Raw genomic sequence first — 41,036 nt, 5'->3', positions numbered from 1 at the left:
GCTGTTATGCTCAAAGCGATGACCTCAAGGTCGGAAAACTTGGGAACTACACCACAACGGGGTATATTTCCGAGCTCATTAACACGATTTCCGGCGAAATCCTTGCAGATTCCGAGAATTCTGACGAAATTTGCTATGAAGTTGCGCATATGCAGATAAATAGTATTCAACGGTTTAGCTACCATTAAATTACTAAAAATCAGTGATATGTGCAACTTTTTCATTTGTAAATATTTAGATTTTTAATTCAACCAACGGGTTATATATAGTCACCGACCATGAGTATAATTATATATCATGGCGGATAGCCTGATACAAAATCCGGAATAAACAGAGCCGAGAATCCGGCAGTATTTCCGGAGAGTTTTCTTGCTTCGAACACAAAATATCGGCAGCCGCCACAGGTGCGGGAAGAAAACAATATGAAAAACAGAATAATCTTCTTATCTTTATCGCCCGAAATAATGAACCTAATATTATAAAGAAACCATGAAGAAACAACTTTTCTCCTGTTGTCTGGCAGTGTTAGGACTGGCAACGACACAAGCACAAACATTCAACGAATGGAAAGATCCGGAAGTGAACGCCGTAAACCGGGCTGCCATGCACACCAACTACTTCGCTTACGCATCTGCCGAAGAAGCGCGAACAGGCATCAAAGAACAATCGGACAACTTTATGACGCTGAACGGAACGTGGAAGTTCAACTGGGTGAGAAATGCCGACGAACGTCCCACCGACTTCTTCCGCACCGGATTCGACGACCGCGGATGGGACAACATCAAAGTACCCGCCGTATGGGAACTCAACGGATACGGAGACCCCATTTACGTGAATGTGGGATACGCGTGGAGAAACCAGTATAAGAACAACCCGCCCTACGTTCCTACCGCCAACAACCACGTAGGTTCTTACCGCAAAGAGATTGAGCTACCTGCCGGATGGAGGGGCAAGGAGATATTCGCCCATTTCGGTTCGGTGACATCGAACATGTATCTCTGGGTGAACGGTCGCTATGTGGGATACAGTGAAGACAGTAAGCTGGAAGCCGAATTCAACCTCACCGGCTACCTGAAGCCGGGCAAAAACCTGATTGCCTTTCAAGTGTTCCGCTGGTGCGACGGTACTTACCTCGAAGACCAGGACTTTTTCCGTTACTCGGGTGTAGGACGCGACTGTTATCTGTACGCGCGTGAAAAGAAACATATACGCGACATCCGGGTGACTCCCGATCTGGACGAACAGTACGCAAACGGGACGCTGCACGTCGCTATTGATATGAACGGAAGCGGAGCAGTATCCCTCGACCTGCTGGACACCCAAGGGCAGCGTGTCGCTGCCGCCGAAGTGAGAGGCTCGGGAAAGCTGAGCACCGTTCTCTCCGTTCCGAATCCTGAGAAGTGGACAGCCGAAACGCCGAATCTATACAAACTCGTTGCCACGCTGAAAAGCGGAAACAACCCGCTCGAAGTGATTCCCGTAAACGTCGGTTTCCGCAAGATCGAACTGAAAGGTAGCCAAATACTGGTCAACGGACAGCCGGTACTCTTCAAAGGAGCCAACCGCCATGAGCTCGACCCTGACGGAGGATACGTGGTTTCGACCGAGCGGATGGTGCAGGATATACAGGTGATGAAGCAACTGAACATCAACGCCGTGCGCACTTGCCACTACCCTTGCGACAACCGCTGGTACGACCTGTGCGACCGCTACGGCATCTACGTGGTGGCGGAAGCGAACGTGGAATCGCACGGAATGGGATACGGAGACAAGACGCTGGCAAAGAACCCCATCTATGCCAAAGCGCATCTCGAACGGAACCAACGCAACGTGCAGCGCGGATACAACCATCCGTCCATCATCTTCTGGTCGCTGGGCAACGAGGCCGGTATGGGAGCGAACTTCGAGAAGTGCTACACGTGGGCAAAGAAAGAAGACCCCACGCGCGCCGTACAATACGAGATGGCACGGACAAGCGAGTTCACCGACATCTACTGTCCCATGTACAGAGACTATGAGACTTGCATCAACTATTGCGAAGGAGATATCGACAAACCGCTCATCCAGTGCGAATACGCGCATGCGATGGGAAACTCCGAAGGAGGATTCAAAGAATATTGGGACATCATACGCAAGTATCCGAAGTATCAGGGCGGATTCATCTGGGATTTCGTCGACCAATCGTGCCGGTGGAAGAATAAAGACGGTGTGGAGATATACGGTTACGGAGGCGACTTCAACAAGTACGACGCTTCGGACAACAACTTCTGCGACAACGGACTCATCAGTCCCGACCGCGTGCCGAATCCCCATGCCTATGAAGTAGCGTTCTTCTACCAGAACATCTGGACTACCGCCGCCGACTTGGAAAAAGGCGAGGTGAACGTTTACAACGAAAACTTCTTTCGTGACCTTTCTGCCTATTACATGGAATGGCAACTGCTAGCAGATGGCGAAGTGAAGCAGACAGGCACTGTGCCTGAGTTGTCGGCAGCGCCTCAGCAAACCGTACGACTCCGCCTGCCCTTCGATGCAAGCAAGCTGTGCCCCGGCAAGGAAATTCTGCTCAACGTAAGCTATAAACTGAAAAATGCCGAAGCGCTGCTTCCGGCAGGTAGCACGGTGGCTTACAACCAACTCACCGTACGCGGATACGAAGCGCCCGGATTGAGCGTCGATAACGAGACCGATACCAACATGCCCGCCGATGCACCCACTGTTTGGGACAATGATTACAACTACCTCATCGTTTCGGGCAATGACTTTACCGTAGAGTTCAACAAGAGAGACGGCTACCTCTGTCGGTACGATGTGAAAGGCGTCTCTTTCATGAAACCGGGGAGCGCTCTGACCCCGAACTTCTGGCGCGCTCCGACCGACAACGATTACGGTGCAGGACTTCAGCACAAATACGCCGTATGGAAACATCCGCACTTGAAGCTGACTTCACTGAAACACAACACCGAAAACGGGCAAACGGTGGTACGTGGCGAATACGATATGAGCGCTACCGGCGCGAAACTGTACCTGACGTACACCATTAATAATAAAGGTGCGATAAAGGTCACTCAACGAATGGAGGCGGACAAAAGCCGGAAAGTATCCGAAATGTTCCGCTTCGGGATGCAACTGCGCATGCCTATCGCTTTCAACCGGATAGAATACTACGGAAGAGGGCCCGGCGAGAACTACTCCGACCGCAATCACGGCGCTTTGCTGGGCAGATACAGCCAAACGGTGGAAGAACAGTTCTACCCGTACATACGCCCGCAGGAGACGGGAACCAAGACTGACATTCGCTGGTGGAGATTATCCGGTGCAAGCGGTACAGGACTGCAATTTACAGCCGACGCCCCCTTCTCGGCTTCGGCACTGAATTATACCATCGAGTCGCTCGACGACGGCAGCGAGAAAGACCAGCGCCATGCATCGGAAGTAGAGAAGGCGAACTTCACCAACTTTTGCATCGACAAAATACAGATGGGACTGGGTTGCGTCACCAGTTGGGGAGCCATCCCACTCAAACAGTACCGCCTGCCTTATCAGGACTATGAGTTCAGTTTCATCATGAAGCCTGTCGGCGGAGCTTTCTGACCGGTGCGAGACGGGTTTTAATTGTCGGACAGCCGGATACAAGAAGTCCCCTTATCAGTTGTTTCCATCCGTTGGAAAAGAATCTGATAAGGGGACTTTCATTATCCCGCTTCCCACCCTCGTTTCTTTACAGTCGGCACATGGTAATGCTATCATGCTCTGTACATAATGTGCGCTTATGAATGATGCTGAACATACGCTGTGCAATATATCTCGCTCACGTCCGATAAGCTGCTATCTTGAACACCCGGCGGCCGGAAGCCGACAGGCGAAAATTTTGTGCCGCCCCTGCAAAGTAACTACACCTTTTATAAGGTTACAGCAAAGCCCGAATTATATCAAATCGACACTCCAGTTCAATTTCTGAATAGCCAGATCGAGCTCTCTCAAATCGCGCGAACGAAGATCCAGTTGCATCCTGAGTTCGGGCACATCGATCATACGCACCATCTTTATCTCCTGACGGCTGTAACGATGGTCCTGTTCGGTGACATGCTCCAGCAATTCGCGCATCAGAGACACGCGCATGGTGAGCACATCCTTTCGCGCAATCAGTTGGGTCAGGCTTTCTCCTTCAAGAGAAGTCCGTATATTAGTAGCGTTGATACGATAGATGAGACCCTCCAGTTGGGCGAGGAGTTCATCCAGCTCTTTATAAAGTTCGTTTACGTCTTCGGCAGGCGAATCGCCTTCCTGAACTTTCGAACAGTCTTTCAATCGTCCTTTCAACTGGGCGACTCTTTTTTGCAAATCAGCGCGGAGGCTGAGGGCTTCTGCTAATTTCATACGATAATAAGGTTAAATGTTTTGTTCCGGCTCAAACTCTAACGTTCCGAAGAAATCGGGACGATGAAAATCCGGTTTTTCTATCTTTATAGGGTTCCAAGAAAGGAAATGAGGAGTTTGCAACTCATCTCCACATTTATAAAAATTCGCTTTTATCTCTTTTCCGTCCAAAGAGGTTATCTGATGTTTGAAGAATACCGCATAAGGAACTATCAGAGCAACCTCCCAGTCGGTGTCTGCCACCCGTTCTTCAAAGGGCTCATCTCCCAAGCTCGACCAGCGTTTCACCAAAGCCGTCACATCTTCGGGGGCATGTTCCCTTCCCTCGCGTGTGGCTCCGGCCCCAATCAGAATAGTGCCTATACAGTTGCACTCGATATTATAATATATTCCATCGCCGGCAGGAATCGCAAAGAACTCCACGCACGAATCCGTCCACACCGCTCCGTTATCCTGTCCATACCTGGCGCGGACACTGGCTTCTGTCACTTTAAAATGTAGTAGTACTGAATCTTTCGTATGAGCTATCCGGAAAGAGACTCTCGGTTTATAAGGATATTCCTCCCAGTTTACGCACTGAATCAGCTGAAAATCGATCTTTTCTTTATCCAGCAATTTGGAAAGATCACGGGGCTCTATATTAGCCGCACTTATTTTCTTTACTTTCATGATACTTATGTTTGTTCTCTGCAAAAGTAGTGACTTTCTCTTAATATGCCTATTCAAAATCAAAATTAAATAATATATTTGCAAATAGTAACGCAGAAAACAGACTATTCCAGTGAGAAAAACAACCTTTTTATTCTTGTTCATCCTAGGCTTTGCCCTATTCCGGGCTCAGGGGCAGAATATCACTTTCAACCACCTGACCACAGACGACGGACTGTCTCAGTTTTCCGTCAACAGCATATATATCGACGGGCAAGGCATCATCTGGATCGGAACGCGTGAAGGGCTAAACCGCTACAACGGAAACGACATACTGAGTTTCAAACTCAACAAGAACGATCCGAACAGTCTGTTCAGCAATACGGTGCTGCGCATCACCGGTGATAAAAAAGGCAAAATCTACCTGCTTTGCACCGATGGCGTAGCCGGATTCGATCTTGAAACACAGAAATTCGAAACGCTGATTCAAGGAAATGTAGACGCTATCTACTATAAAGAAAAGCTCTATATCGGCAAAAAGAACGAAATCTACATCTTTAATGAGGGAACCAAGAACTTCGACCTCTACTACCGGCTCGCGGGAAAAAACATTGCGCTTTCGTGCTTCCATCTCGATCCCCAGAAAAACCTATGGATAGGGACTTCGGGCGAGGGGGTGTACAGATTGGACAAGGATAGGAACCTGACTCATCCGATACCCAAAGGAAACATCACAAGTATCTATGAAGACTCATCCGAAGAACTTTGGATAGGCAGCTGGGAAGAAGGGCTTTACCGCGTAAAGCAAGACGGCGGCATCCGAAACCTGAAGCACGATTCCCGGAATCCGAACAGCCTGAGTTCAGACTTTGTGAGAAGTTGCTGCGAAGACAATTCCGGGAATATCTGGATTGGAACGTTCAACGGGTTGAACCGCTACGAAAAAGCGACCGGGAACTTCCGCCTCTACACCACGAACGAGAACAGACCGGGGAGTCTGACTCACTCTTCCGTATGGTGTATCGTAAAAGACGGACAAGGGACGTTGTGGTTGGGAACTTACTTCGGAGGGGTGAACTACTTCAACCCGGAATATGAGATTTACACCCGATATAAGGTAGGACAGACAGAGAAAGAAGGATTAAGTAGCCCCATCATCGGTCGGATGATTGAAGACAAAGCGGGGAACTTGTGGATATGTACCGAAGGCGGTGGCGTTAACGTATACGACCGTAAGAAAGGAACATATCGCTGGTATCGGCACGAAGAAGGAAAGAACAGCTTGTCGCACAACAATGTGAAAGCCATTTATTACGACGAAAAAAACGAAATTATGTGGATAGGCACTCACTTGGGAGGGCTCAACAAGCTGGATATTCGCACAAGCAGATTCACAATTTACCGGATGAAAGCGGGAGACCCCTCTTCGATTCCTTCGGATATCGTACGCGATATCGTTCCCTACCGGGATAAGCTGATTGTGGCAACTCAAGCGGGAGCCTGCCTCTTCGATCCCGTCACGGGCAAAGCCCGGCTTCTTTTTCAAGAAACAAAGGAGGGACGGGAGATAAAAATGGTGGCAAGCCTTTGCCTTGACAGAGAAGGAACGCTGTGGGTAGCCGCTACCGGGAAAGGGGTATATACCTACCGCTTCGATACAGGCAAGCTGACGAATTATGCCCACATTCCCTCCTCGCCAAACAGTCTTAGCAACAACAATGTGAACAGCATTACGCAGGACAGCGAGGGGAATCTATGGTTCTCCACATCCGGAAGCGGACTGGACCGTTACCGGAAAGAGACGGACGATTTCGAGAATTTCGATGTGCAAAGCAACGGTTTGTCGAGCGACTGTATCTACGATGTCTGCGAGTCGTCGGTGGACAAAGGGCATCTGCTGCTTATTACCAATCAGGGATTCTCACAATTCGACTTTCGGAAGAAGACTTTCCAGAATTACGGAATCGAGAACGGCTTCCCGCTAACAGCAGTCAACGAAAACGCGCTTTACGTAACCCGCGATAGCGCGGTATTTTTGGGAGGTGTTCAAGGCATGATTTCTTTCTCAGAGAAAAGTCTGCAATTCACACCCAAATCATACCGTATTATGTTCTCCCGTCTATTCGTAAACGGAAAAGAAGTGCTCCCGGCGGATAAGGGAAGCATCTTGCAAAAGTCCATCGGATATACACATGAAATTAGGCTTAAAGCCAACCAATCTATGTTCAGCATCGAGTACGCGACCTCCAACTTCATCGCTGCCAACCGAGATGAGATTATTTATCGACTCGAAGGTTTCTCCGACGAATGGACACCCGCCTACCGCAACATCATTACTTACACGAATTTGAATCCGGGACGATATACACTGATTGTGAAATCGCGGAGAAACGACATCAACCAAGCCAAACTATCCATACGAATATTACCGCCTTGGTACAAAAGCTGGTGGGCATACCTTATTTACATAGTGATTACAGGTAGTTTGCTGTTGTATCTCATCCGCAGTTACAAATCGCGCATCAAACTCCGCGAATCATTGAAATATGAACAGAAACACACTGCGGACATCGAAGCGTTGAACCAATCGAAGCTTCGCTTCTTCACAAACATTTCGCACGAATTCCGCACTCCTCTCACACTCATTGTGGCGCAGGTGGAAACATTGCTTCAAGTCTCCACTTTCACACCCACCATTTATAATAAGATACTCGGTATCTATAAAAGCAGTATCCAACTAAGGGAGTTGATTACCGAACTGCTCGACTTCCGAAAGCAGGAGCAGGGGCACATGAAGATAAAGGTAAGCCCGCACAACCTGGCGGACTTCCTCTACGAGAACTATTTGCTCTTCCTCGAATACGCAAGCAGCAAGCAACTCAATTTCGAATTCAGCAAATCGGACGACGATATAGAAATCTGGTACGACCAGAAACAAATGCAAAAAGTCGTCAATAACCTGCTTTCGAACGCAATGAAGCATACTCAAGCCGGAGACACGATTGCGATAGACGTATCCAAAGAGAACGGATATGCCATCGTTGTCATCAGAGATACGGGTTCGGGCATCGACGCGAATGAGATAGACAAGATATTCGACCGTTTCTATCAGACGGAACGTCTCGACTCTTTAAACACGGGTGCCGGAACGGGTATCGGACTATCGCTGACCAAAGGAATCGTTGAACTTCATCACGGCGATATTCGTGTGGAAAGCGAACCGGGGAAAGGCAGTAGCTTTATCATCCGCATGAAGGCGGGAAACAATCATTTCACTGCGGAGCAGATAGCGCAAGAGCCTGCCGGAATCTGCCAGCCTGAACAGCCCGCTTCACTCACAGAGACATTGCCGGAGATAGAATGGGGTGGCAACGGCGGAGAAGACAAACGCATTCCGGACGCCACGATGCTGATTGTGGAGGACAATGAATCGATCAAGCAGATGCTTGAAAATATATTCGGCAACTTCTATGGGGTCATCACGGCTTCCGATGGTGAAGAGGCGTGGGAAAAGGTACAAAAAGAGATGCCTACCATTGTGCTGAGCGATGTAGTGATGCCCCGCATGTCGGGCACAGAACTATGCAAGCTGATCAAGACGAACTTCAACACCTGCCACATTCCGGTAGTGTTGCTCACGGCACGCTCCGCTGTGGAACATACCATCGAAGGGCTACGGATAGGAGCCGATGATTACATCACGAAACCGTTCAACACCAACCTGCTTATCTCCCGCTGCAACAATCTTGTAAACTCCCGCCGGCTATTACAGGAGAAGTTCAGCAAGCAGCCGCAGGCTTTTGCGCAGATGCTTGCGACCAATCCGATGGATAAGGAAATGCTTGACCGGGCGATGGAGATTATCGAACGAAATATGGACAACACGGATTTCAACATCAACATCTTCGCTCGCGAAATGGGGATGGCACGCACGAATCTGTTCACCAAACTAAAAGCGGTGACAGGGCAGACACCTAATGAGTTTATTCTGGGCATCCGACTTAAGAGAGGGGCATTAATGTTGAGAAACAACCCCGAGCTGAACATTACTGAAATTTCAGACCGCATCGGATTCTCTTCTTCCCGTTATTTCAGCAAATGCTTCAAGGATATATACCATGTCAGTCCGTTGGCATACCGAAAAGGAGAAGAGAAAGAAGAAGAACCGGAAGAGGAATAATCGCCGATTGAAGTCAGATGGCGAAAAGAGCTTTCCTCCTAAGAGGGTTTTCGCATTTAAGCAAACGAGTTTCTAAATAAACGCGAGAATTTCTTAGGGAGAGGCTTCCAAAAATCTGTTCAGAGAGGTCCCGGTCATGCCGCGATTCCTTTAAAAAAGAGCTCCGAACAAAGGATATGAGAATAAAGTCGCACGTGTAGAACATCCATATCCCCCTATTTAGAACACCAAAATCGTGCGCATAGAGGAATCAGAAATGGAACCGGATTTTCAGACTGACTGCCGGAGGAAACCTCAAAGCCGCCATTTTTGAATTTCGGACTGACTTGCCTCCGCCAAAGCAGGTTTGTACAATTTTGCACAATACATGTACATTTCATTCGGTCTTTTTGCGTCAGTCAGTTTATCTTTGCAATCAGACAAACCCTTTTAAAAGATGAGTGTCATGAAAAACATTTCACAACTACTTCCTCTGCTTTCCGGTGTTGCTTTGCTGACAGGCTGCAACCACGCCGGCAAAAAAGATAACGGGCAAAACGCACAGAAGCCCAATATCATCTACATCTTCTCCGACGACCTTGGTATCGGCGATCTCAGTTGCTACGGAGCTACTAAAGTCAATACGCCTAACATAGACCGGCTTGCCGGACAAGGCGTCCAATTCACCAACGCATACGCGACCTCCGCCACAAGTACCCCCTCACGCTTCGGACTGCTCACAGGCATGTATCCGTGGCGACAGGAAAATACGGGAATCGCTCCCGGCAACTCGGAACTGATCATCGACACCGCCTGCGTCACCATGGCAGACATGCTGAAAGAAGCCGGATACGCCACGGGAGTTGTGGGCAAATGGCATTTGGGACTCGGACCGAAAGGAGGAACCGACTTCAACAAACAAATCAGTCCGAACGCACAAAGCATCGGGTTCGATTACGAATTCGTCATACCTGCCACAGTAGACCGCGTGCCTTGTGTATTTGTAGAGAACGGAAGAGTCGTGGGACTTGATCCGAACGATCCTATTACAGTAAATTATAAGCAGAAAGTCGGAGACTGGCCTACGGGCGAAGAGAACCCGGAACTTGTTACGCTGAAACCCAGTCAGGGACATAACAACACGATTATCAACGGCATCCCCCGCATCGGATGGATGACGGGAGGCAAATCGGCGCTTTGGAAAGACGAAGACATAGCCGATGTGATTACAAACAAAGCAAAAGACTTTATCGCCGCTCATAAGGACGAACCGTTCTTTCTCTATATGGGCACGCAAGACGTGCACGTTCCGCGTGTCCCCCATCCCCGCTTTGCCGGAAAAAGCGGTTTAGGAACCCGAGGGGACGTCATTCTGCAACTCGATTGGACTATCGGAGAAATCATGCACACACTGGACAGCCTCCAACTCGCAGACAACACAATATTTATTTTCACTAGCGACAACGGTCCCGTCATTGACGACGGCTATCAAGACCGCGCGCTCGAATTACTGAACGGACACACGCCTATGGGCATCTATCGCGGAGGAAAGTACAGTGTATACGAAGCCGGCACACGCATCCCGTTCATCCTCCGGTGGCCTGCCAAAGTGAAACCAAACAAGCAGCAGGCTCTCTTCTCACAGATAGACGTTTACGCCTCTTTAGCCGCTTTGCTGAAACAACCCTTGAAAAATGGAGCCGCCCCCGACAGCCAAGAACATTTGGCTACGCTACTGGGTAAAGAAGACACGAGCCGCGATTACATCATCCAGCAGAATCTGAATAATACGTTAGCCATTATAAAAGGACAGTGGAAATACATCGAGCCGAGCGAAGGACCCGCACTCGAGTTTTGGACAAAAACAGAATTGGGCAACGATAAACAACCGCAACTTTACGATTTGTCAGCTGATCCGTCGGAGAAAACAAACGTGGCACGCAAGTATCCGGAAATAGCGAAAGAGCTGGCGGAACTTCTGGAGAAAGTAAAAAAGGAATAAAGCTTGAATAATCCGAAGTTCCTGTCGACGCAAAAGCAGATCGATAAAAAGACGGACCGAAAAGGGCGTTAGTTGAGAAGACAACCAGGCAAACTAGGAAATCGGTCGGTGCAAAAGCAGACCTGCGCTTATCAAGTTGACAAATATACCGTAAATAAAACAGCAAGTGTACTAACCAATTCAAAATCAAACTGACTATTTGACGGAAGAAAAGGAGAACAGGTAGACAAATAGAGCGGGAAACAGAGAAAAGCGGCAATAGGCCATGCTCCTCTCTGATAAATTTCCTTGTACAATTTTGTATCAATCATGAATAATTCTATCCATCAAGAAAAAGCGGATTGGATTATCTTTGCAACGATAAAGTTATAAAATCACTTAATTTTTACTATATGAAAAGACGTTTATCCACCCAAATGGGGAAAAGGATGCTCTCCTTTGCCGGATTAGTTCTGCTCTCTGTATCATTTGTATTCGCGCAAGTTGCCGTCAGAGGTACAGTGAAAGACGAAACGGGAGAAGGAATTCCCGGGGCCAGTGTTCAAGTAAAAGGAACCTCTCAAGGAACCATAACCGATATAGACGGCAAATTCTCTCTGGCTGCGCCTAATAAAAATTCGGTATTGGTTGTTTCTTTCATCGGCTACACTACTGTCGAGCAAAAAGTAGACGCTCAGAAACCCATGCTCATCGTTTTGAAAGAAGATACGAAGACATTGGATGAAGTAGTTATCGTAGGTTATCAGGAAGTGCGCAAGAGAGATTTGACCGGCTCTGTGGCGAAAGCCAACATGGCGGAACTGCTAAGTACACCCACTTCTTCTTTCAGCGAAACGCTGGGCGGACGCATCGCCGGGGTGAACGTCAGCTCGAACGAAGGTATGCCGGGCGGACAGATGAATATTGTAATCCGCGGTAACAACTCGCTGACACAAGACAACTCGCCTTTGTACGTCATCGACGGATTCCCTGTGGAAGATCCTGTAGTGGCTGCCGCCATCAACCCGAACGACATCGAGTCGATGGATATTCTGAAAGATGCTGCCGCATCGTCCATCTACGGAGCGCGCGGAGCGAACGGTGTGGTAGTGATTACCACCAAAAAAGGAACTATCGGACAACCGAAGATATCGTATGACGGCAGCTTCGGTATACAACACATCACAAAGACTATCCCGTTGATGAATGCCTACGAGTTCGTGAAATTGCAACAGGAAATTAACCCTGCTGTCGTATCCTCTACGTATCTGCAACTGTACGAGGGAAAACAATGGACGCTCGACGACTACCGCAACATTCCTCAATACAACTGGCAAGACGAGGTGTTCCGTTCGGCATGGATGACCAGCCACAACGTGGGACTGACAGGAGGTTCGGAAGGTATCCGTTACAACGCTTCGCTGTCGTACTATGACCAAGACGGTATCGTGCTCAACTCCAATTACAAACGTATGCAGGGACGCATGAATACCACCATCAACAAGAAAAAGCTGAGAGCCAATCTGGGTGTGAACTACTCACGCACCATCAGCTCCGGTTCTTCTCCGTCGCAAAACTCATACAGCGGCATGAACAACCTGTTCTACAACGTATGGGGCTACCGTCCGGTAACGGCTCCAGACACTCCGCTGGAGTATCTGAAAAATAACCTTGTCGACGAGTCGATCAACACCACCACCGACTATCGTTTCAATCCTTACATGGACTTGCTCAATGCTTACCGCAAGAACTACACCAATTATATACAGTTCAACGGATATGCCGAGTATGAGTTTATCAAAGGACTGAAATTGAAAATCTCGGGAACTTTCACAAGCGACTCACGCAACACAGACGTGTTCAACAATTCGAAGAGCCGCTACGGAAACCCGACTTCGAACGACAAAATTAATGCGGAAGAAGTAAATTCCCGCCGCCTGACATGGCTGAATGAAAATATGCTGACCTATCAGACCAACCTCAAGAAGAAACACTTTTTTACGCTTACCACCGGTGTGTCTCTTCAGAACTCCGATTACGAATACTACTCCTTCAAGATGGTGAAAATCCCCAGCGGCGTAGAGTCGTTAGGAATGGCCGGTATGAGCTCCGGTACGCCGGGCGGCAGCTCTTCATTCAAATCGTCATGGGCGATGCTGTCGTTCCCCACACAGTTCCGCTACAACTATCAATCGAAGTATTACGCTTCTGCCTCTTTCCGTGCAGACGGTTCGTCAAAATTCCGCGGCAACAACCGCTTCGGTTACTTCCCTTCCACTTCGTTCGCATGGAACTTCATGGAGGAAGACTTCATGAAACCGCTGAAGCCGGCACTCACGAGCGGCAAACTTCGTCTAAGCTGGGGATTGACGGGTAACAACCGCGTAGGCGAATACGATACGTTCGCTCTGTACGATCTGTTGAAGGAGAAAGCAGGCGACTATATCTCGATCAACAGTACTCCGAGCGGTGTGTATCCGTTCGAGAACAATACCGGCAATGTAGGCGTAGTGCCCATCTCACTCAGAAACAGAGACCTGAAGTGGGAAACGACCGAACAATGGAACGTGGGACTCGACCTTAGCTTCCTACAAGAACGTATCGGCGTGACTATGGACTGGTATCGCAAAACAACCCGCGACTTGCTACTGAATGCCATACTTCCTTTCTCTTCAGGCTACACAAGCTCCATGAAGAATATCGGAAAGGTACGCAACCAAGGATTCGAGTTCACGCTGAACACTACCAATATCAAGAAAAGGGACTTCAGCTGGACAACCAACTTCAACATCGCTTTCAACAAGAATAAAGTATTGGCGCTATCGGAGAATCAAACTTCGATGCTGAGTTTCGGCAAGTTCGACCAAGACTACAATTCGCAATACAACTACATCGCCAAAATCAACCATCCGATGGGTATGATGTACGGATTTATCTACGAAGGCACTTACAAATACGAAGACTTCAACAAAGAAGGCGACAACTACGTATTGAAGCGCAACGTTCCCCGCTATACGGCGGAAAACAACACGAAGCCCGGCATGCCGAAATACGCCGACCTGAACAAAGACGGAGTAATCGATGACAATGACCGCACGATGATTGGCAACGGACTACCGAAACACACGGGTGGCTTCACAAACTCATTCAACTACAAAGGATTCGACCTGAACGTATTTATGCAGTGGTCGTACGGCAACGACATTCTGAATGCCAACCGCCTGATATTCGAAAGTTCCAACAACCTGAAACGCGACTTGAACCAGTTTGCAAGCTATGCCGACCGCTGGACACCGGAGAACCCGAACAGCAACATTCCGCGCGCTACAAACTCAAGTTCAAACCGGGTATTCTCAAGCCGTGTCATCGAAGACGGCTCATTCCTGCGCCTGAAGACGGTGACGCTGGGATATTCGCTTCCCGGCAAACTCACCAAGAAATGGCATCTGGACAAAGCACGCATCTACGTGGCTGCCCAGAACTTATGGACCATCACCGGCTATTCAGGCTACGATCCTGAAGTTTCTATCCGCGAAGGAGCTTTGACTCCCGGATTGGACTACTCTGCTTATCCTCGCGCTTACTCTGTCAGCCTTGGTGTAAACATCGGTTTTTAATCATTCATCAAACGAAAATCCATTATGAAACTTATCAAGATATTCATTGTATTGTTTACTCTCGGACTGGGCGTTTCTTCCTGCGACTTCCTCGACAAAGATCCGTATCAGATTACTCCGAAGAACTTCTTTAAGAACAAGGACGACGCTTACTCTTTCCTCACGGGAGTATACGCCACGCTGCAACAAGCTCCTTTCTATGGGAACTCCTACCTTTTCCTCGTCGGAGGAGACGACCTCGGACACTACGGAGGTTTCGGACGCCCGCCCTATAAAACGGGATTGATTTGCAACAATGCCAACAGCAGTGACCCGGACGTTACTGCCCTCTGGTTCAACCTCTATGCAGGCATCAACCGTGCCAATCTGTTTCTGGCGAATATCGATGCCGTGCCTGACATGAAGGATGAAGAGCGCCTCCAATATAAATCGGAAGCCCGCTTCCTTCGCGCTTTCTATTACTTCACGCTGGTGCAGTGCTGGGGCGATGTTCCCTTCAAGACTGTTTATACCGAAGAGGCAAAGAATCTGTCGATACCGCGGACTGACAAACAGGAGATTTATGACTTCATCCTCACCGAAATGGCAGGATGCGCCAACAACCTGAGTTCGGCGGCAGAGTTAGGATACAAGCCCGGACGCATCTCCAAATCGGCTGCATGGGGAATGATGGCAAGAGTATATCTGTTCAGAGCCGGCGAGCACTACCGCGACAAGGTAGCCGCCAATCCGGAGGTACAGAAAGAATACTTCAAGCAAGCAAGCCATTACGCGCAGTTGGTGATGAAAGAAGGGCACTCGCTCGCCCCTTATTATTGGAGCTATTTCATCGACATCTGCTCCGACCAGTACAATACAACGGCTAACGAAAGCATCTGGGAAGTAGAGTTTGCGGGCAACCGCTCCAACGACATCCGTTCGGAAGGACGTATCGGGAACACCATCGGCATAAACTGTTGGGACTACTCTTCACAGACCAACGTGCTGGGGAAAGAAGACCCCGGATTCGGATACGGATTTATCTACGCTACTCCCAAACTGCTCGAGCTCTACGAAGCCAACGGAGACATCAACCGTTGCAACTGGAGCATCGCGCCGTTCACCTATACACGTTCCTCCAACAGCGGTACGGTAGACGGACGCTACTTTGAGTTCGGCAAGTTGGCGGAAGTAAAGAAACAATACTTCGACGAATCTTACAGCTACGGACCGGCAGACGATAAGCAGAAAAAAGGCGACCGCGAAAAGACCAAGCAGGCTTCGGACAACAACCGGAACAGGGTATGCGCGAAGTATCGCCGCGAATACGAAAACACCAAAAGCACCACGCTTGTCAAGAAGAGCAAGAACGATACATCCATCAACTTCCCGCTTCTGCGCTACTCGGATGTGCTGCTGATGATTGCCGAAGCCGAGAATGAGCTGAACGGCGGACCGAACGCTTTGGCTTACGACTGCATCAATAAAGTAAGAGAACGTGCCCGTCGTAACAAGAATGGCATGGAAGCTACTCCCGCCGACTTATCAGGCCTCGACCAGGAAGGCTTCCGGAATGCATTGAAAGACGAACGTGCCATGGAGCTCTGTTTTGAGTACACCCGCCGATTCGACCTCATCCGCTGGGGAGAGTACATCGAAAAAATGAACGAACTTGCACCCGTTGCGCAAGCCGGAGGATCTTGGACGCAAGGAGCATCGAACGTATACACATACTTCCAAATTTCACAGGCTTACAACTACTTCCCTATTCCGGCAAGCGAAATAGCGGTGAACAAACAGATTAACCGTAACAACCCGGGATGGTAAACCCCCAAAGAGAATACTTTAAAAAAGAAGCAAAAGATGAAACGATATAAATTAGCAATCTTAGCAGGTGTCATGGGAGCCTTTGTCGCTTCCTGCGACAAAGAGCTGAAACAAGATACCGAACTGCGCGTAAGCGTAGCGGCGGAAGAGAACGTCGGTTTCGACGGAAAGACCGTGACCGTAAAAAAGGGTACGCCCGTTACGTTCAATTTCAGTGGTGACCCCGACTTCATCACTTTCTTCAGTGGAGAAACCGGATATGAATACGCCCACAAAGACCGTACGGAAATGACCGAGGCCGATGTATTGAGGTGCAACCTTACATTCAGCGTATGGGCGCAGTATGGAGAAGCGAAGGATATCTTATCCATGTATATTTCCGACTCTTTCCCCGGTATTGCCAAGAATAACTTCGAGGCTGATTCGGTACTGGTGGAGAGCTTTGCCTGGTCGGAACTGGTTCCGAAAGCCGAATTGCCCCAGCAAGCGGTAGGCAGTGAGAAAGACGCTACCGAATACGACATCGATTTAAAACCCTACCTCGGAAAGAACATTACTCTGGCTATTTGTTACAAAGGGGTTTCGAATGCGAAGCCGCAATCGAAGTTCTACTTTCTGAAAATGCAAATCGACAAAGCTTTCAACAACGGACAGGCCGAAACAAAGCCGGCAAACAGCTTCGGTTTCACGCCCATCAACATGGACAACAAGAAAAATTTCAAAGATCAGCAGAAAGCCGTGTATAAACCTCAACCGGACAACAAAGAGTATGGATACGTAACCAACAACATATCGGGTATCTGGAATTTGGCTACGCTTAACAACTTCTATATACATTCGTCCGCTAAGGATGCAGACTTGAAGTACAGCTGGCTGGTATCCGACCCCATCTCCATCGACAATCTTTGTAATCCGGACATGGGTGTAGGCATCAAGAACATCACCCAGTCGGTGCCGAGCTATACATATACCTATAAAGAAGCAGGTACATATACCGCTACGTTTGTAGCCAACAATGCGAACTACCTCCACCACGGCGGAGAAGTGATTCGAGAACTGACGATTCATGTAACTGAATAAAAGATATATTTTACCCCCAAGCAGATTAAAGAATCTAAAAAAATCGACTTTAATCAAATTATCGCAAGAGAGGAACCGTGAGGCTCCTCTCTTTATTTTTGTACAAAAGTCCTAGCTTTCCCAACTTCGTATTTCTTATCAGTCCCAAATTTTATCTTAGAGTTTTTTTATCTATGATGCAAAGATGAAGTCGAAATGAAGTGGACTCCAAAACAATATTAATTTTAAAATGTTAAACCGGCACCCTAACAAACAATATCCTATTCCCTGTGGCTTATCTTCAATAAGGCAAAGGCACTATCGGTCTGCGACCATAGTTTAGTTTTAAACCTTTTTGATATGCTTCAGGACCATACAAGTCTTTTATATCCATCTCACCCAGGTTCACAAGAATGCCTCGTGCCATGAGTCCGGCATCTTCGTTCTCAAGACGTGGCAGAGTTTCCGCTGCTTCTTTCAGTTCAGCTAGGAACGGAAGAATATAACTTCTCATTTCAGGATCCAAAGATAGACATTCCAGTGATGAGTATCCTATCTTTCTATGCTTTTCTTGCGCTGGGGTAATGAGGCGAGCAATACCCTCCTGTATTTTACCCAAATATGCCGCCGCATAGGCGGCTTCAGAAGCGATGTAGGGATTATCATCTTGAAGGAGTTCCAATAGGCCTTGAGGACAAGAAGTAATTTGCTTTTCTCTGGCAAGCTTGGCATAACCCACTACTCCCCAAAATCTCATTTCGGGTAGTGGACTGCCAATTGCTCTTTCTAACATGCACAAGGAAGCGGGAGTTGCAGTTCCTGCTGTTTCAACAAGGCTATAAAGTTCATTCAAGGGGTATTTTTCCTTACGTACCTTATTATAGAGTATATGTCCGGTACGTGAAGTGGGAAGGAAGAATCCCAGATCACCAGTAGTACGTATATGCTCAGATAGTGCTTGGCGCATTTTGGACAATATTTCTGCATATTGGAAAGTACCGGATAAGTCGTTCAGTTCACCCGGATCTTTTTCAAGGTCAAACAGCATCTCTGCCGGATGGGGTTCGAAAGTCTGCTGCCAGTCAGGATTGGTATTGTGTCCTCCCAATACCAGTTTATCCCATGCTTTGTTGGACGGCATTCCCCATTGATAATAATTACGCAAGGCGAACTGACGGTAGGGGATATAACTGCGGATATACTTAAAGCGCCCATCAGTGACGGCGCGTACCGGCATGAAATGATGTAATTGGTTAGCTGCCAAGGCAAATTGTAGTTCACGTTTTTCTTTATTTGCAAACTTGCCGTAAAGAGCTTTACCTTGCATCTGTTTGGATGGTTTTACGCCTGCAAGACTGAGTACGGTAGGAGCCAAATCTGTAAAATTAACTAACCCATAATCTTTGCCCGTACCATTGTTTACCAAGTGTCGCCATTTGGGTGGGAAGTAAACTATCAAAGGCACTCTTAGGCCACTTTCGTACAAATATCCTTTGCCACGGGGTACACAACCGCCATGGTCACTAAAGAAAAATATAATTGTATTTTCATCCAATCCTTTCTCTTTCAAGTCTTTCAGAAAGAAGCCCAACCAGGTGTCCACGTCTTGTACTGCCTCCAAATGGCCGGCGTAATCGGAGCGTACTTCCGGCAAGTCGGGGATGTAGGAGGGCAATGAAACTAATGCCGGGTATATGCCTTCTTGCGTATAATCTCTACGTCCGTCGGTGTGGAAAGTACGGATACGCCCCATGTGTGAGGTTACTGTATTAAATACAGCGAAGAAAGGCTGTCCTTTTCTTCGTTTTGAGCTATTGTACGAGGCTTTATTGTTGCATTCGTCCCAACATATTTTATTATCGGTGGTGGAGTTGTAGTGTGTCTTGCTATTGTTAGTACAATAATATCCGACCTCGCGTAATTTTTGAGGAAAGAAAATATCAGCTGGTGTATCATAGGGTACGGGATGTATATCCATTCCGTAGGTGCTCGAATAGCAGCCGGTGATAAGTGAAGAACGGGCTGCCGAACTTTGAGGAGCTACAGACCATGCGTTCATAAACTGTATGCCGCAAGAAGCAAGACTGTCTGCATTGGGAGTATGTACCCCTTTGTTGCCGTAGCAGCCGAATTCGTATGCACTGGTATCTTCAAAAGTGAGCCAAAGAATATTTGGTCTTTCATTTTTTCTGTCCGTTGCCTCTGCCTGCACGGAATACAATCCGTAAAAGGAAGTACACATTAATAAAGGTAATTGTCTCATAAAACACTAAAATTAAGGATATCTGTTTACTAAATTAATTCTTTGCAACTAACAAAGGCTTTCTTTTGTTTAAAAGTTTACTAATATTATTTCTGCAGGTGAGTTTTCTACAGAATTAGCGCCAATTAATCAATATTGGCTCAAACACCTATCTATAATAATGTGGGATAAAAACACCCATCTTGTTGCATATATATATTCACGACGCTGGACATATATGGCTACCGTGGTGAGTATATATGGCTACCGCGGTGAGTATATATGGCTACCACGGTGAGTATATATGCACACGGAAACAGCAAAACATACCTGCCGAATCGAAAATATAAATCCCTGAATAATAACAGAATAAAAAAGTCAGAGAAAAAGGATACGGGAAAGGGCAGATACACTTTTGCTCACGGAGACCGCTCCGGCTACCGGTGTATGAAGAGAACGGAAAAGCCGTAACCGGAAGCGGAGAGAAGCTATGAACATCTCATGGGAGGAAACGATTTTTATTTACAAAACGTCTATCGCCCTTAAACAGTTCTTTCACTTTCTCATCGGGGTCGTTGTCGTTGTATTGCTCCTGAACATCTTTCAGCAGCGATATAAGTTCCGCCTGTTTGTCCGCATATTCCGGTTTTCCGAATACATTATTCAGTTCGCCGGGGTCGTTCTTCAAGTCATACATTTCCCATTCGTCTACGTCATTGTAGAAATGAATCAGCTTAAACTCCGCCGTTCGGATTCCGTAATGCCGCTTTACCGAATGTTCTGCCGGGTACTCGTAATAGTGATAATAAGCCGCTTTTCTCCAGCCGTCGGGTATTTTGCCTTCATTGGTCAGAACAGGTTTCAGAGATTCTCCCTGAATGTCTTCCGGTATATCCGCTCCTGCAAAATCCAACAGCGTAGGAGCAAAGTCGACATTCATGGCAATGGCCTTCGAAACACTACCGGCTTTTATGGTCTTCGGATAACGGATAACCAGAGGCATACGTTGCGATTCTTCATACATAAAGCGTTTATCGAACCACCCGTGCTCACCCAGAAAGAAACCTTGATCTGATGTATAAATGACAATCGTATTATCCAGTTCACCGGTTTTCTCCAGATAATCCAGCAAACGCCCTATATTCTCGTCCACAGCGACTGTCGTAGCCAGATAGTCACGCATATATTGCTGGTATTTCCAGCTTACCAGTTCCTTTCCTTTCAACTTGCCGCTACGGTATTCGGCGATTCGCTGCGCATAAGCGGAGTCCCATCTATCCTGCACATGAGCGGGCATACGCTTATAAACCTGAAACAGACGGTTGGTGGTATCTTTCAGCATATCTTCACGGGTCAGCAGTTTCAAATCCCAATCGTCGGTCAGCGTATGTTCAACAGACATATCCTGTTGCTTGGCCGCAGACCCTCTGTTTTCGTACGTATCGAAAAGCGTGGCAGGTTCGGGAAAGGTTGTATTATTGAACATCCCCAAATGACGGGGTGCGGGCATCCAGTTGCGATGAGGAGCTTTTTGATGATACATCATACAGAACGGTCTACTCCTGTCTCTGTGTTCCAGATACTCAATAGCCTTGTCTGTAATAATATCTGTGACATAACCCTGCTCCACAATCTGCCGTCCATTCTCATTGAAGTCGGGATTATAATAATCTCCCTGTTCATGCTGTCCGGTCAGGATACACCAATAATCAAATCCCTGAGGCTCTGTAATTAAATGCCACTTCCCGACAATGGAAGTCTGATAGCCTGCCTTTTGCAGCAACTTGGGAAAAGTCTGTTGGTTGCCGTCAAAAACGCTGGCATTGTCGGTGAACCCGTTGACATGGCTGAACTTACCGGTCAATATACAAGCCCTTGACGGCCCGGAGAGGGCATTGACCGCATAGCAATGATCCAAGCGGATTCCTTCGTTGGCAATTCTATCCATATTCGGTGTTTGAATAAGGCGTCCTCCGTAGCAGGACATGGCTTGCGTAGTATGATCATCCGTCATCATAAAAATGATGTTCGGACGCTTCGTCTCCTCTTTCGGTTTGCTCGAAGCACAAGCACCCACACCGACGGCTGAAAGAGGCAAAATGAGTAATGATAGGTGGTTCATTGCATGTAGCTTTAATCTGTTATCCATCTATGAAGTTTTTTTCAAAAGCACGATGGAGAGAGTATAAATCCGGCGCTACGATTTCTCCATCAATGCTATATTTCGTTGTTTTATTCGTACCCCGGATTATTCCGGTTGTTCAATGCCGGATTAGATTGCAACTCTCCTAAAGGAATCGGGAAAAGCTCGTGCTGCCCTTTGATAAACTTATCGCCGGCCACATATTTTCCTTTGAGCGATTGATCTAAATTCTTCTGGAAAAGCTTTAATGTACTATCCAAAATCCCCCAGCGCAGCAGGTCATACTTACGTTGCCCCTCGAAAGCCAACTCAAAGCCTCGCTCCCAATAAAGAGCCGTACGGAATTTACCGGCAGCATCTTCATCGTTAATATACGGCAAGTCATACACATGAGGAGCTTTCAGCAATGCGGCGTAGTTGGCATCTGTGACAGGAGTCGCTTTTGCGCGGACACGCACCGTATTCAGCAAATTCCAAGCCTCCGGAGTATTACCGGTTTCATTATACGCTTCGGCAGCCATCAATACGACGTCAGCATAACGCAGCGGGCAGTAGTTCACCCCCGTATTATTGGGGTCAACAAATCCTCCGGGCATCCACTCTCTGCGCCACTTGCCCGGATACCAATCGGTAGGTTTTGCATTCTCAACTTTCTTATGGGTTGCATTCTTCGCATCCCATTTATACTGGTAGGTACATACCATTACGTCTCTTCGCTCATCACCGGCTTCGAAGAAATTCTTCCATGCGGGTACCACACGGAAAAAAGCATTGGCACGCCCCCATGTATTCGGGGCAGCATTCTTCCCCGGCGCCTCCACTTTCGGACCGTTATAGGTTCCCCAAGTGCCGGCATTATCCTTGTATCCCATTCCGGTCGGGTTAAAAGCAATCTCCCATAAGCTTTCTTTCGAATTCAAAATACCGGCTGAATAATCCATAAACAATTGTTTGAAACCGCCTTCATAAAAGTCATGGTAACCTTTACTGCGGAAAGCGCTCCATTCGGCAATTACAGCATTGAAATATTCGTTTCTCTTAACCTCGTCAGGACGAGTCAGGGCGCCGTCCTGTTGCAAGCTGTAACCGGCACGCTGCAAGTAAACACGCATCAGTAGTGCATGGGCGGCTCCTTGTGAAGGAACTTCGGGTGAAAGCGAAGCGCTTCCTTTCTGCAGGTTTTCTTTGGCGAAAGTCAAATCGGCAATGATCTGATTATAGATTTCCTCACGGCTTACACGCCCATTAAAAGCGCTCTCGTACCCGGAAGTATAGGTCGTTTTAAACGGTACGTCGCCCCAATACTTAATTAAGTCGAATGCCAAGAAAGCGCGCAGGAAACGAGCTTGCGCCACCAGTTCCTTTAAATAGGCGTCTCCCTCAAAGCCCGGCATCTTCTCGATTCCTTCAATAGCAAAATTGGCACGGTCGATGCCCAGATACTTGTATTCCCAAAGATCCGCAATCCACGTATTGGTCGGTTTCACCATATAATGAGCGATGTCGCGTCGGGTATTGTCCGTACCTGTTCCCTGTATATAATAGGTATCGTCCGAAGCGGGCATGGCCATCTCAAACTGTCCATAATGCTTGTCTATAGATAAACAATCGTAAATACCTATCACGGACATTTTAGCCTGATCTGCTGTTTTAAAGAAAGTATCCTTTTCATAGTAAGAAGTAGGTTTTTCCGTCAGTTCGCAAGCGTTAAATCCTACTATCCACAATGCGCCAAGCGCAATCATTTTATATTTTTTCATTGTATTCTCTTTTTAAGGTTCATTAGAATGCTAAATTAACACCAAACACAAACGAGCGACTCTTTGGATAAGCGCCAAAGTCAACGCCCGGAGTCAAACTATATCCCATTGTGGAAACTTCAGGGTCGAATCCGGAATACTTAGTCCATGTCAGTAAGTTAGCTCCCGTAGCATAAATGCGCAGTTTGCTTAAACCAGATTTACCGATCATTCTCTTGGGGAAAGTATAGCCTAAAGTAACATTGCTCAACTTCAGGAAAGAGCCGTCTTCCACAGCCCATGAATGAATATAAGTATCACCCACTTCGTTATCATAAATAGCGGCAACGGTCTTTCCTTTGTTAACAGCGGCCATCTCTTGCGGATCTGTAATCAATTCGCCGGATTTATTGACCAGCTCCCAGCGATTCTTAGACTCGGCCACAGCCAAAACATTCTTGTTCTTTAAAGCTGTTTTGGTATTGGTCAGCTTGGTCGCATTGAAAACGTCATTACCAAAGCTATAAGTCAGGAAGATGCTTAAATCGAAGTCTTTGTAAGTAAAGGTATTGTTGATACCGCCATAGACTTTCGGATAAGCGTTACCGATGACAGTTTTGTCTGCTTCGGTAATCTTATTATCTTCACTGCCGTCTATGTTCTTAAACTTCCACATTCCCGGTTTTACATTGCCTTTATCACCGGCATGCGCAACACCCTCTTTAAGATGATAAGTTTTGGTTGCCGCATCATAATCAAAGTCGGATACCTGATATAAGCCCTCTGTCACATACCCGTACATTTGCCCTAGCGGCCGGTGTACACCGATGATGTGAGTATTCTGATTGTATCCGAAATTAGCTTCCCACAACTGTACCTCTTCACCCGTCAGCCTCTTTACAGAGTTCTTGTTGTGAGACAAAGTTACCGTTGTATTCCAAGTAAATCCTTTTGTGACAATATTGGCCGAATTGACAGTCAGGTCAATACCCTTGTTTTCCGTTTCACCGGCATTGATCACCATTTTGTTATATCCGGATGAAGTGGGTAATTTCGCATTCAGAAGTAAGTTGCTACTACGGTTTATGTAGAATTCCGGAGAAACTGTCAGGCGTTGGTTGAAGAATCCGAAGTCAAAACCAAAATTAAAGGTCTTATTGGCTTCCCATTTCAAATCGGGATTAGGGATTTGTTTGGATACATAACCCGATTGGGTGGAGTCTCCATTGGGATAAGTAACCGAATTCAAGACCGCCAGGCTAAGATAATTGCCAATACGGTTGTTACCTGCCATACCATAACCCAAACGAACTTTCAAGTCAGAGAACACGTTCAGTCTTTTCATAAATTCTTCTTCTCCCAGACGCCAAGCGGCAGAGAATGCCGGAAAGTAACCCCATTTATTATTCTTGCCGAATTTAGAAGAGCCGTCGGCACGAACCGAGGCAGTAAGCAAGTATCTATCTTTGAAACTATAGTTGAAACGGGCAAAGAAAGAAAGCAGTTTATCATCGTAGTTTTCGCCAGATGCAACTTCGGTAGGCAATCCCAATGAAAGATCTGCCAAGCCTATGTCGTCGTTCGGGAAGTTGGCAGCCGCTGCTTTAAAATGGCGGTTCCAACGGTTCACATACTCCTGACCTACCATAACAGTCACATCGTGTCCTTTCCCGGAACATTTATAGTTCAAGACATTCGATGTTTGGAAACTTCCGTTCTCCAGATTTTGAATACTGCCATTAATGCTGGAACGCTTGGCTATTATTGACTTATCTCCGTAAAAAATACCGTTACGACGTGTTTGATAGCGCATACCTGTCGTATTACGGAATGAAAAACCTTTAAGCAGTTTCAATGTAAAGCCTCCGTTAGCCTGGAACGTACGATATTCACGATCATTTGTCTCCTCTGCCGCAGAAAGCAAGGGATTTTGCATTACATTCCCCGCATCGTCCAAAAAAATAGGATCTTCATCCTCCAATAACATATCATCCGTTCCATTGATTCCTATTGTAGGACGATACTGTAAAATATGCTGCATCTTATTGAAGCGGTCGCCTCCTTCGGAAGTACCCATACCGTAAATCTTCATCTGGTCGTAGCTGATACGGGCATTAACGCTTAAACGATTGTTCAATTTATGATTCATATTGAACGAAATATTATGCTTTTTGCTCCCGCTATATACCATGGCGCCTTCTTCATCGTAATAAGAATATCCCAGATTATAGTTCAGTTTATCCGTACCTCCGGAAACCCCTACGCGGTAGTTCTGTGTCAATGCCGTACGCCCCAAAGTCTCTTTCTGCCAATCCAAACCTTTACGATCAGCATAATTCGCTTCAATCTCACTATATTTCCCGTAAAGATTCTCAAAAGCCTTTGTTGCTTTATCCCAGTCTTCGGGGGTAGCAGCGCTGTAAACGCGACGCTCATAATCCAGCATGGCAAATTCGGAAGTAGAAAGTACGTCCAGCTTCTTCGCTATCTTCTTAAAACCTACGTAGCTGTCGAATGTTACCGTAGATTTACCGCCTTTGCCTCCGCTCTTTGTAGTAATTACCACAACTCCATTGGCCCCCCGCGCGCCATAAATGGCTGTAGCGGAAGCATCTTTCAAGATGTCGATGGTTTCAATTTCCGCCGGATCGAGAGTTGACATGCCATCTTCACTGGGAAAACCGTCGATGATGTACAACGGCTCATTGCTTTGAGTAATAGAAATACCTCCGCGAACACGGATAGAGATAGAGGCTCCCGGGCTGCCTTCAGTCTGCATAACCTGCACCCCTGCCATACGTCCGGCCAATGCTTGGGTTATATCGGCTGTAGGGACTTTGGAAAGTTCTTTGCTATTCACGGAAGCTACCGAACCGGTCAAGTCTTTTCGCTTCACTGTGGCATAGCCGATGGCAACGACCTCATCCAGCATCACAGCATCAGCCTTCAATGTCACGTTAATAACACTACGCATGTTGACTTTCACCTCTTGCGAAGTCATTCCCACATACGAAAACACCAGCACATCTTTCGATGCGTCATTCACCTTCAAGGTATAGTTACCGTTAATGTCGGTAACTGTTCCGATACCGACAGCACCTTTAACAGTAACACTGCTTCCAATCACTTCATATCCTTCGCTATCGACCACCTTACCTGTAACTGTCAAGCTTTGCGCATACACCGACATGTTGACAAAAGCGAGGATAAACATTAAAAATAATTCTTTTAATTTATACATAATAATAAATTTAGGGTTAGCTTTATATTTTGGGTAAAACCAATATTCTACAAATACCAAGAATTGCGGAATCAAGTCTTGCAGATAGTTAAAACAAGGATTTTATCTTAATTTAGTCCTCACTGAATAAATATATTATTAGGATATAATTATAATGCTGTTTCGGTCATTTCATTTTCTCCGGGAAGGATAATGTATAAAATAATAGCGCTATTGAAAAGACTATATTTTTCATGAATAGATTTCAACACTCAAAGGTAGCTTTCTACCGCTGATCTTCCATTCATTTTTATACAACATTCTGTCACATACGTTCATGCATCCTACAATTTTGTTGATTTGATATTAATTTTGTTGAAAAGGCATTCTTCGAAACTTTTTAAGACATTTTAGAACGTAAAAAGCTTTCTGTCATGCATAAAAGCCTTACTTTAGCAAAGTAGTAAACAAATGTCCTTTTATTATATTTTATGAACCGCTATGGTCGTTGAAGTACAACGGTGGCCTTCCGGATTATATCCCACACCTGAGAAACCAACATCTCGACCCACTGATCCCTTAACACAGCTCCGCTACGACCTCAAGCAGAATCGGAGACGAAAAATATAGAATAATGCAACAACCCCTATCCATACAGTTCGCCCCTTTGCAGGGATATACCGAGACCGTTTACCGAAATGCTCACGAAGCCGTTTTCGGAGGCGCAGACATCTACTACACTCCTTTCGTGAGGGTAGAGAAAGAAACGTTTCGTCCCAAAGACGTACGGGACATCAGCCCCGAAAAGAATCGCGTATCCCGTCTCATCCCCCAACTCATCGCCCCGACACCGGAGAAGGCGGAGGCTGTTTTAGGTCTTTTCATCGAGAAAGGTTACCGCGAAGCCGATCTGAATCTGGGTTGTCCGTTCCCGTTACTTGCCAAACGGCATAACGGTTCGGGCATCCTGCCTTATCCGGACGAAGTAAGAGAGCTGCTTCGTATCATCCGCCGCCACCCGGAAATCAACTTCTCGGTCAAGATGCGCCTGGGATGGGAAGACCCGAAAGAATGCCTCGCATTGGCCGACCTGCTGAATGAGGTTCCGCTACGACAAATCACGATGCACGCGCGAATAGGAATGCAACAATACAAAGGGAAGCCGGACATGGAGGGATTCCGCACTTTCTACGAAGTTTGCCGTCACCCGCTGGTTTACAACGGAGATATCACCGGCACTGCTGACATCAGGCATCTTTCCACGCTTTTCCCGCATCTGGCAGGCGTCATGATAGGACGCGGGCTTCTCGCACGCCCGGCATTAGCGCTGGAATATAAAGAGAACCGGACGCTCGGAGAAGATGAATACTGGGAAAGGATGAAAGTGCTGCACACAGCGGTTTTCGAAGGATATGCCTCGCAGTTGGAAGGCGGAGACGCTCAATTGTTGAACAAGATGAAGACTTTCTGGGAATATCCGTCGGCAGGAATAGACCGGAAGGTAGCCAAAAGCATCCGCAAGAGTACCAGCCTCAGCAAATATGAACAGGCTGTTTCGACTTTCTTCAACCAGCCGCTGCACCGATAAAAGGAATTGAAGAAACAAATAGAAGCGAACAACCCTGCTTCTAATCCGGGTTTCTGCATCGGTAGAAAGAAACGGAGAAATAGGTGAGAATGAAAAAACTCCCTCTTACTCCGAATCATACCACCGATAGAAAGAAGTCCGGGAAGCAGAAGAAAACAGGCATGCTACTCCTTTTTCGAGTCGATACACCGATAAAAAGAAGACGGGAAGCAAGGGGAAGATTCATAACCAAACCCATTGCCGCAATCGTTATTTTATGTACTTTTGCGGGCATTATGAAGAAAATGATGTTGACATTTGCGGCAGTTTTATTCACTGAAGCAGAAGATAACCACATAAGGAGCATAAGAAGTTTGTTGACACTTGCGGCAGTTTTATTCGTTGCAGCAGGAAGTCTGGCGCAAAAGAAGGACTTCAGCTACAAGTTTTACGGTCAGGTGCGCACGGACCTTTACTACAACAGCCGCGCAAATCAAGAGACGGTAGACGGATTGTTCTACATGTATCCGAAAGACAAGAACCCCGACCCGGCAGGAAAAGACCTGAACGCCACACCCAACAGCAACTTTTACACGTTATACTCACGGCTCGGAGTGAACATCACAGGACCGAAGCTGGGCAACGCCGCCACTTCCGCCAAGGTGGAGGCCGACTTTCGGGGCACGGGAAGCAGCTTCTCGGTGGTTCGTCTTCGCCACGCTTATTTCCAGATGGACCGTGGAAAAAGCTCCTTATTGGCGGGGCAAACGTGGCATCCGCTGTTCGGCGATGTGTCTCCGCAGATACTGAATCTTTCGGTAGGAGCGCCTTTCCAGCCCTTCAGCCGAGCTCCGCAACTGCGATACCGATATACGGGAAAGCACATCCGGCTGACCGGAGCTGCCGTATGGCAGTCGCAATACCTTTCGCAGGGGATTGATGAAAACAACCCGATGAAAAGCAAAAAGAGCCAGGAATATATAAAGAAGAGCATGGTTCCGGAGCTTTTTACGGGAATAGATTATCATTCGAAACATTTTCTGGCAGGACTCGGTGTAGAGTTTCTCTCGATGAAACCGCGTACACAAGCCACAGGAGCCGACGGGAAAACCTACCGGGTGAGCGAGCGTATCAACAGTCTGTCTTATGAGGCACACGCCAAATATACCGCGAACGACTGGTTCATCGCCGCGAAAAGCGTATTGGGGTCAAACCTTACACAGACCTCCGGACTGGGCGGTTTCGGTATCCGTTCGGTCGATTCAGCAACCGGAGCGCAAAAGTATACCCCGATACGTTTCTCAAGTTCGTGGCTGAACGTTGTATACGGCAAAAGGTGGAAACCGGGGATATTCGCGGGGTATGCCAGGAATCTCGGCACGCCCGAAGCACTGCAAGAAGGCACTCCGCTGTACGGAACGGGCACGGATCTGAAAGATCTTGCTTCACTCGGCACGGAGCTTACCTATAATACTCCCCATTGGAAGTTCGGCGTGGAATACCTGTACAGCATTGCAAACTACGGGAAAGACATCGACCGGAAAGACGGGAAGATGCTCGATACGCATTCGGTGAGAAACCATCGCTTGGTGGCGGCAGCCATGTTCATGTTCTGACAGAGATGCGGCAGTATGCCCCATATCCAATAAGGCTTGTACCGCATTCTTTCCAAAACCGTTTAAAAGCCGCCCTCTCCTTATAAAGGCACGGCACAAGCCTTGCTCCGCCCCTTATTTCGTGAGCCGGACTTCGAAGCTGCGACCTTCCCGGCAAAGGAAGCGAAGTTGCGTCTGCCGTTTATCGGCGGAAACAATCCGGCAATACGGAGTCTCTTCCACTTTCCAGTGCCCTCTCAGTGTAACGGTCACCGCAATCTCCCCGCTTTCATTATTGATCCACGGACGCGAGTAGATACTGCGTTCGATACGCTTTCCGCCGGCATCGAATGCTTCGTCGCTCGCCCCGCGATAGAGCGCAAGGTCGGGCTGAGCCACCGTCAGCAACCACTGCTTCGCCGATTCTTGGCGGGTCATCACCAAGCAGGATGTATCCGCACGTTGAAGCAACGCACCGGGCAAATCCGCCTGAGGAGTGTCGAACAAGACGTACGAAGTGACCCGATCGCCACCGAACTGCACGATATGCGCCCCGCGATCCTTACGCAACACTTTGTAAGGTATACGCTTCTGCAAAGCAGACATCCTTTGCGCATCCGCCTGAGGGAATACGGCATATTCGTATCCCGCAGCCTTCGGCGCTTTCCCATGGTCGATGACCAGCGACACCCAGTCGCCTTTCGTCTCCGCGCCCGTATTCTGCATACGCGACAGTTGGGGGAAGTTTTTCTCGAAACGGGCAGCTACGGGCACATAGTATCCCGTCCCCAAATGGTCGGTCCACAGTTTCCGGTTTCCCGCAGGAGCATCTTTCCAGAACTCCCGTCCCTGCTTGTCGGTCACAGCCAGTTGGAATACGGTAGTCTCCGTAGGATACTCCAGATTCGCGTTTTCGATGTCCGACCCGAGACAGACAATCATTCCGTCGAGGAAATGGAACGATTTGCGCGCACGGTGCGTACCGTTGTATTTATCATGCTCGTGCAGTATCATCCCGAAGTTTCCATCGGCTCCCTGCTGCGAAAGCCCGCCCGCAAACGCCTCATCCGAATAGAGCATCTCCTCGATGCCCGAGTATCTGTCTACGTTCAGCACGTTTGCTTTCAGCAGTTCCCAAGGCAGATGAATGGAGGTTGTGCCCGGTATCCGGTTCCAGTCGAAGCCGGGTTGCACCCAGCCGCTCGTTGCGGGAGTCACCGTCTGTCCCGGCGCAGCCGTCAGAACCTGAAGGCTCCCGTGTGCCAGATAACGTCCGTAGAGGTTGGCTCCCAAGTAGTGCTCTGCCGCCCAGAGGTAGCGGGAATGCCCGCGAACCACAGCAGCCCAGTTGCTCCGCCGCTGCACCGACACGCAGCCGTAGCCGAGCGCAAGATTTCCCTCCGGGTCATTCTCCGCGCGGAATCCCTGAGCCGTGAGCCGCCGGGCTATCTCCCTTTCGCGGACATCGGATACTTTGGGCATGTATTCGGGTTCCTGTCCTGCCGCAGGGACATCGGCAACCAGGCGAAGATAAGCCGAAGCCATCTCTCCGTCGACGGCTGACTTTCCGTCGGGCGTGCCTGCCATCGCCATCATGGCATAGTGCATGGGAACGAGTTTGCCCTTTCCGTCGGGATGACGCCCCGACATAGAGAGCGGAAAGTGAAGTGTATTGCAATAAAAACGCATCGCGGACAAGACGTTCTTGACCGTGCGGTGCGCCAGTTCGGAAACGGCAAAGCCGGTTCCGTGAAGCAGATAAATCATATTCGTAGCCCCGTCGAGCCCGCCTACGGCATAAGCCGGGTAATGGTTGCGGTGATGGAAAGCCGCTCCGTCGGTCTTGAACGAACCTGCCAAACCCGCAGCCGGACGGCAACCGTAGTCTATCCACCGCGAGAACGACCGCAGATATTGCAGCTTCTCCGGCGTGTCTTCCATCATCAGGATGCCGGCAATGCGCCCGGTGGTCTGCGTGTTGAACGAGTCCATATCGATTCCGTTACATTCGGGTTTGGGATAGACTTCATTGGTGATGGCATACCACCGAAGCGTACGTTCGGCTTCGTGCAGCTTGCCCGCCTGTCGCAGCACGTCTTTCATCAGGAAGTAAGCCGGATAAAGCCCGCGCACGCTGTAGCCGTAGTGATGGATGTTTCCCCAGCAACTGCCGTATGCCACTCCCTGATCGGTGATGTGATCGTACATGGCGAGAAACTTGCTCTTCATCTCTTCCCTCACCTCCGGATTCCCGCCGCTGTTGTTGTAAGCCACGGCAATACGCTTCATCAGGTCGAAGTAAGCACGCATCTCCACCCCTTTTTTGGTCAGCATATCCTTGTCCCAACCCGGTATCAACCGCTCGTAGGCTTCCGAAGCCCGCACCATGAAGATGGGCATGCCGCTCACCATGCCGTTGCGATAGGTAATGCCGTAAGCATCGTAACGCTTGCGGATGGCGGCTACCTCTTTCGGGATGACGGCGGAGGGCGTATAAATCATGTCGCGGAAGCGCGCTTCAAGCAGTTGCATCTCCTCTTTCTCGCGATTGGTGACAGGCGTCAGCCCAATGTCGGGCTTCAGCAGCGAATGCTTGTAAACCACCAGCCAGTGGTTCGTTGTTCCCGCATTGACGAAAGGAACCTGCAAGTCGGCGGTTTGCTGGCGGGCATCCACCTTCGTGGCCGTAATGAGATGATCGATGAACAGCTCTCCTTTCACAGCCGGAGCAACGATGCGAAGACGGTTCATCCCCTCTTCGGGCACGCCCTCCATGTCGCGCTCGTAGCATACCCAAGCGGCACGCCAACCTTTGAAGTTGATGCCGAAAGGAAAGGAAGCGCACACACGCCCGTCTTTCAGAAACTCGAAGCGCACGGTGGCATCCTTCGGTTGTTCGTTGTATATCCACACGATGAAAGCGGAAAGATAGAGGTCTTTCCCCGTAGGGTCTTTCTTCTCGAACTTCAGATCTTTCTCCAACTCAAGCACTCCGCCCGGCTCGAAGCTCCACGCGAGCGACTGCCTGCCGTCTTTGTAATGCGCCTGCGAAAGCGATAACCGGGAATCGGCAGCCGTGAAACAGGAAGGAACCGAAGAGTCTTCGAAAGAGAACATCCGTTCGTGAGTGACCAATTGCGCGCCGGCAAATGCCGGGCAGAGAAAGAGGCACAGAGCGAGCGCGCCGCGCCGGAAAAGAGAGACTTGTTTCATCATGGAATATCCGTTTTTTATTTCGTACCTACAAAGATACCCCTCTTCCTTACGGAGAAGGGGTATAAATTGTACAGAAAACCGTCTCTTATGGTTCAGAGCGGCAGACACTCCGGTTATTTCCACCGCAAAATCACGGCTATCTCCTCATGCCGTACGGAAGCCGGCGCCCTGAATGCTTCGGTTCGAAACCTTCGCCGGCGCTTTGTTAAAAGGCGAATCACTGTTTCGAAAGGAACGAATTATTTTCTACCAAAATGCAAATCGTTGTTTATCAAAAGGCAAATCACTGTTAGCGGAGTCTACTCACAGAATCGTAACAGAAGCAACTTTGCGTCAGCAGGAATCGGCAAGTTGCACAGTCAAGCACGGAGACGGATTGCTTACCACTGCAATAAAAACAGCAAGTATCTCGCAGCAATGAGCTATGCGGACTAAACGCGGATTGTTCACAGGGCACAACGTCGGCAGCAACCGCCTGCAACAACAGGCATGCCACCCAAGCAGAAAGTACCGGCGGACGCAAAGCAAGCTGGTATCACCCTGCAAGCCATAAGCTACAAAAACGAAACATAGATTGCTTACGGATGCAACTCTTTGAAAGCCTCGTTTTCCTCCTTCACCTCGCGAACGGTTGCCTCCAGCTCCTCCACAGGCAGGTCGTGCCCATACCAGGCGGTATAGCAGTCTACCACATACCACTTCCCGTCCGCCATCAGTTCGAACTCTACCCGCAAATCGTTCTCGGATTCTTCGTATCCCGCCTCGAACACTTTCCGCTTCGGCTCATTCACAATAAACTTCGAGACGTATACGCCGCCCTCTTCCTGCTCCACACGCTCCTCTTTCAGCGTTTCGGCATCCAACAGCGGCCATTTTTCTTTCGTAAACGGAAATTTCTTCTCCGTTTCTCCATCGTCCAAAAGCAGTATAATGGGAGTTCTCAACGGAAACTTCACACGTGTGTATTGGAAAGCCGCGCTTGCGGTAAACTTGTTCAGAAACGTGCGGAAGTCTTCGCCCGCCTGCGCAACCGCTTCACTGTTGGGCCGCGATTTCGAGCTGTTGCCGCAGGAGATGAACGATATGCCCGTCAGCAACACGGCTGCCAACAGACCGAATATAAACCTTTTTGCTGTCATAACCGGATATGTATTAAGGGTTTAATTTATACTGCAAATATAATCAGAAGTTGGATATACCGATAGAAGAAACCGTTTTTTTATTTTGCAGAAAGGGAAAAGGGAGGGGCAAAGGCAGCGAACAGAATCCGTCCACGCCACAGGAACGAAGGCCGGAAGCTGCCCGGTGCAAAGGATAAGGAGCTAAACCAGAGTTCTGCCGGATACCGGCTCCGGGATGGATTTCAGCATTATGCCGCATAATTGACATGTAAGCAGAATTTTCATCCGGCATAAACAAAGGCTCTGTCCGGCGGAAACAGAGGCTCTGCTCCAAACAAACGGAGCCTCTGTTCGGTGCAAACAGAAGCTCTGCTCCAAACAAATGCCAAATCCATCGGAAGCGAACAGAAAAACTGTATGATAAAAACAGGGCCTCAGGACGATGTAAACAAAGGCTCTGCTCCTCTTGAGCAAAATTACCGGTCTTTCAGGGCACAACAGGTTAACGATCAACGTCGCATATATTCGTACCCGAAACGGCAGTACAAACACTTCCGTTGCTCGCAGTAAGCGGTGCGGAGTTGCACCAGCGCCTGACTGTCCGCCGCCGATGTAACCGCCAGTCCGGCAGCACTCCACGAACGGACAATGTGGTTGTCTTCCGCCTTCAGTTCATCGAGAAAACGCAAAGCCCGGTCGCACATACGCTCGTCAGCCTTGTGCAACCCGTAGGCATACAAGAAAGGAACCACCGTATTAATAATGAGCAAATCAACGGACTTTGCGCCTAAAGTTTTCTCGCGGCGAGGCGACGGTTTGTGAAACAGGTAATGCTCCGTCCAGTAATCAGACGTGCGAGCGGCAAGCATTCCTCTCACCGTTTCGAGTGTTTCGCCCTCCATCAGGCGGGAGAACAGCGTGCTGCCCGACCGGTAGAGCCATGCCAACTGCGCCAGACGGATGTGCGGAAAGTTACCGGGACGAAGGCGGAGAAGCCGCCAGTCGGACGCTTGCATCTGTGCGTCAAAGCCGAATTTATGACGGAGATAACGGTACTCTTTCTGCAAGCGGAAGTAATATTCATCAGCAGGCAAATCCGCCGGAACGGTTTCTAAAGTCGAGGTTGCCTGCGAATGAAGAGGAAGCCCGTCGGCTTTCGCTTCGGCACGCAAGGCATCGGCAGTGCCGGAAGCGGTAAGATGCGCCGTCTGTACCTGCGGCGTAGCCGCCCGACTCGAAGCGTCCCCATGCGGAGCTGTTTCGTCGAGCAATCCCGCCTGCCCGAAAAAGAAAGCTTCGATCTGAAACAAATCATCGCGATGTTTGTCGACCGCGCGGAACGGAAGCGTTCCCGCCCAACGTTCGAACGCGTCTCCGTTCAGTCCGAAACCGAAGTTACGGGCAAGGGTAACGAAGAAAGCGTCTTCCCAATTCCGGTCGCATCGCTCCAGCCGTTTTCCTATTTGCAGGGCTTTCTGTTGCAGCCTTTCCGTTTGCAACGAAGTCAGCCACGAGTGTACGGCAACCTTCGGCAGCGCTCCGATCACTTCCGTACAACAAGGGTATCGGTCGGCATTGCGCAACTCTTCGTAATGCGTCCGCACGGCATCCGGGCAGTTTAGTTGCAACTGCGGAAGTGGTTCGCCGCCCGGTCGCACGATATCGGTATCTACTTTGCCCGCCACGTGCAGAATCACGGAATCGTAAGCCCGGTCGCGGTCGTGCCCGTGGCGGAACCAGTCGGACGAAAGCGAATGCACTTCGACATTCCCCACCCAGAGCGTTCCGTCTATCTTGAGCTTCGCATTGAAAAAGTCAGGCCCTGCATTCGAGTTGCGTAAACCGGGATCGATCACTTCTACCGGCAATCCACCGGTGGTTTGCAACGGCTGCAAAGGGAATAATTTGTGTTTCCATACGTATTGGAGAAGGTGTTCCATGTTAAGAAGACGTTAATGTGCGCGGCAAATGTAATAAAAATCTTATCTTTGCGACTATTATTTTGAATATAAGTCAACAAACGATGAAAATAGCATTGATAGGTTACGGAAAGATGGGCAAGGAGATCGAACGGATCGCCGTCGGTCGCGGACATGAGATAGTCTGCGTCATCGACGTCGATAATCAGGAAGCTTTCGAGTCCGATGCCTTTAGAAACGCCGACGTGGCAATCGAGTTCACAAACCCTAAGGTGGCTTACCATAATTATATAAAAGCTTTCAAAGCCAGCGTGAAGGTGGTATCCGGAAGCACCGGATGGATGGCGGAACACGGCGAAGAAGTCAGGCGGCTTTGCTCGGCGGAAGGCAAAACCTTGTTCTGGTCGTCCAACTTCAGTCTCGGGGTAGCCGTATTCTCTGCGGTGAACAAGTATCTGGCGTGCATCATGAACCGCTTTCCCGCCTACGACGTGAGTATGACCGAGACGCACCACGTCCATAAGTTCGACGCTCCGAGCGGCACTGCCATCACACTGGCGGAGGGAATCCTCGAGAACATCGACCGTAAAGACCGCTGGGTGAAGGAAGAAGCCTCCGCCGACGACGAGCTTCCCATTCACTCCATCCGCGAGGGTGAGGTGTTCGGCATACACTCCATACGCTATGAGTCGGATGTAGACAGCATCACCATCACCCACGATGCCAAAAACCGGGGCGGCTTCGCCCTCGGGGCCGTAATGGCAGCCGAATACACGGCAACCCACGAAGGGCTGCTGGGCATGAGCGACCTATTCCCTTTCCTGAAGAACATTTAAAAAAAACAACAAAGCCATGATACAAGCTACACGCAAGCAATGGATCAAATTCGCCATCGTCACCGCCATCTACCTCGCTTTCCTTATTTGGGTGCGCAGTTGGTGGGGACTGATTGTGGTTCCTTTCATTTTCGATATTTACATCACGAAGAAAATCCCCTGGTCGTTCTGGCGCAAGTCGAAGAACGCGGCGGTACGCACGGTGATGAGTTGGGTAGACGCCATCGTATTCGCTCTGGTGGCCGTCTACTTCGTCAACATCTATATTTTCCAGAATTACCAGATTCCTTCTTCATCGCTGGAGAAATCGCTGCTCGTAGGCGACTTCCTCTATGTGAGCAAAATGAGCTACGGGCCGCGCGTGCCTAATACGCCCCTGTCGATGCCTCTGGCTCAGCACACGCTACCCATAGTAAACACCAAATCGTACATCGAATGGCCGCAATGGAAGTACAAACGCGTGGCGGGGTTCGGCAGGGTGAAGCTGAACGATATCGTGGTGTTCAACTTCCCTGCAGGCGATACCGTAGCCTTGAACAATCAGCAGGAAGATATTTACGCCATCGCTTATCAGGCGGGACGAAGCATCTATCCGAAGGAGGTGGAGATGGACAGCCTTACACGCAACCGGCAACGGGATGTCTACAACCTGTACTATGCCGCCGGACGTAAATACATCGATTCGAATCCGCGAACTTTCGGGAAGGTGGTTTACCGCCCCGTAGACCGTAGGGAAAACTATGTGAAACGTTGCGTGGGGCTTCCGGGCGACACGTTGGAGATTGTAGACGGACAGGTGATGATTAACGGCAAGGCGACCGTGAATCCGGAAAACTTGCAATTCAACTACTTCGTACAGACCACAGGCCCCTACATTCCCGAAAACATGTTCCGCGACTTGGGCATCAGCAACGACGACCGGATATTGATACAGAACGGCGGATGGGACGGTGAACTGATAGCGATGGGACTCGACAGCCGCGACTCGTCGGGAAGGCTGAATCCCGTCTACCGGCTTCCGCTGACGAAGAAGATGTACGACACGCTGGCAGGCAACAAGAAGCTGGTCGGCAAAATTGTAAAGGAGACGGATAGCTACGACCGGAAGGTGTATCCGCTCAACCTGCACAACCGGTGGGAACGGAACAACTACGGCCCCATCTGGATTCCTTCGAAGGGAGCCACCATTACGCTGACGGATGACAACCTCCCTATGTACGAGCGTTGCATCACGGCATACGAAGGCAACAAGTTGGAAGTGAAAGCCGACGGTTTCTACATCAACGGCGAGAAAACCGATTCGTATACATTCCGAATGGATTACTACTGGATGATGGGAGACAACCGCGACAACTCGCTCGACTCGCGCTACTGGGGATTCGTGCCCGAAGATCATGTGGTGGGAAAGCCCATCGTCGTATGGCTTTCGCTGGATAAAGACCGCGGCTGGTTCGACGGCAGAATCCGATGGAAACGGCTATTCAAATGGGTACATTAAAGAATAAGGAGCAAACGGGTTCCGTTTTCGGGAATAAGCTTGCGGAATAAGACAAGAGAACAGATAGAAACAGATGTCGGCAGAAAACAAAGGTTCGAAAAGAAAAACATGGATAAGGCTGGGGGTAAAGCTTCTGGCCATTATCGCCATGGTGTTTCTCATACGAAGCTTTGCCTTCACATCGTGCCTTATTCCGTATTCGGGAATGGAGAACTCCCTCTTTCAAGGGGAGCGTATTCTGGTAAACAAGTGGAGCTACGGACTGCGCGTACCTTTCATGTCGCTATTCTCCTACCACCGATGGCTGGAACGTCCGGTGGGTAAGCAGGAGATTGTGGTGTTCAACAATCCGGTAGCCGGCACTAAATTGGCAATCGACCGACGTGCCGTGTACATCAGCCGCTGCATCGGAACTCCCGGAGACACCCTGCTTATAGACTCTTGTTTCTCTGTGGTTTCACCCGAAGCGGAAGTCAATCCGGACAAGAAACAGCTGTATGCCTATCCGGCTTCCAAAGAAAAAGATATCGAGTTGCTGCTCCGTTCGCTCTCCATCACCAACGAAGGTGTGATGGGCAGAAACGACAGTACGCACGTACGCAGCTTCAGCCGATACGAGTTTTACCTGTTGGAACAGGCGACGAAACCCAATCGGTGGATATCTCGGTTGCAGGAAGGAGATACCGGAGCGCCGAAGCCGCTCATCATTCCGGGTAAAGGAAAGGTGCTTCGCGTCTATCCTTGGAACATCACGCTGCTGCGCAACACGCTCGTGCTGCACGAAGGCAGGCAGGCTGAAATAAAGAACGACACACTGTATATAGACGGAAAACCCACGCAGCATTGTTATTTTACGAAAGACTATTACTGGATGGCGTCCAACGCCAGCTTCAACCTCTCCGACTCCAGACTGTTCGGCTTTGTTCCGCACGATCATCTGATCGGAAAAGCCTCGCTTATTTGGTTCTCGAAAGAGCAAAAGAGCGGAGCATTCAGCGGATACCGTTGGAACCGCTTCCTTAGGAAGGTCAGATGAAGCAGCCTTAAACGGCCGATGAATATAGAATAACAATACAGATTCTATCATTTAGAAGCAATAGTGATAATAACCAGTCAATCACCTCCCAGCATTAACTTTATGAAAACAGCCTATTTGTCTTCCGCTTATCTTGCCCCCGTAGAGTACTACACGAAGTTCTTGATATACGACCGGATCTATGTGGAGCAACACGATCACTACACCAAGCAGACGTACCGCAACCGGTGTACCATTGCCGCACCGGACGGCGAACTGGCGCTCTCCATACCCACCGTCAAACCGGCTCAGGCGAAATGCCCGATGAAAGACATCCGTATTTCCGACCACGGCAATTGGCGGCATTTGCACTGGAACGCTATCGAATCGGCTTACAACAGCACGCCTTTCTTTGAATATTACAAGGACGACTTCCGCCCTTTCTATGAGAAGCGATATGAATTTCTCGCCGATTTCAACGAAGAAATATGCCGCTTGGTCTGCGAACTGATTGACCTTCACCCCCGCATCGAGCGGACACCGGAATACAAGACGGAGTTTACAGCCGGAGAAGCGGACTTCAGGGAGGCGATCCATCCGAAGAAAGACTTCCGGACAACAGATTCCGAATTCATCCCCCACCCCTATTACCAGGTATTCGAACCGAAGCTGGGATTCCTTCCCAACCTCAGCATCATCGATCTGCTCTTCAACATGGGCCCCGAAAGTTTACTGGTGCTTCAGCAGAGCATCAGATAAAACACAGCGGGAAGATATGTTCGGCACGGTGGGTATATATGGTCATCACGGTGGGTATATATAGTCAGCTATGGTGAGTATATATGGCCAGCATGGTGGATATATATGCTCAGCATGGTAGGCATATATACCCACCGCAGTGCACATATATGATTTATAAGGCAGGCATATACCTGTAACGACAAAGCATGTTTTATTCCGCCGTCAGAGAAATTATGCCGGACAAAAACTGCATAATAAAAAATAGAAGAGGGTGAATTCTAAGTCCTCTCCAAACAATATCTATAAAATCTTACCCAGGTTTACGAATATTAACGTATCCTTGGGTAAGTTCTTATATAGACATAACTACTCTTCAGAAGTGTATAGCTACTTCCTAAACCTAAGAATTTTTCGAAGTTAAGCCCCTTTTATTATGCTACCAATGTTACAAATGGAGTCTGCCTTCGTATCACAGCAAAAGACCTTGCTATGATTTTGGCTCTTACCGCATTGATTACAGATGCTTTATGTTTT

Annotated in this window: 21 protein-coding genes and 1 pseudogene; 12 read left to right on the top strand and 10 right to left on the bottom strand. The window is 48.7% G+C overall.

Features of this window, described 5'->3' with window-relative positions; translation table 11 throughout:
* Positions 1-224 (bottom strand): annotated as a pseudogene (locus tag C234_RS18055) (IS982 family transposase); the annotation flags it as partial.
* Between the two features lie 265 nt (positions 225-489).
* On the opposite strand from C234_RS18055, the gene lacZ reads away from it, so the two are divergent.
* Entirely contained in the window at positions 490-3,594 is a 3,105-nt protein-coding gene (gene lacZ / locus C234_RS0110745; protein ID WP_027325776.1) for a beta-galactosidase, LacZ type, read from the top strand.
* Between the two features lie 333 nt (positions 3,595-3,927).
* On the opposite strand, the gene C234_RS0110740 is transcribed toward lacZ, so the two are convergent.
* Both C234_RS0110740 and C234_RS0110735 read right to left on the bottom strand, forming a co-directional pair.
* Positions 3,928-4,380, bottom strand: coding sequence for a DIP1984 family protein (locus C234_RS0110740; RefSeq protein ID WP_027325775.1), 453 nt, complete (start codon positions 4,378-4,380; stop codon positions 3,928-3,930).
* A 12-nt stretch (positions 4,381-4,392) separates the two neighbouring features.
* Positions 4,393-5,049 carry a carbohydrate-binding family 9-like protein gene (locus tag C234_RS0110735; RefSeq protein WP_027325774.1) on the bottom strand — a complete coding sequence of 219 codons (657 nt, stop codon included), beginning with the start codon at positions 5,047-5,049 and terminating at the stop codon, positions 4,393-4,395.
* A 112-nt stretch (positions 5,050-5,161) separates the two neighbouring features.
* On the opposite strand from C234_RS0110735, the gene C234_RS0110730 reads away from it, so the two are divergent.
* The 5 genes from C234_RS0110730 to C234_RS0110710 all read left to right on the top strand — a co-directional run bounded on the left by C234_RS0110730 (position 5,162) and on the right by C234_RS0110710 (position 17,671).
* Complete coding sequence (locus C234_RS0110730) at positions 5,162-9,208, top strand: hybrid sensor histidine kinase/response regulator transcription factor (protein ID WP_027325773.1); 4,047 nt, start codon at positions 5,162-5,164, stop codon at positions 9,206-9,208.
* 445 nt (positions 9,209-9,653) lie between these two features.
* Positions 9,654-11,189 (top strand): sulfatase family protein, encoded by a 1,536-nt coding sequence (locus C234_RS0110725; protein WP_027325772.1) that lies wholly within the window; start codon positions 9,654-9,656, stop codon positions 11,187-11,189.
* A gap of 428 nt (positions 11,190-11,617) precedes the next feature.
* Positions 11,618-14,785, top strand: coding sequence for a SusC/RagA family TonB-linked outer membrane protein (locus C234_RS0110720; RefSeq protein ID WP_027325771.1), 3,168 nt, complete (start codon positions 11,618-11,620; stop codon positions 14,783-14,785).
* 24 nt (positions 14,786-14,809) lie between these two features.
* Positions 14,810-16,591, top strand: a complete 1,782-nt coding sequence (locus C234_RS0110715) for a RagB/SusD family nutrient uptake outer membrane protein (RefSeq protein WP_027325770.1) — start codon at positions 14,810-14,812, stop codon at positions 16,589-16,591.
* Positions 16,592-16,627: 36 nt separating this feature from the next.
* Positions 16,628-17,671: a DUF5017 domain-containing protein gene (locus C234_RS0110710; RefSeq protein WP_027325769.1), complete on the top strand. Its 1,044-nt coding sequence runs from the start codon at positions 16,628-16,630 to the stop codon at positions 17,669-17,671.
* A 280-nt stretch (positions 17,672-17,951) separates the two neighbouring features.
* Here C234_RS0110710 and C234_RS0110705 read toward each other — a convergent pair whose 3' ends face one another.
* From C234_RS0110705 to C234_RS0110685, 4 genes are all read right to left on the bottom strand, one after another.
* Entirely contained in the window at positions 17,952-19,913 is a 1,962-nt protein-coding gene (locus C234_RS0110705; RefSeq protein ID WP_027325768.1) for a sulfatase family protein, read from the bottom strand.
* A gap of 478 nt (positions 19,914-20,391) precedes the next feature.
* Complete coding sequence (locus C234_RS0110695; RefSeq protein WP_027325766.1) at positions 20,392-22,014, bottom strand: sulfatase family protein; 1,623 nt, start codon at positions 22,012-22,014, stop codon at positions 20,392-20,394.
* A 110-nt stretch (positions 22,015-22,124) separates the two neighbouring features.
* Positions 22,125-23,795 carry a RagB/SusD family nutrient uptake outer membrane protein gene (locus C234_RS0110690; protein ID WP_027325765.1) on the bottom strand — a complete coding sequence of 557 codons (1,671 nt, stop codon included), beginning with the start codon at positions 23,793-23,795 and terminating at the stop codon, positions 22,125-22,127.
* A gap of 22 nt (positions 23,796-23,817) precedes the next feature.
* Positions 23,818-27,015, bottom strand: coding sequence for a SusC/RagA family TonB-linked outer membrane protein (locus tag C234_RS0110685; RefSeq protein WP_027325764.1), 3,198 nt, complete (start codon positions 27,013-27,015; stop codon positions 23,818-23,820).
* Positions 27,016-27,628: 613 nt separating this feature from the next.
* Between C234_RS0110685 and C234_RS0110680 the strand changes: the two genes are divergently transcribed.
* Together C234_RS0110680 and C234_RS0110675 are read left to right on the top strand one after the other, a co-directional pair.
* On the top strand, positions 27,629-28,582 hold the full coding sequence (locus tag C234_RS0110680; RefSeq protein ID WP_027325763.1) for a tRNA-dihydrouridine synthase family protein: 954 nt from the start codon (positions 27,629-27,631) through the stop codon (positions 28,580-28,582).
* Between the two features lie 344 nt (positions 28,583-28,926).
* Positions 28,927-30,177, top strand: coding sequence for a hypothetical protein (locus C234_RS0110675; RefSeq protein WP_027325762.1), 1,251 nt, complete (start codon positions 28,927-28,929; stop codon positions 30,175-30,177).
* Between the two features lie 114 nt (positions 30,178-30,291).
* On the opposite strand, the gene C234_RS0110670 is transcribed toward C234_RS0110675, so the two are convergent.
* The 3 genes from C234_RS0110670 to C234_RS0110645 all read right to left on the bottom strand — a co-directional run bounded on the left by C234_RS0110670 (position 30,292) and on the right by C234_RS0110645 (position 36,433).
* A complete protein-coding gene (locus C234_RS0110670; RefSeq protein WP_161625916.1) occupies positions 30,292-33,369 on the bottom strand; it encodes a chondroitinase family polysaccharide lyase in 3,078 nt (1,025 codons plus the stop codon).
* A gap of 581 nt (positions 33,370-33,950) precedes the next feature.
* Complete coding sequence (locus C234_RS0110660) at positions 33,951-34,511, bottom strand: hypothetical protein (RefSeq protein WP_027325759.1); 561 nt, start codon at positions 34,509-34,511, stop codon at positions 33,951-33,953.
* A gap of 491 nt (positions 34,512-35,002) precedes the next feature.
* Positions 35,003-36,433 carry a DUF2851 family protein gene (locus tag C234_RS0110645; RefSeq protein WP_027325757.1) on the bottom strand — a complete coding sequence of 477 codons (1,431 nt, stop codon included), beginning with the start codon at positions 36,431-36,433 and terminating at the stop codon, positions 35,003-35,005.
* Positions 36,434-36,516: 83 nt separating this feature from the next.
* On the opposite strand from C234_RS0110645, the gene dapB reads away from it, so the two are divergent.
* The 4 genes from dapB to C234_RS0110625 all read left to right on the top strand — a co-directional run bounded on the left by dapB (position 36,517) and on the right by C234_RS0110625 (position 40,520).
* Positions 36,517-37,248 (top strand): 4-hydroxy-tetrahydrodipicolinate reductase, encoded by a 732-nt coding sequence (gene dapB, locus C234_RS0110640; RefSeq protein WP_027325756.1) that lies wholly within the window; start codon positions 36,517-36,519, stop codon positions 37,246-37,248.
* A 16-nt stretch (positions 37,249-37,264) separates the two neighbouring features.
* Positions 37,265-38,746, top strand: coding sequence for a S26 family signal peptidase (locus tag C234_RS0110635; protein ID WP_021646712.1), 1,482 nt, complete (start codon positions 37,265-37,267; stop codon positions 38,744-38,746).
* A gap of 73 nt (positions 38,747-38,819) precedes the next feature.
* Positions 38,820-39,782 (top strand): signal peptidase I, encoded by a 963-nt coding sequence (gene lepB, locus C234_RS0110630; protein ID WP_148295207.1) that lies wholly within the window; start codon positions 38,820-38,822, stop codon positions 39,780-39,782.
* A 102-nt stretch (positions 39,783-39,884) separates the two neighbouring features.
* Positions 39,885-40,520, top strand: a complete 636-nt coding sequence (locus C234_RS0110625) for a WbqC family protein (RefSeq protein ID WP_027325754.1) — start codon at positions 39,885-39,887, stop codon at positions 40,518-40,520.
* The last annotated feature ends 516 nt before the right edge of the window (positions 40,521-41,036 follow it).

The organism is Bacteroides pyogenes DSM 20611 = JCM 6294, assembly GCF_000428105.1.
Taxonomy (GTDB): domain Bacteria; phylum Bacteroidota; class Bacteroidia; order Bacteroidales; family Bacteroidaceae; genus Bacteroides; species Bacteroides pyogenes.
The sequence above is the reverse complement of the archived record's forward strand: the minus strand, read 5'-3'. Positions and strand labels throughout refer to the sequence as shown.

Excerpts from the sequence above, each read along its gene's own strand:
- C234_RS0110710 (WP_027325769.1), top strand. The coding sequence starts at position 16,628 with ATGAAACGATATAAATTAGCAATCTTAGCAGGTGTCATGGGAGCCTTT.
- C234_RS0110670 (WP_161625916.1), bottom strand. The coding sequence starts at position 33,369 with ATGAAACAAGTCTCTCTTTTCCGGCGCGGCGCGCTCGCTCTGTGCCTC.
- C234_RS0110720 (WP_027325771.1), top strand. The coding sequence starts at position 11,618 with ATGCTCTCCTTTGCCGGATTAGTTCTGCTCTCTGTATCATTTGTATTC.
- C234_RS0110685 (WP_027325764.1), bottom strand. The coding sequence starts at position 27,015 with ATGTATAAATTAAAAGAATTATTTTTAATGTTTATCCTCGCTTTTGTC.
- C234_RS0110715 (WP_027325770.1), top strand. The coding sequence starts at position 14,810 with ATGAAACTTATCAAGATATTCATTGTATTGTTTACTCTCGGACTGGGC.
- C234_RS0110725 (WP_027325772.1), top strand. The coding sequence starts at position 9,654 with ATGAAAAACATTTCACAACTACTTCCTCTGCTTTCCGGTGTTGCTTTG.
- C234_RS0110635 (WP_021646712.1), top strand. The coding sequence starts at position 37,265 with ATGATACAAGCTACACGCAAGCAATGGATCAAATTCGCCATCGTCACC.
- C234_RS0110660 (WP_027325759.1), bottom strand. The coding sequence starts at position 34,511 with ATGACAGCAAAAAGGTTTATATTCGGTCTGTTGGCAGCCGTGTTGCTG.
- C234_RS0110705 (WP_027325768.1), bottom strand. The coding sequence starts at position 19,913 with ATGAGACAATTACCTTTATTAATGTGTACTTCCTTTTACGGATTGTAT.
- C234_RS0110645 (WP_027325757.1), bottom strand. The coding sequence starts at position 36,433 with ATGGAACACCTTCTCCAATACGTATGGAAACACAAATTATTCCCTTTG.
- lacZ (WP_027325776.1), top strand. The coding sequence starts at position 490 with ATGAAGAAACAACTTTTCTCCTGTTGTCTGGCAGTGTTAGGACTGGCA.
- C234_RS0110625 (WP_027325754.1), top strand. The coding sequence starts at position 39,885 with ATGAAAACAGCCTATTTGTCTTCCGCTTATCTTGCCCCCGTAGAGTAC.
- C234_RS0110690 (WP_027325765.1), bottom strand. The coding sequence starts at position 23,795 with ATGAAAAAATATAAAATGATTGCGCTTGGCGCATTGTGGATAGTAGGA.
- C234_RS0110695 (WP_027325766.1), bottom strand. The coding sequence starts at position 22,014 with ATGAACCACCTATCATTACTCATTTTGCCTCTTTCAGCCGTCGGTGTG.
- C234_RS0110735 (WP_027325774.1), bottom strand. The coding sequence starts at position 5,049 with ATGAAAGTAAAGAAAATAAGTGCGGCTAATATAGAGCCCCGTGATCTT.
- C234_RS0110680 (WP_027325763.1), top strand. The coding sequence starts at position 27,629 with ATGCAACAACCCCTATCCATACAGTTCGCCCCTTTGCAGGGATATACC.
- C234_RS0110740 (WP_027325775.1), bottom strand. The coding sequence starts at position 4,380 with ATGAAATTAGCAGAAGCCCTCAGCCTCCGCGCTGATTTGCAAAAAAGA.
- lepB (WP_148295207.1), top strand. The coding sequence starts at position 38,820 with ATGTCGGCAGAAAACAAAGGTTCGAAAAGAAAAACATGGATAAGGCTG.
- dapB (WP_027325756.1), top strand. The coding sequence starts at position 36,517 with ATGAAAATAGCATTGATAGGTTACGGAAAGATGGGCAAGGAGATCGAA.